The sequence below is a fragment of the Alteraurantiacibacter aestuarii genome (assembly GCF_009827405.1).
Taxonomy (GTDB): Bacteria; Pseudomonadota; Alphaproteobacteria; order Sphingomonadales; family Sphingomonadaceae; genus Alteraurantiacibacter; species Alteraurantiacibacter aestuarii.
Window position 1 is genome coordinate 227635 of sequence record NZ_WTYY01000001.1, and the last position, 54343, is coordinate 281977.

Below are 54343 nucleotides of genomic sequence, written 5' to 3' on the forward strand. Positions count from 1 at the left end.
TCGGCCCAGTACAATCGCCTCGATTTCAATGGCCAGCCGCTGCTCGACGCGGATCGCTATGCGGTGGCGCTGGGCTATGTGACGAGCAATCTTTCCGCCACCGTTCAGGCCGGCAAGGAAGAGACGGTCCGTCAGGCGGGCGATGCCTTTTCGCACTGGTTCGCAGGCGCTTCCGTTGGCGGCGAATATCCGGTGAGTGAGCGCGTGGCCGTGCAGGGCGGGGTGGCCTTCGATATGCGCCGCTACGACACGGCCGATGCCCTGTTCCTGGTCGAAAGATCGGATGAACGGCTTGATGCGCAGCTTGGCGTCAAGCTGGCGCTGACCGGCAACCTCTATTTCCAGCCGCGCGCCACCTACACGCGCAACTGGAGCAACATCGCCCTTTATGACTACGACCGATACACGCTGACCGCGGGTATCCGGCTCGAGTTCTGATCTGATTTTCGCGAAACCGGGAGCTACCGATATGACCCGCATTGCCAGCCACACAATTTCCGCCAGCAAGTCCGCGAAACTGCTTCTCCTGTCCGCTTCAGTGCTGGCCATCGCCAGCGTTCCTGCCGAAGCGGCGGACGTGCTCTTCGCCAGCAATGGCACCACCACCGTCGAAGAGGGCCGCCCCTTCACCAATGGCGCGCAGGTGCTGCAGATCAGGCTTGAGAACGGCGCCACGCTGTCCTTTACCCAAGGTGCCGAGTTCACCCTCAACTCCGATGGATCGGTAAACCTGGCCAAGGGCGGCGTGACGGTTGCCGGCGCGGGTAATTCCCAGACGACGATCCACATGCCCGAGGGCGTGAATGGCACGGTGGGCGGCACGGGAAATGCCGCCACATTCGAAGTCTCAGAAACCGGAAGTACCAGCGGCCATACGCTGACCGGCACCTCCACCATCATGCGCGGGCGGGAAGACCGGAGCTTTTCCGAGGGGCAGATGTGGGCCAGTTCCGGCCGCAACGGCATTCGCCGCGTGATGGCGCGCGGGCCCCAGAATACTCCGCAGGCGCGTGAACCGCAGGTGGCGGATGTGGACACTGGCGGACCCCTGGCTGCGGCGCAGAATGGCCAGCCGGTTTCGCTGGGTGATGCGCTGGCATCCGCCGGTGCTTCGGCAGATATCATCGGCGCGGCTCGGCGCGTGGAGGCCGCCAATGGCAATCCGCAGCTGGAAACCTATCCGGTGGGCGATCTGGCCTTGCTGGTGGCGCTGGCTGCCGATTTGCAGAATGCCTATGGCGGCGCGCCTTTCCAGGCGGCGCAGGCCGATATCATCCGCACTTATCTGGGCTTTCTGGCGAATGGCGGATCGGGTGCCAACTTCCTGACCGCCTATTCCGGCTTCCTGACTCAATATCTGGATCTGGTCCGCGTGGGCGGCCTGCCTTCCAGCTTCGATGCTGCTGCGCTTACCGATATCAACGCCTTCCTTGCCTATCAGGGCAATCTGGGTGCGCTGGCCAACCTTTCGGCACAGGATCAGGCGCTGGCGCAGGCCTATCTCGCCTTCCTGCAAGGGGGCGGCAACGGGGACCTGTTCGCGGCCCAGTTCACCGATCTGATCGAGGCCTATTTCGCCTTCGTTCGCGGCGGCGGAAACCCGCTGGAGTTTACCGGCGCATCACAGGAAGTCGTCGATGCCTATATCGCATTTCTTTCACAAAGCGGCCTGTCCGGGCAGCTTTCGGCAGACAACCAGACGCTGATACAGGCTTACCTGACCAGCGGCGGTTTCAACTTCGCCGCGCAATATGCCGCAGCGCTTGAAGCCTATTTCGCCTTCCTCCAGCAGGGCAACCTGCCCAGCCAGTATGCCGATCTGGATGCCGGCGTGGTGCAGGCCTATCTCGAAGCGCTGCAGGCATCGGGCCTGTTTGACCAGTTGCTGGGCCAGCAGGCGCAGTTCTATGCCAATTACCTCGCCTTCCTGCAGGGTGGCGGCAATCCGGACTTGTTTGCCGGTCTTCCCAATGCCGACCTGGTGCCCTTTGCCGATGCGCTGAATGACTATGCGGCGTTTCTGGCGGGCGGTGGCCTGCCCAGCAATTATGATGCAGCAACGCTGGAGCTGCTCGCCTCCTACCTCTCCGCCATTGATAATGCCGGACAGCTGACAAATCTGCTGGGTGGCAACAGCAGCCTGCTCGATGCCTATTTCACCTATCTGGCGGGCGGCGCGAATGCCGATCTGTTCGGCGGCTTGCCGATCTATGCCAGTTATGGCGCGGCGCTGCAGGCCTATTACACCTATCTTGCAGGCGGCGGACTGCCGGCCAATTATTCCGCACTGACGCAGCAGCAGATAACCAACTATCTTGCGGCACTTTCGGCTGCGGGCGGATTTGCCACGCAGCTGGGCGATCTGAGCGACTTCTTCACCGCCTATTACGCCTTTGTCTCAACCGGCGGCACCCCGGCACAATTCAGTGGGCTGCCGCTCTATGCCAATTATGTTTCGGCGTTGAATGCCTATTACGCCTTCCTTGCAGGCGGTGGTCTTCCGGGTGACTATACCGCGCTGACACAGCAGCAGATATCGAACTATCTGGCCGCGCTTGCTTCAGCAGGCGGTTTTGGCGCCTTTGCCAATCTCAACGGCTTCTTCACCTCTTACTATGCCTTCGTGCAGGGTGGCGGCGATCCGGCTGATTTCAGCGGACTGCCGGTCTATGCAGATTATCTGACGGCGATCAGCCAGTACTACGCCTATTTGGCGGGCGGCGGCGTGCCGAGCGCCTACACCGCGCTAACCCAGCAGCAGATCCAGGCCTATCTGCAGGCACTGGCCGATTCCGGGCTGCTGACCATCAACTTCTCCGGCGACATCCTCAGCTTCTACACCAACTATCTCGCTTACCTTGCAGGCGGCGGCGTGGCTGACAATTTCGGCGGATTGCCGGGAGCAGGTTCGGGTGGCGGTTCGGGGTCCACTGCAACCCAGCTCGCGGGCGCCAATGTCTGGCTGTATGATGTCGGTCGCGCTTTCCGGGGTACGGCATCCACTGCCGATGTGACGGTAGATGGCCAGATCACGCGGACCGTTACCGGTTCCACGGTGAATGACTTTACCGGCGGAAACCGCACTCTGCGAGAATTTGGCCGGGTCGGCAATATCGTGGCCTGGACACGCTATGAACGCGGACTTGTGGGCGGCAATGCGAACTTCAACGAGCATTTGCTGGTAGGTGCTCCGGCGACCAATCTGCCCGCCAGCGGCAAGGTAAACTACCGCCTTGTGGGCGGCACCGCGCCTACCGATGCGCTGGCCACGGCAGGTTCCAGCGGTTCCTTCAGCGGATCGCTGGCTGTCGCCTTTGGTGCCACGCCGACGGTCGGCATATCATTCGATGTCTATAGCGGAACGCTGGGCTGGCATGCCCAGACCGCTGGCGGCGCGGCTGACCCCACCAATGGCGGTGCGCAGGTCGGTTCAGACGGCAGGTTCACCACCAGCCTGCAGACCACCGGACTGATCGGCGGTGCCTGCGCGCTGAGCGGCTGTACATCCGGTGCGCATGGCGGTCTGTTTGGCGATGGCGCAAGCAATGTCGGTATTGAGTATTTCATCGCCGATTCCACCACCGGCGGCATCCAGAACGTCAACGGCGTGGCCATATTCGGCACCACCGGGACCGAGCTGGCGCAGATCGGCACTACTCCCACTCCGCCCGTGACAACCACCGTGGTTCAGAACCAGAGCTTTGCCTATGCCAACCCGCTGATCGGCGATGATGTCTATTCGCTGATCCCGGTGACTTATGACGCCAACGGATTTCCGGTTGGCTATCTGGCTTCGGCGGATGAGGGGCTGACCAGCGGAACCACAACCTTGCTCGACAGCGGCAAGGCGGGCGGAGTCATTTCCTGGGCGCGCTGGGCAAATGGCACACCGGGCGGCAAATATTACAACAGCGCCATTGAGCCTGTTGGTCCCAATGGCGGCTATCACGTGATCGCGGGCTCCGCGCTGACCAATATGCCGGCGAGCGGCGCGGTGGCGTATGATCTGATCGGATTCACCACTCCCACACGCCACAATGAAAGCACCAGCACAGGCTCTGTAACGGGCGGCGCGGCTGTGGTGTTCGGCGTAAATCCGGTGGCGGCGCTTGATCTGACTGTGGTCAGCGGATCGGACAGCTTCAACCTGTTCACCTCTGGCAAGCTGACCGATCCGACACAAAGCACGCTGGCGATCCGGGCCAATGGCTCATTCGAGACGCTGGGGGTCGGGGCAAGTCAGGGAGCGGTTTCAATCGCGTCTGCTTCGGCGTTCTGCACCTCTGGCTGCAACACATTTGTGGAGGGTTTTCTGGCAGGCGACGGGGCGAGCCACATGGGTCTCGCCTATTCGATCCGATCCAATACCGTGCCCAACCAGTTTATTGACGGCAGCGCAGCCTTTGCTGCGGGCGCAGCGATTAATCTGGGCGGCGGTGGCGGCGCGACGGGCACGGCGGACGGTGTCGTCCCGACCAGCGCCACCGGCAAGTACATCGCTTATCAGGGAGCTGGCGGTGACAATAACGGGCCGGTGAGCAGCGTCACGGTGACCAGCGGAAAGTTTGTTTCCGCTGCCGGCATTGGCAATGGCGCAGCGATCAGCATCACCACCAATGGCAATAGCGTTACTGAAACCGATGGCGATCAGGGCGTGATCGGCTGGCAGCGCAGTGAGAATGTGGGGGTCGACTATCGCTCCTCCAGTGGTCAGGGCCTGTCAGCCAGCGCTTTTGCCGGCCAGTCATGGCACACGGTCTGGGGCACGCCTCTGGTCAATCTTCCCACCAGTGGCCTGATCAATTACGAACTCATCGGGTCAACCAAGGCCACGCAAACCAATGCGCAAGGTGGGCTCGGCTCATTCACCGGAGCGTTGGCGGTGGATTTCGGCACGCTCAAGGTTGGCCTTGATGCCAGTGTCGCCTTTGGCGGCAACACCTATGCCTTTGCAAGCGCAGGCGGGGTCACCGCGCCGAGCATGTCGCTCACCGATGATGGCTTTGGCGGGCGGCGATTTGGCTCGAACCTGACGACCACGGCCAACGGCACCACCAGTGTCACGCGCGGAACATATGTGCAGGGCTTCCTTGCCGGCGACGGCGCAAGCCACGCCGGTCTGACCTATTCGATCAAGACGAGTTCCAGCAACGCCATTCAGGGCGCGGCGACCTTCCGTGCGACAGGAAGCGGGACCGGTGGCGGAACTGGCGGTGGCAACACCACCTCCAACTTCACCGGCACGCGCGACGGGATCGTCTATTACACCTATACCAACGGCTCGCTGGCGAATGGCTTTGGCGGCAGTGCAACCTTTGCCAATGGTGCGGTGACAGGCCTCAGTTCGATCTTTGGCACGATTTCGTCCAATGGCGCACAAATCGTCGAAGCAGGCGATGTCGGGGATCTGGCCTGGGCCCGCTGGACGGGCGGCACGGTGGTGGCAACCGGTGTTTTGGGCGGATCGACGGTGATCGGCGCAAATGGTGGCTATCATGTGTTTGCCGGCAAGACTTCCACCAGCCTGCCTGCCAGCGGCACGGTGAATTACTCCCTGATCGCAACCACCTCGGCAACTGACAATAAGGGCTCAACTCCGGGCACAATTTCGGGTGACCTGGCTATTGCTTTCGGTTCTACTGCCAAGGTCGGGTATAATATGCAGATCGCCGTTGGTGGGCGTAGCTGGGGCGTGGAAACGGCCGGCGGAGTGGCCAATCCCTCAGCCAGTCAGGTGAACCTCGTAACCGGAACCGGAATTGCTACATTCTCCGGGCAATTTCTGAACACGGTAGGCCAAGTTACCGCTACCGGCGGGGCATGCGCGGGGAGTTGTTCCGTCAGTGTCGGCGGTTCGCTCTATGGTGCAAATGGCGCTTTTGCCGGGGTCGCTGTCAACGTGACCGATTCCAGCGTCACCAATGGTGTGATAACCGCCAGCGGCCTGGCGATCTTCAGCGCCGATGCTCCGGCCTCGGGCGGCCTTGCGCCATCCACGACCGGGACCACCCAGGCATCGCTTGCCTCCGTCACCGACTGGGATCGCTGGGAAGTCAATTCGGGCAGCATCAACGCCGGCAGCGACATGGCGATGTTGGCACCGGGAATGGAAGCGCTGGCGATGCGCGGCATCCAGTTCTCGGCCGAGCAGCTGGCCCAGCTTGAGGCCTATCAGGCAGCCGCCATGCGCTGACCGCGCGCAAAGCAAAACGCTTCGTGCGCGGACCGGCAAGGGGAAGCTGGCCGCGCGCAATCAGGGCCGGTCCGACCATTCAGGTCGGGCCGGCCATTGCCTTGTATAGAACAGCGATGTCAGAAGGAGATGGAGCGCGCGCTCAGCGGAAGACGAGGTAGATGCTGGTCGCTTCGGTGCCGCGGTTTTCCAGCTCTATGGAAAAGCGCTCGGTAAAGATCGGCAGCCAGCTGCAATTTGCCCGCGGGGCCAGTGGCCGGGCGCAAATGGCCTCTTCGCGCGGGTTGCTGATCTCCAGCGCCACATTGCTGCCGCTGCTTGCCTGCGCGGCAATATCGGCGCGTTCACCGGCGTAGAATATCTGTTCGATCCGCACGCTCTCGCCCGCTTCCAGCCGTGCGCGGCGATAGGCCGGGCCCAGCGTGCGGCCACGGAATGGAGTGGCTGAAGATGGCTGGTACTGCGCCCGCCATTCACTCAGCGGATCATCCGTGGCGCCATCCATCAGCGCAACATTCATGGTGTTGAGCCGGTCCACCAGCGGAGCGCGCTCACGCTTGTTCCGGGCGGATTCGGCAGCCACCAGCAGCGCTGCGGTATCGCTCAGCACATCGCCGGTCGGCTCGACTGCGGCCAGATCGCGATCGCCCGCGCCAACGCAGCCTGCCAGCGACACAATCAACAGCAGCGTACAGGGCCGTTTCATGCTTTCACTTCTCCACTGGTCCACATGGCGTGAGGCTTGATTACGAAATGAGCGCCTTTCTGGCTGGCGACAAGGCCAATTCCCATGCCGTGGCGCATGGCGATGGCACGCGCCAGCGCCAAGCCCAGGCCGTGGCTGTTCTTGCCCTGCACGTGATGGCCGGTGCGAAAACGTTCGAATACCAGCGGGCGCAGCGCTTCATCGATCCCCGGCCCGTCATCGCGCACTTCGATCACCGGCCCATCGGCGATGGACAGGGTAACCTGCCCGCCGCGCGGCACATATTTGAGCGCATTGTCGAGCAGGTTGGAGATCAGGCGGGTGAGCTGCATCGGCTCGCCCAGAATATGCACTTTGGGTTCAATGAAGCTGCGCAGCGAGATGCCGGCTTCTTCCGCACTGCCATCGTAAAGCTCCACCAGATTGCTGGCGAGGGCCGAGAGATCGACATCCTCCAGCCCGACAAGATCGCCCACCCGGCTTTCGCTGGCGGCGATGTCGAGCAGGGAATCGAGCATGGTGACGACCGATTTGATGTCCTGTCGCCCCTGTTCGATCATGGCCGGGTCCACCCCTTCGGGCAGGCTGCGCATGGCATTGACCAGTCGGTTGTCCAGATGGGTCAGCGGGGTGCGAATTTCATGGGCGATGTGATCGGACATGTGCCGGTGCGTTCGCGCCAGTCCGGCACTGCGACCAATGGCCCGCGTGCTGAGATATGCCAGTTCACCGACCTCATCATCAAACTGGCTATCGGGCAGATCCACATCGCGGCCATGCTCAGCCGCGCGAAAAGCGCTGGAAATGGCGATGATGCGCTGGCGCAGCTTGGCAACGGCATTCCGGCCGATCAGCCATACGGCCAGCACGATGACCGCTGCCGTGCCCAGGAACACCGCCACCAGCCGCAGCAGCGCAGTGCTGTCACGCTCATAGGTGCGGGCCACCAGCAGATCGAGATCAGGGGAAAGCCGGGTAGCCCGGGCAAACACCTTTGTCCCGTCCACCAATGTCAGAAAACCCTGTTCGGACAGCCCCGCGCCCAGCGTCGGCCACTGCTTGATATTGCCCCCCAATATTGTCCCGTCAGGACGAACCAGCATATAGCGCGCCTGCCGCCCCTCCAGGCTTACCAGCGTGGATCGATCCTCCAGCCGCGCCAGCAGCTCCTCCTCGCCACTGCTGGCATAGATATCAACCAGGCCGGCAATGTCGGTATCTACAGTGGCGGAAAGCGATCGCTGTGTAGCGTTCCAGCTTTCCCACATGGTCACGCCGAACAGTACCAACAGCGACACCAGCGCCAGCCCGATGGCACCGCGCACCAGCCGCGTGAAAATCGACCTGCCGGATTCGGGCCTGTCGATGGTCGTTTCGAGTTTGGGCAGGGGTTCTTGCATTGTTACTGTGCCAGCCAGACTATTCGCCGCGCGTCAGCCGGTAACCGGTGCCCCAGATCGTTTCCAGCGCGGGTGCATCAAAGCCAGCCTCCAGCTTGCGCCGCAGCCGACCGATATTGACGTCCACCACATTGGTCTGGGGATCGAAATTCATCTTCCACACATCGCGCAGCAACATGTCCCGCGTCACCGTCTCCCCCGCGTTCTCCATGAAATAGCGGAACAGTTCGAATTCCTTGGGGCTGAGCGGGATGTGCACATTACGCCTGAAAGCGGTGCGCGCCTTCACATGGCATTCGAACTGGCCATAGATGATGATGGCAGAATGGGTGCGTCCCTCGGCGCGGCGAACCAGCGCCTTGAGCCGGGCCATCAGCTCATCAGGTTCATAGGGTTTGGCCAGGTAATCATCCACTCCGGCATCCAGGCCCTCAACCCGGTTGGCGGCGCGTCCCAGTGCGGACAGCATCAGCACCGGCGCATCCACGCCGCTGGTTCGCAGGCGGGCGACAATTTCCAGCCCGTCCATATCGGGCAGCATGCGGTCCAGGATGATGGCATCGAATGGCTCCAGCGCGGCGCGGCGCAAGCCATCGGCCCCGCGCATTTCCCACACGACCTGGCTGCCCTGCCGCGCCAGCAGTGCCGTAAGGTCAGCCGCGGCATCGGCGTTGTCCTCAATATAGAGCAGCTTCAATCCCTGATCCTGCATAGCTTGGAGGCCTGCGCCAAAGCCTGTGTAATTGCCCCACGGCGCATTGCCAAAGCATATTGGTCAATGCGCCATCTCCCGCCTTACCCCTTTGGCAGGCATCGGTGTGGGACAGCCATTGTTCAGGTCATGACGAATGCTGTTAGAATTGCCATTATGTGCCCGCAGGCGATAGGGTTTGGCATGGGCAGGTGATCTATGGCGATTTTCGAGCGATGATACGGCACTCCAGCCAGCAGGACCTGGGCACAGCGGGCGGTTATCAGCCGCGCCGCCGGCCGCGCTGGTGGCTGGTGTTGCTGATTGTGCTGGGACACTTGCTGGCAGGGGTGCTGCTGGCACGGCTGCTGGCCCCGGACTTCACCGCCAGCATGATAGAGCGTGCAACTTCCACGATTACCGTGATCATCACCGCACCTCAACAGCCGGAGAACGAGCCTGAGCCGGTGCAGAACCCCCAGCCTGACGAGGGCGCTGCCGCTGCGGCAGGGCGCGATGCCCAGGCGCGCGAGCAGATGGCACCGCAAAACCCGCTGCCCAGCCCAAGTCCGCTTCCGCGCACGGCATCCACCGGCAATGCCAATGCGGCAGGTGCAACCGCGCAGGGCGATGGGACTGGCGCTGCGGGCGAGGGGATTGGCACCGGCAGTGGCCGCTTTGGCCAGGGCCGCGGAGGTATTGCAGTCACCAGGCCGTCCGTTCGATCCGGCACGATCGATTCAGCGCGCGATTTTCCGATACCCGAAGGTGGACGATCCGTGCGCGAGGGCACGTCTGTGACGGTGGTGTTCACCGTGGGCGTGGATGGCCGGGCGTCTGCTTGCAGCGTCAGCAGCCCCGGTCCCGATCCGCAGACCAATGCGCTGGTCTGCCCGCTGGTGGTGGAGCGGATCAGGTTCAATCCGGCAACCGACGCTCTCGGCAATGCGGTGCCTGCACGCTATGGCTGGCGACAAGATTTCTTCCGCAGGCAATAATTCCCGCTAAGAGCCGCGACAGGCAAGGCAACCCAGAGGAGAATAAAGCAGATGAGCGCTATCCATCCGGTTGTCCTGTGCGGAGGGAGCGGCACGCGCCTGTGGCCGCGCAGCCGCAAGGCCATGCCCAAGCCGTTCCTGCCGCTGGTGGGGGACCGGACCCTGTTCGAGGCGACGCTGGATCGGTGCGGCGATAACGGCCTGTTTGCCGCCCCCGTGATCGTGACCGGCGCAGCACACCTGCCGCACGTCGAGGCGCAGACTGCGGGCATCGCCGGCGTTCAAGTGATAGTGGAGCCGGAAGCAAAGAATACCGCCGCCGCGATTGCGCTGGCCGCTGTCCGCCTCAGCCCTGATGCGGTGATGCTGGTGTGTCCCAGTGACCACCATATCGCCGATGTGGCGGCCTTTTGCAGCGCCGCACGCTCGGCCGCCCAGCTGGCCCGGCAGGACTGGATGGTCAGCTTTGGCATCACCCCCACAGCGCCCGAAACGGGCTTCGGCTATATCAGGAGGGGCGAGGCCCTGGATGGCGGCTACAAGGTCGATCGCTTTGTCGAAAAGCCCGATCTGGAACGGGCGCAGGCCTTTCTGGATGATGGCGGATACAGCTGGAACGGCGGCATCTTTGCCTTCCGCGCGGGCGCTTTCATGGATGAATTGCGGGCCCATCGACCCGATATCGCCGAAGCAGTGGAGCGCGCCGTGGCCGCCGGGCGCGAGGATGGCCACGCCTTCCACCCAGCTGCCGGGGCCTTCGCCGCGATAGACGGGGAATCGGTCGACTATGCGGTCATGGAAAGAACCAACCGCGCGGCGATGGTGCCCGTGGCGATGGGCTGGTCCGACATTGGCAATTGGCATGCCCTGCGCGATGCGCGAGAGGCTGACGAGAACGGCAACCGCGTGCGCGGCAATGCCGAACTGGTCGATTGCCGCAACGTGCTGGCGGAAACCGACGGACCGCGCATTTCGGTGATCGGGCTGGAAGATGTCGCGGTGATCGTGGATGGCAACGAGATACTCGTCACCACCATGCAAGGCGCCCAGAAAGTGGGCAAGCTGGGCGGTGCGTCCAACCAATGAAAGAGCGTATAGTCACATGATCGCGCAAACCATCCAGCTGGCTCTGGCCCCGGTGTTCGTGCTGGTGGCCATCGGCAATATCATGAACATCCTGTCCACCCGGCTTGGCAGGATTGTCGATCGATCGCGCGAATTGCAGCGCCGCCACGCGGATACCGAGGGCATGGACCACGATGCCGTGGTGCGCGAAATCCGTCTGGCGGACCGGCGCATTGCGCTGATCGGCAAGGCCATATTGCTGCTGGTCATCTCCGGCCTTTTCATCGGCCTGACCGTCGCATTGCTGTTTATCGAGGAATTCGTCGACACCGGCATTCAGCCGCTGGTGGCAGGCACATTCATCCTGGCCATTGCACTGCTGATGTCCGCGCTGATCCTGTTCCTGCGCGAAACGCGCATGGCGGCGGAGGCGCTGCGCATTCCGCGATCCTATCTGGAACTGGACCGCAAGCTCTAGCGCGTCAGGTTATTCGGCTGGCGGCGGGGCCAGCAGTTTCTGTCCGCCCTGCCTGATGGCCCCTTCCACGATCGGCTTGATGAAGCTGAGCGCGGGCGGCAGGTCCATGAAGAACACCACCTGATCCTCGGCAATATCGATATAGCCGGCCAGGTGCTGGCCCATCACCTTGATGGCCATCGTCATCCGGTCTTCGCTTGGCCAGTCAGTTTCCACATCGGCCATGCCGCCGGGGATGGCATCGGCGATTTCATGGCTGGAACCGCGCAGGCGGCGGCGCACTTCCTCGCGGCCCAACTGGTGCGGAATGGCGACTTGCATCAGGTCTTCTCCGGAGCGGGCAAAGCTTCTGCATCGCCATATTTGTAATCGAGATAGCGCGTGCGGATGGCCAGATCGTCCAGCGATCCTTCGGCCAGCTGCCGCGTCACGTGGTCAATTTCCTTGCTGATCTTGCCCAGGCTATCCACCAGTTGCGCATCGGGCGTGGAGCCGGCGCGCTGCTCCCGGCGCAGGTGCCCGGGGATCCGGCGATAGCTGTCGATCATCTCGGGCAACACCTCGCCCACCAGCTTGCGCGTTTCGGCAGCGGCGGGATGGGCGGGGTCGACATGTTCCAGCTGCAGGCCCAGCGCATCCAGCTGCACGCCGATATCCTCGACAATCCTGACGGCGGGCGGGGGCAGGGCGGGGCGCTGATGTTCCAGCCACAGTTCGGTGCGGGCCACCAGCTGGCGGGCATCCTGTGTCCTGGTCAGATCGGCCCGCTTGGGCATGCTGGTCCTGGGATAATTGCCGAAGATCACCACCGCCGCGACAATCGCCAGGAAGGTGATCATCACGCCAATAAAGCCGATGCCCTCAAGCACGATGCCTGCCACCGACGATGCCAGGACAATGGCAAACAGCGATGCGGCGATCAGCTTGATGCGCTTCATCATCGTGCCGCGCCTCAGCCGCCGCGATCCCTCGCCAATGGCCGGACCCAGCCGGTGGCGGCCGCCCTGCTGGTTATCCCGAACCAGCGCGCGGCCCTCGGTAATCAGGCGCTCGCTGTGGCGGGTGAGGTCTTCTGCCATCAGCTGTCGAGACTCAGCAATGAGCTGTCATTGGCAGAAAGCTGCGCCTGCGCCTGTCCTTCGGCGCGGGCGATATAGCCTTTCGACTTTTCAACCTCGCCTGACAATACTTCCACCGTCTGCTTCATGCTGGAAAGCGCGCGCAGCTTGAAGCTGTCGACCTCATCCATCGTGTCATAGATGTTCTGGAAGGCGCGTTGCAGCGTTTCCATCGGAATGGTGCTGCTGGCGGCCTGTTCGTGGATCTGCGCGGTGTTTTCACGCAGCAGCTGGCCGGTGGAATCGATGATCCCGGCGGTGGTCTGGTTCAGCGCGGTTATCTGCCCCAGCACCAGCCGCTGGTTGGTCATCGCCTGCGCCACGGTCACGGCGGTGCGCAATGCGCCCACGGTGGTGGTGCTGGCGCGATCGACGCCCTTCACCAGCTCGACATTGTTCTTCTTGACCAGATCCAGCGCCAGATAGCCCTGCACGCTGACAGCCATCTGCGTCAGCAGATCCTGCGTGCGCTGGCGGACATAGAACAGCGCGGTCTCACGGATCGCGCGGGCCTTGTCGGGATCGCTCGAGTCCAGATCGGCGGCCTTGTCCTCCAGCCGCTCATCCAGGGTCTTGGCGATGTGGATCATCTGTTCCAGATTGCCCATCGCCTCCCACAGCTTCTGCCGCTCCACATCGATGGCGGCATTGTCCATCAGCAGCTCGTCCTTGCCGCTGGAAAGCCGCGCCAGGATCGCCTGAATATGGCCCTGCGCGGATGTGTAGCTGTCAAAATAGTTCTTCAGCTTGTTGCCGAACGGAATGATGCCGAACAGCTTGCGGCCGCTCATCTTGCCCTTGCGACCGGGATCGAGGTCTTCAACCGTGCGCCGCAATTCGGCCAGATCGGTGCCCACGCCGCTTTCCTGATCCATCGCGCGCACCGGGCGATCGAGGAAACGGTTGGACATGCCGGCTGCTGCCTGGATTTCCTTGCGGCCCATGTTGGTGATCTGATCCACCTTCTTGCCGAAATCGGGCGATTTGGCGTCCAGCGCGACCAGTTCTGCAACGAAGCCGTCCACCTTTTCGTCCAGCGCGCTCTTCTTTTCCTGGTCCACCGGGACAAGGCCGGCGGCCTTCTCAGGGGCGACAGCGGGCACCGGATCAGGGGGAGTAAGCTCCAGATCGCTTGCCACTTTGGTCGTTGTTTCGGTGCTGATTGCCATGTCCTGCCTCATCCCTCCTGGAACATATCTACTGTATTAGGAAGGCAAGACACGCATTTCAAGCGTTCCACTTTCCCATCCATCTGCATATACCGTGCTTTCCCTCTGGAGGCGATGGTAATGGCAAGTGACGCGCCCGCGGGGCGGACAGAAAATTTCGGGCGGGTTGTCAGAAGCTGGCAACGTTGGTGGCGCAGTTCGGTCACAAGCTCTGTCGATCAGGCCGCCGTTATCGAAAAGCGCCGGGCGGAATGTGAGCTGAGCTCGCGCTATCTGCTGATGATTTCCATGTCGGCGGGCATTGCCATCCTGGGCCTGCTGCTATCCTCTCCGGCGGTGGTGATCGGCGCTATGCTGCTGTCTCCGCTGATGGACCCGATCATGGGCGTGGGCTTTGCCCTGGCTGTCGGTGATTTCCAGTGGCTGCGGCAGTCCGCCCGCTCGCTGGCGATCGGCACGCTGTTTGCGGTGCTGTTCTGCGCGATCGTGGTGTTCATGTCGCCGTTGCAGACGCTCACTTCAGAAATTGCCGCGCGCACCCGGCCCAATATCTTCGATCTTCTGGTGGCGCTGTTTTCCGCCGTGGCTGGCGGGTATGCAATCATTCGCGGCCGTGAGGGCACGATTGTGGGTGTGGCCATCGCCACCGCCCTGATGCCGCCGCTGGCGGTGGTGGGATATGGTCTGGCAACCTTCAACTGGACGGTCTTTTCCGGCGCCCTGCTGCTATTCGTCACCAACTTGATGACTATTGCGCTGACCGCTGCGGTGATGGCGCGGCTGTATGGCTTCCGCACCAATCTTTCCGAAAAGCAGACGCATCTGCAATCCGCCCTGATCCTTCTTGCCTTCGTGACGCTGGCAATCCCGCTGTACATCTCGCTGCGGCAGATTGTGTGGGAAACCAACGCCACGCGGCAGATCAATTCGGTGGTGCTGGAAGCCTTCGATGACCGGGCCCGGCTGTCGCAGATCGAGACCAATCTCAACACTGAGCCAATCCAGGTTTCGGCCACGGTGCTGACCCCCGAACTCAACAGCGATGCAGAGCGTATCACCGCCCGCGCGATGAGCCGGACACTGGGTGAACCGGTCGACGTGCAATTGACCCAATACCGCGTTGGCACCAGCGCGCAGGCGGCGGAACAGGCTCAGCTTTCGGCCACGCTGGCCCGGCAGGAGGCAGATCTTGCCAAGGCCGAGACTCTGGCGGATCGTCTGGCGCTGATCGCCGGCGTGAGCACAGAGGCTGTAACGGTGGACCGCGAGCGCCGCCGGGCCACGGTAACAGCGCGCCCGCTGGAAGGGGCCACGCTGGGCGCTTACAGGGAACTGGAACGCCGGATTGCTTCGCGTGAGCCTGACTGGAACATTCGCCTGATCCCGCCCGCCCGTGCCTTGCCGCGGCTTGCCTTCAATGGTGAGGAGATGGCGCCATCGGCCCAGCAGGGCATTGGCCTGATCGAATGGGCGGTGCAGCGGGTTGGCTTACCGGTCCGGCTGGAAGGCCGCAGGGATGCCGTGGAGCTTGTCCGCCTCGCCCTGGCTGAACGCGGCGTCGTGGCCCAGACTGCGGCCAGCGGCGGGGGTTACGGCGATGTCAGCGTGGTCTGGTCCACGCCTGAGGAATAGGAACCACGCAGATGCCAGCCGAACTTACCGTCCTTGCGCTCAGCACGCTGCTGGCACTGGCGCACATCATGATCGCCATACGCTACAAGACGCAGCAATATGGCACCGGCTGGAACATGGGCGCGCGCGATGAGGATCTGCCGCCGCTGAATGACATTGCCGGACGGCTGGACCGCGCGCGCGGAAATTTCCTGGAAACCTACCCCATCGCCATCGCCCTGCTGCTGGGCGTCTTCGTGGCAGGCAAGGCGGATGGCCTTACCGCCATCGCGGCATGGGTGTGGCTGGGAGCAAGAGTGATCTACCTGCCGCTCTATTGGGCAGGCATTCCGGTGGTGCGCACACTGGTGTGGGGCGTCAGCCTGCTGGCGCTGGTGGTGCTGATCGGCGTTCTGCTGCTGGGCTAGCGCGTCCGTTCGCGACCGCCCGCGCCCGACCAGCCTCAGGCAGCCAGTTCGAACGGAGCGATTTCACCCGACAGGTAGAGCTTCTTGGCCTTGGCGCGGCTCAGCTTGCCACTGCTGGTGCGCGGCAGAGTGCGCGGGGGCACCAGTTCGACCACACAGTTCATGCCGGTGATCGCACGCACCTTGTCGCGGATTTCGTTGCGCAGCTTTATCCGTTCGTCAGGATCGGACACGCGGCAATGGACCAGCACGGCGGGAGCTTCCTCGCCATTTTCAGTCTCGACCGCAAAGGCGGCGATGTCGCCATGGTTGAAGCCGGGCAGTTGTTCCACCGCCCATTCGATATCCTGCGGCCAATGGTTCTTGCCATTGATGATGATCATGTCCTTGGCGCGGCCGACGATGAACAGATAGCCGTTCGCCATATAGCCCATGTCGCCGGTATCCAGCCAGCCATCGACCAGGCATTCGGCAGTCGCTTCCGGGTTGCGGAAATAGGAATGCATCACGCTGGGGCCGCGGCACCAGACCTTGCCGATCTGGTGATCCTTGCGCGGCTTGTCGTTCTCTCCGCGAATTTCGACATCCATGTCGGGCAGCGGCTTGCCGCAATTGACGATGGCGCGGTAGCGGGCGGGGCGCGAAAGATCGCGGGGAGAGCCGGACAGGCGCTCTTCCTCCACCAGTTCAACGCGAATGCCTTCGCCCGGCGGCATGACGGTGACCGCCAGCGTCGCCTCTGCCAGGCCATAGCTGGGGGTGAAGGCGCTGGCCTTGAACCCGGCATCGGAGAAGGCGTTGACGAAATTCTGCATCACGTCCGGGCGGATCATGTCCGCACCATTGCCGGCCAGTCGCCAGCGCGAAAGGTCGAAGCGGTCGGCCACATGGCTCTGGCTGGAAATGCGCCGCGCGCAGATGTCATAGCCGAACGTGGGTGAATAGGAGAGCGTGGTGCCCTTGTTGCGGCTGATCAGGTCCAGCCATGCCAGCGGGCGGCGCGCGAAATGTTCGGTCTTGAGGTAATCCACGCTGACCTGGTTGGCGATCAGCGACAGGAAACAGCCGACCAGCCCCATGTCATGATACCACGGCAGCCAGCTGACCACCCGGTCATTGCTGCCGATTTCCATGCTGGCGGCGTGGCCATACAGATTGTGCAGCAAAGCCCGGTGGGTGACCGCCACGCCTTGCGGGAAGCGGGTCGATCCGCTGGAATATTGCAGGTAGCAGATATCCTCAGGATCGGCCTTGGGCAGATCGACCACGGGCGCCGGGCGCTGGGCCAGCTCATCCCAGTCGATGCCTTCGCAGCCTTGCCGTTCAGCCGCCGCAGCCGCCATCTCGGCAATTTCCGGCGGGTAGATCAGCATCTTGGGATCGGAGCTTTGCAGCTGCACGGAAAGCTGATCGATGTAGCTGTCCTTGCCGCCAAAAGTGGTCGGCAGCGGCAGCGGCACCGGCCATGCGCCCACAAAGGTGCAGGCGCAGAACAGCGCTGCGAATTCCGGTCCGGTTTCGGCAATCAGCGCCACCCGGTCAGACTTGGTTACGCCCGCGGCAACCAGGCGATAGGCCATGGCCATGGCATCGTCACGCATCTCGCTATAGCGATAGACGCGGTGCAGCGTGCCGCGCATGTCGTGAAAGTTCAGGCCCTTTTCGCTCTTCGCGGCATAATCCACCGCGTCATTGAACGTGGCGAAATCTGCGCGGATTCGCGGCAGGGCGCAATCATTGGGGGTAGGTGTCAATTCTGTCATAGGAACTTGCGGCGACCCTCGTTCTGCACGCTCTGGTGGCGCTTCCCTCATCGAAAAAAGGGAGCCGACTGGATGGTCGACCCCGCAACAAACTTTCCCATTTGTCAGGAAGTGTGGCACGAATAAGGCCGATGGCTCCTTATAGACAAGACTGTAAGCAGGAAAAGAGGGTAAAAAAGCCTCTCGATGCGGCACGATTGCAGGAGATGGCGCTCGCCTATGTGGCGCGTTACGCCACTTCTTCGGCCAAACTGGAGCGATATCTGGCGCGCAAACTGCGCGAGCGCGGCTGGGCAGAGAATTTACCGCCGCCTGATATTTCTGCGCTGGTCGATCGTTATGTCGAGCTGGGTTATATCGATGACGAGGCCTTTGCCCGGGCAAAAAGCGGCAGTCTGATGCGGCGCGGATATGGCAACCGCCGAGTCGATCAGGAGCTGGGGCAGGCGGGTATTTCCAGCACAATACGCGAAGATGTGCGCGCGGGCGAGGCAGAGCAGCGCCACGCCGCACTGGCGCTGGCCCGCAAACGGCGCTTTGGCCCCTTCGCCAGGGACCCATCAGACAGGGATCGGCGCGAAAAGCACATCGCGGCCATGCTGCGGGCGGGCCACAGTCTCGACAGCGCCCGCGAAATGGTGGATGCAGCCAGCGAACAGGCCGCGCTGGAATGGGCGCATGAACTGGACGAGGAATTGCATGATGAAGACTGACAGGCTGCTGGGCATGGCGGCGGCGGCTTTCGCCCTGGCGCTGGCCGCCTGTTCGACGCAGGCCGCAACCGATGCGCCGCTCAGTCCGGCGGCGCAGGAAGCCGGTGTCCATCCTGTTTCGGGCCTTACGGTCATCCCGCTGACGATAATTTCCGGAACTTCCGGCGATCAGACGCATGCATTTCGCGTGGAAGTGGCCGCTTCGCCCGGGGAGCAGCAGATGGGCCTGATGTTCCGCACGGAAATGGGCGCGAATGAGGGAATGATCTTCCCGCTGGCGCAGGTTCGCATGGCCAGTTTCTGGATGCGCAACACGGTGATCCCGCTGGATATCATCTTCATCGGGCCGGACAATCGCATCATCAATATCGCCCGCGATGCCACGCCTTATTCCGAACAGCCGATACCGTCCGATGCTCCGGCAGCAGCCGTGCTGGAGCTGAACGCGGGACGGACCGCCGAACTGGGCATAGAAGCGGGCGACACGGTGCAATGGTAAGCACTCGGATGTGCTTGCGCCCCGCGGGTAAAAACGGCTAGGCGCGCGGCCATGGGAACGACATCATGAGCATCTTGGGTAAAATCTTCACCTGGTGGGACGGTGCCACCATCGGCACATCCTTGTGGTCTGCGCGCAATGGCGAGCAGGTCGGCACGGATGGGCAGGGCAACAGATATTACCGATCAAAGCGGGTCAAGGACGGCGCGCGGGAGCGGCGCTGGGTCATCTATAATGGCGCCAACGATGCCAGCCGCGTACCGGCGGAATGGCACGGCTGGCTGCATGGTTCCTATGACGAACTGCCCGAAAGCCATCTGCCCGCACCCAAGATCTGGGAAGTGGACTACTCCCCCAATGCCACCGGCACGCAGGACGCCTATCGTCCCGCCGGCGCGCTGGAGCGCGGCGGCAAGCGGGCACCGGCCACGGGCGATTACGAAGCCTGGACACCGGAGGCGTGAAGCGATTGCGCCTCGCTGCGGCCGTAGCTGTGGCCGGGGCGGGGCTGCTGTCCCTGGCGGCATGCGGCAGCGGCGCGCCGGAGCCCGAGGCCGAACAGACCGAAATTCCCGAGGAACTGGCGGGATCCGATCTGCCCCCGGTCGAGGTTGATCCGGGCCTTGGCACACCGCTGGAAGAGCGGGTCGCCACGATCGGTCTGATCAACAAGCGCAACAATATCTCTCGCGATATCGAGATGAAGCCGGGCGAATCGCGCCGCATCGATGATGTCATCATCCGCCTTGCCGCCTGTGAGCGCACGGCCCCATGGGAAACCCCAGCGCTGACGGGTGCCTTTGTCCAGGTGCTGGTGCAGGAGCGGGAGGAGGCCGGGTCCGATCCGGAATGGAAACGGATCTTTTCAGGCTGGCTCTACAAGGAAGCGCCTGCCGTCAACGTGGTCGAGCATCCGATCTATGACGTCTGGGTCAAGGACTGCGCGATGAGCTTCCCGGGTGAGGAAGACACCCCTTCCTGACCTGATCGTTCCTGACCCGAGCGGGCCAATTCCAGCAGCGCCCTGTGCGCTGCGGGCAGGTCTGCCGGGAAATGATCGGCGCAGGCATCTGTCAGCAATTCCAGATACTCGTCGCGCGTCACCGTGCGCGCGCCCAGCGATGCCAGGTGCCCGGTCAGGAACTGGCAGTCCAGCAGGCGGTATCCGGCCAGCCGCATCAGCGCGACCAGCCACGCCATCGCCACCTTGGAGGCATCGGTAGCGTTGCTGAACATGCTTTCCCCGCAGAACACCCGGTCAAAGCTCACCCCGTAAAGGCCGCCAACCAGCGCGCCGTCCTGCCAGCATTCCAGCGAATGGGCGTGGCCGGTCTCGTGAAGCTGGATATAACTCGCCTCGATCCGCTGGCTGATCCATGTGTCGGGATGGTCGGGCCGTGGCTGGGCGCAGGCGCGGATCACGGCGGGAAAGTCCTGGTTGCAGGTGACGGTAAACCGGTCCTGTCGCAGCACCTTGGCCAGCGAGCGGGACAGCCTGAAATGATCGAGCGGGATCACCGCCCGTTCGCGCGGCTCCACCCAGAACAGCTCATGATCCTCACGTCCATCGGACATGGGGAACACGCCGCTGCGATAGGCCAGCAACAGCAGTTCGGCGGGCAGAACAAAGGGTATCGGTGCATGCATCAACCGCGCTCTAGCAATTCGGAACGCATCCGTCGCTTGCCATTGATGAGAAGGCGCTATAGAGGCGCACTCCGCCTGCAGGGGTGTAGCTCAGTTGGTAGAGCATCGGTCTCCAAAACCGAGGGCCTGCGGTTCGAGTCCGCACACCCCTGCCATTTACCGGTGGTGCCATTTACCTGTGGCGCCATTTACTTGTGGATCATTGGTCCGCCTCTCTTTGAGAATCACCCATGGCGGGCATAGCCATGCACGGTCGGGTATTTCGCTTTGCGCGGGAACCTGGCCGGCCCTTCGGCATTTCATGCCGCGGGGGTGCTATAAGGAGCAGTCACATGGCGAAGATTTTTCGTTCAGCACGGACAGTTTCAGGCCAGCTAGGCTCAGGGCGGGCAAATATTTCCCGTCGCGCCCGTGCTCAGGTCGACATGGCCTTTCCCCACGCATCGCATGGTCCGATCCTGCCGATGGAAGAACCAGGCTTCTTCGCGCGGCTGTTCCGCCGCCACTGAAGCAGTCGGGGGCTGACCCGAAAACCTCAGCCAAAGTACAAAGGGCCGGTCATGATGACCGGCCCTTCGTGTTTGTGGTGACTTGCCTGGCCGGGGCTGCCGGTCAGTATTCGTCCGGTTCTTCAGGTGTATCGGCGAGATGGTCCGGCCCGGCCTTGCGATCGCCGCGGGCCAGCGCGAACACCACGCCAGACAGCAGCGCCAGCGCCAGCAGGTTGGGCAGGGCCATCGCCGCATTGGCGATATCTCCCAACCGCCAGACCAGCGTCAGGTCCTGCGAACTGCCGACATAGATCACCACGCACCACAGCACGCGCCAGGCCATGTGCAGCACCTTTTCGCCCTGACGGGTCGATCCCGGCACGCGGTCATAAATGAAGGTGATCGCCCGCTCACCGTAATAGGACCAGGTCAGCAAGGTGGTGAACACGAACAGGATCAGCGCGATGCTGGCGATCAGCGTGCCCAGCGGGATGGAGGCGATTTCGAACGGGAAGGCCGCAGCAAAGGCGCCGCTGGTCATGGCAAAGCCCTGAAGGTCGGAATTCCACGCGTGGCGCACAGCCTCACCGCCGGCGGTGAAATTGCCCTCCACCGTCAGCATGACCAGCGCGGTCATGGTGCAGATCACGATGGTATCGATGAACGTGCCCAGCATGGCCATGCGGCCCTGCTGTTCGGGATCGTCGGTCTGCGCCACGGCATGGGCGATAGGGGTGGAGCCCTGGCCCGCCTCGTTGGAGAACAGCCCGCGCGCCACGCCCGCACGGATCGCCAGCATGATCGCTGCGCCGATGAAGCCGCCGCTTGCCGCCTGCGTGTTGAAGGCGCCGTTGAAGATCAGGGCGAATGTTTCGGGCAGGTCGCCGAAGTTCAGGATCAGCGCGATCACCGCCATCACGATATAGGCTGCGGCCATGAAGGGGACGACCTTCTCCGCCACATTGCCGATGGACTTGATGCCGCCGATGATGACCACGAAAACCAGCACGGCAGTGATCAGGCCGCCCAGCCATTCCTCAATTCCGAACAACTCGTTCATGCCGTCTGCAACGGCATTGGCCTGAATCGAATTGCCGGTAACCAGCGCGGAAAACAGCGTGCCGATACAAAAGACGATCGCCAGCCAGGTCCATTTCGGGCCGAGGCCGATCATGATGTAGCTCATTGGACCGCCGCGATAGACGCCGTCACTGGTCCTTTCACGATAGCGGATGGCCAGCGAGCCTTCGGCAAAGGCCAACGCCATGCCGATCAGCGCGGTCATCCACATCCAGAAGATCGCTCCGGGTCCGCCCAGCGCGATGGCGGTGGCAACGCCCGCCAGATTGCCCGTGCCCACCTGGCCCGAAAGGGCGGTGGAAAGCGCGGCGAACGGGCTGATCTCACCCGAACCGGCGCTCTTGCGGCTCTTGAACAGGCCGGCAAAGGCATTGCCCAGCTTGATGATGGGATAGAACCGCAGCCCGATCATCACATACAGGCCAATGCCCAGCAGGATAATGGTCATCGGTGGCAGCGGCTGGCCGCCGATGGAAAGCCAGCCAAGGGTTTCCCCGTTCCACGTGCCACCCCAGATGAAATCGGATACATTGGTGACATGGTCGATCATGCCGACCGATTGCTGCGCTTGTGCCAAGGTGGCGACCCCCTCAAGAAATCCCTGTTTGAGCGCAAGAGGCTATAGGCAAGATGCAGGAGTGGCCAGCCCTAATGTTGCAGCTGTAACCAGCGCCGCTGGCCTGGGGCGTACCCGGTCGCAGGCGATGCAATCGGCGGGGCCATTAACGCTGCCACAAGCGTGTCTTGCCATATGCGCGCCAGCACCCTAAATAGCCCCACGTCTTCCGACATCGGAGCATCAAAGCCCCTCCCGATCCACAATCGGGGCGGCGATGGACCTATGGCGAAAGGCAAATCTGGTTTTATCGCAAGGAAGCGAAGGGCACGAATATGGCCAAGGACGGAAAGACATCGCCGGGTGAATTCATCCGGCAGGTGCGTTCGGAAACATCCAAGGTGGTGTGGCCTTCGCGCGAAGAGACCATCCGCACGTCGATCTTCGTCGGCATTCTGGTGCTGATTCTCTCGCTCTTCTTCCTTGGCGTTGATTCGCTGTTCGGCGCGCTTGTGCGCTGGCTGCTCTCGCTGGTCTGAGCGCCCGAGCGTTCCTGGCCCGACACATTTCGTAACGAAAGAGATTTCAGATGGCCCGCTGGTACATCATCCACGCTTATTCCGGCTTCGAGAACAAGGTTCGCGATTCCATCCTTTCCGAGGCCGAGCGCCTGGGTCTGTCCGATGGCGTGGAAGAAGTGGAAGTCCCCACGGAAACCGTGACCGAAGTGAAGCGCGGCAAGAAGGTTCAGGTCGAACGCAAGTTCATGCCCGGCTATGTGCTGGCCAAGCTGAACATGACCGATGACGTGTATCACCTCATCAAGAACACCCCCAAGGTCACCGGCTTCCTGGGCGCCAACAACAAGCCGCAGCCGATCACCGAGAAGGAAGCCGCGCGCTACTTCGGCGGTGTCGAGGATGCCAAGTCCGCTCCCAAGAAGCAGGTCACGGTCGAATACGATATCGGCGATCAGGTAAAGGTGCTCGAAGGTCCCTTTGCCAGCTTCAACGGCCTGGTGGAAGAACTCGATTTCGACAAGCAGAAGGTCAAGGTCAGCGTTTCGATCTTCGGCCGCGCCACCCCGGTGGAGCTGGAATTCGAACAGGTCGAACTGGTCAAGTAACGGCGCAGGCGTGACCCCGGATTTGATCCGGGGCCACCAGCAACCAACGTGCGGCCAGCGTCGGCTGGCCTTGTTGATATCTGGTTATTAGTTCCTGACCAGATAGAGAACCGAGGTCTGGTAGAAGCTGTCGATTGGCTCACCATTTTCATCCAGGGCCGGATTGAAATTGTTGCCAAGCCTGTCGCATGCCGCTTCGGCGAAGGCTTCCGGGGCATTGGGCAGCTGGACGACACATTGTGTCGCGAGTCCGCTGGCCGGCACCATCACACGCAAGGGGATGAACCCGTTGGTGCCGCGCCACGCGAGAGAGTCCGGATAGCTCTCCGTTACCGCCCTCACCGCATCGGCATTGGGAAATGCGCGCCGACTGATCAACCTTTGTTGCTCAGGGTTAAGGCCCCAACTGGCTCGCAAGTCGTCCACGCAATGACGCATTGCCTCCAGCGCTGGTCCGATCGGGCCGGTTTCGAGCCTTATTGGTCGACCCCGCCGCATTTCAACGGTGAAGGAATCGACCAGGGATTCGAACTGCAGATCAATTTGATTGGGCGCGGCAGCTTCGCCAAGGGCCTCGTTATCGGTGGGCCGAACTGCAACATTCTGTTCCTTTTCGACTTGTGCCGGAAGAAATGCCACTGAGAATTGGATAGAGCGGAACTCTCCGATTGTGCCGTTGAGAGCCCCGATGTCGGTTCGCAATTCGGTGTCAGGAGACTGTGAATAGGCAATGTTGCTGACTGGCCGCCGGTTGCGCGGTACGAGATCGCCGATCAAGCTTATCCGAAACGAGGCGAGCGAGCCATAAGAGTCGATCCGCAGGCCGAGTCCCTCTTCATTGAGCTGACCGAAATCGCGTATCAGACTGCATCTTTCTTCCCCGTAATCCAGAGTCCAATCTGATGTTGGTTCCAGGACCTTCGGTTCCGCCGCCAGTGCGGCCCCCGAAAAGAACATCGACAGGACTGCCAAATTTGCAAAATATCTCCGAATGTCCCCTACTCCTTTTCTTTAAAGCACTAAGATTATTGGCAGATATTTGCAAGGATAGTGCTTTCCCGGACCTTGCTGCGGAAATATTGTGTTGGACTGTTGGTGTTTCGATGTTTCTCATCGCTACATGCGCATGATCGGTTGATTTTTACAGATTGCGCGCCTATTCGCGCCCCTTCCCGAAAGGGAATCCATGCGGGAGGCTCGCTTGCGGGCCGTTTGTACCGCTTACCATGAGGCCCTGGGAAACCGGGGCCGACAGTGAGAAAGGAATGGTCACATGGCCAAGAAGATTACCGGCTATATCAATTTGCAGGTGCCTGCGGGCGCTGCAAACCCTTCACCCCCGATTGGCCCTGCACTGGGTCAGCGCGGCGTGAACATCATGGAATTCTGCAAGGCTTTCAACGCCTCGACCGACAGCCTTGAAAAGGGCATGCCGATCCCGACGAAGATCACCGTCTATGCCGATCGCAGCTTTACCTTCATCACCAAGACCCCGCCTGCCAGCTACCTGCTGAAGAAGGCCGCCAACCTGAAATCCGGTTCGAAAGAGCCGGGCAAGGTTGTTGCCGGCAAGGTCACCAAGTCACAGGTCAAGGAAATTGCCGAGACCAAGATGGTCGATCTCAACGCAAATGACATCGATCAGGCAATGAAGATCATCGAAGGCTCTGCCCGTTCGATGGGCTTCGAAGTGGTGGAGGGCTGACACAATGGCAAAGCTGACCAAGAAGCAGAAGACTCTGGCCGTTCTCGATGCCGAGAAGGCCTATAATGTCGATGAGGCGATTGCCCTGCTGCGTGAACACGCATCCAAGAAGTTTGACGAAACCGTCGAAGTGGCCATGAACCTGGGCGTTGACCCGCGTCATGCCGATCAGATGGTTCGCGGCATGGTGTCGCTGCCTTCGGGCACCGGCAAGGACGTGAAGGTTGCCGTGTTTGCGCGCGGTGACAACGCTGAAAAGGCTCTGGCCGCTGGCGCCGACAAGGTTGGTGCAGAGGACCTGATGGAAGACATGCAGGCCGGCAACCTCGATTATGACCGCGTGATTGCCACGCCGGACATGATGGGTGTGGTTGGCCGCCTGGGCAAGGTGCTGGGCCCCAAGGGCCTGATGCCGAACCCCAAGCTGGGCACCGTTACTCCGAACGTGGAACAGGCCGTCAAGGACGCCAAGGGCGGCCAGGTTGAATTCCGTGTCGAGAAGATGGGCATCATCCACACCGGTATCGGCAAATTGTCGTTCAAGGATGAGGACATCAAGGCTAATTTCAAGGCACTGACCGATGCCATCGTGCGGGCCAAGCCCTCGGGTGCCAAGGGCAAGTTCGTCCGCAAGATCTCGATTACCTCGACCATGGGCCCCGGCCTGAAGGTCGATTTGGCCGAAGTCGAAGGCGCCTGAGCGACCTTTCACTGAAGAACAGATAAGCAAAGGGCCGGGGGAGCGATCCTCCGGCCCTTTTTCTTTGTCAGCTGGAATGCATCGGCCTGCGTTTGCGCACACCCTTGATCCGGGACGATAACTCTTCAGATACCGCCCGGCGTGAAGTCGAAGCCCATCTCGCCCAGTCCTTCGCACAAGGTATCGACGCAGCTCGCCAGCGCGTCTGCGTCTGTGGAGCGGATCACGAAATTGGCACCGGTCTGGCCTTCGCGGAAGAACGGGTAGGAGCCGATCTGGCAATCTGCATGGGCCTTCTCCACCTCGCGCAGCAGGTCCGCCACTTCGCTTTCCTTGATCCAGCCGCCAACGGTTTCACTCAGCAGCGGCGCGCCGCCTTCCAGCGTGCCGGTCAGCGCGTCGAGCATCTGCGCGGTGATGGTGGGGACACCGGCCATCAGATGCACATTGCCGTGCTTGATGCCCGGCGCGCCGGACATGCGGTTGGGGATCAGGTCGGCACCTTGCGGAACGCGCGCCATGCGCAGGCGCGCATCGGTCAGCCCGCCTGGACGATCCCTGTAATACTCCTCCAGAATGGCGCGCGCTTCGGGGTGGATCACCACCGGAACGCCCAGGGCCTGCGCCACCGCATCGACGGTGATATCGTCATGGGTGGGGCCAATCCCGCCGGTGGTGAAGAGATAGTCATATTGATGGCGCAGCGCATTCACCGCCGCGACAATGGCATCCATATCGTCACTGACGACGCGCACTTCCTTCAGACGGATGCCCTGCACCTGCAGCCAGCTGGCAATCTGGGCGATATTCTTGTCATGCGTGCGGCCTGAGAGGATCTCGTCCCCGATAACGACCAGGGCGGCGGTCCAGATGCGGTCTGATGTGCTCATGCGAGCGAGGGTTAGGCCATTTCCGGCTGGTCCGCCACTGGGCTTTGGTCCGTGACGCGCGGTGCCAGTTCGAACTGCAGATGTCCGTCATCCACGCCATTGCGGCGAAAGTCCCGGCAATCGGCAAGGTAATCATGATTGAGCCGCCATGGCAGCGCATCGGTGCTCTTGGGAACCTGCGCCAGGTCCCGCATCAGATAGCCGGAACTGAACGGGAATGGCTCCCCCTCCACCAGCCCGTCTGCGGGCGGACGCGCGATGGCAATCTGCGTTCCGCTGGTGCGCAGGTGATTGAGCACGCGGCAGCTGTAAGCCGCGGTATTATCCGCCCGCAGCGTGAAGCTGGCGTTGAGATAGCCGAACACGAAGGTCAGGTTGGGCACGTTGGAGATCATGCAGCCGCGATAGAAGAATTCCTCACCCCAGTTGACCGGGCGGCCCTCTATGCTGACCTTGATATGGCCGCCCAGGCTGAGCTTGAGGCCGGTGGCGGTCACGATGATATCGGCGGGCAGGACTTCACCGCCCTCCAGCGCAATGCCATCTGTCTGCACCGTGTCGATCTTGGCGGTGACGATGCTGGCCTTGCCCTGCCGGATCGATTTGAACAGATCGCTGTCTGGCACCAGGCACAGGCGCTGTTCCCACGGATTATAGGGCGGGGTGAAGTCTTCGGGCGAATAGAGATCGCCCAGTTCCTTGCGCACGCCTTCGCTCAGTTTCTCGGCCGCCATGTGCGGATTGCGCCGCGCCGCGTGATAGAGGAAATCGAACAGGCGGATATTGCGCTGGCGCACCAGCCAATAGGCCAGCTTGCGCGGCAGTATCCTGCGCAGCACGCGCGCCAGCCTGTCACGCGACGGGCCGACGGACATCCACGTGGGCGTGCGCTGGAGCATGGTCACATGACCGGCCTGTTCTGCCATTGCAGGAACCAGCGTCACCGCGGTGGCACCCGATCCGATCACCACCACGCGCTTGTCCGCATAATCGAGATTCTCGGGCCAGAACTGCGGATGGACGAGCGTGCCCGCAAAACTTTCCAGCCCGGTGATCTGCGCGTCATAGGGGTGGTCGTAATCGTAATAGCCGGTGGACATGTACAGCCAGCGGGCGCGGACTTTCTCAGGGCCGTCAGGGCCTTCGACCGATACCAGCCAGCACGCCTGATCGCCTTGCCAGTCGGCGGAAATCACCGTGGTGGAGGTGCGGATATGATCGGCAATTCCGCGCTTGTGGATCACGCCGCGCAAATATTCCAGGATCGAACCGCCCGGCGCGATGGACTGGTCATCGTCCCACGGCTCGAACGCAAAACCCAGCGTCTGCATGTCGCTGTCGGAGCGCACGCCGGGATAGCGGAACAGGTCCCACGTGCCGCCCGGTTGTGCGCGCCGCTCAACCATCATGAAGCTGAGATTGGCGCATTTGTCCTGCAGATGTGCTGCCATGGAAATACCGGCAATACCGGCACCCACGATCAGCACATCACAGTCGCTCGCGTTTGATCTCATCCGCATGATCCTGTCACGCTCTGCGCGTGCTGGCAATCATGGGCTGAAGGTCAGCTGCTTGCGGCAGCCTCGGTAAACATGGAGCGCGATGGAACATCGGCATAATCGCTCGATGCCGAATTATCGCCCTGCAGCGCGCGTGCTGCCTGCACCGTATTGGCCAGCAGGCAGGCAATCGTCATCGGGCCCACGCCGCCCGGAACGGGGGTGACGGCCTTGGCGTGCTGCACTTCGTCAAAGGCGATATCGCCAACCAGCTTTTCCTTGCCGTCTTCACCCTTGATGCGGGTGATGCCAACGTCGATCAGCACAGCGCCGGGCTTGACCCAGCTGCCCTTGACCAGTTCGGGAGCGCCGGCAGCGGCCACGATGATATCGGCCTTGCGGGCGATCTCCGGCAGGTTTTCGGTATAGATATGGGTCACGGTCACCGTGCATTCGGCATCCAGCAGCAGATTGGCCACCGGCTTGCCGACGATGTTGGACTTGCCGATCACGACAGCATCCAGGCCCTTGAAATCATCGATCACGCTGCCGAGCAGGATCATCACGCCCAGCGGAGTGCACGGGACGATGCCGCCGGTGCCGGTGGACAGGCGGCCCACATTGACCGGGTGGAAGCCGTCGACATCCTTGTCCGGGCTGATCGAGCGCAGCACCAGCCGCGTATCGATATGATCGGGCAGCGGCACCTGGCACAGGATGCCGTGCACTTCGGGGTCCTTGTTGAGCTTCTCGATCAGCGCCAGCAGGTCTTCCTGCGAGGTATCGGCCGGCAGGCGGTGTTCTGAACTGTTGATGCCGACCTTTTCGCAAGCCTTGATCTTGCGGCGAACATAGACCTCGCTGGCGCCATCTTCGCCCACCAGGATCACGGTCAGGCCCGGGCGTTTCATGCCCGCTGCCACCATCTCGTCAACCTGTGCCTTGGTCTTTTCGTCCAGCGCGCGTGCAATCGCGCGGCCATCGATCTTCTCAGCCATCGTTATCCCTTTGGGTTTGTCCGTTATGCGTCAAATACGACCGTGCGGTCGCCATTGAGAAATACGCGGTCCTGCAAGTGCGACTTGACCGCCCTGGCCAGCACCCGGCGTTCCACGTCGCGGCCCTTGGCCACCAGGTCTTCCGGGCTTTCGCTGTGGCCGCAAGGCTCCACATCCTGCGCGATGATCGGACCTTCATCCAGATCCATCGTCACATAATGGCTGGTCGCGCCGATCATCTTCACGCCGCGCTTGTAAGCCTGGTGATAGGGCTTGGCGCCCTTGAAGCCGGGCAGGAAGGAGTGGTGGATGTTGATGCAGCGCCCGTTGAGGAAGGCCGTCATCTCGTCCGACAATATCTGCATGTAACGCGCCAGCACCACCAGGTCTGCACCAGTATCGGTGATGATCTTGCGGATCTGCGCTTCCTGCTGCGGCTTGGTGTCCTTGGTGATCGGCAGATGGTGATAGGGGATATCGCCCATCAGCGACGTGGTCAGCACTTCCTGCGGATGGTTGGAGATGATCGCCACCACCTCCATGTCCAGCTCACCAATGCGGTTGCGATACAGAAGGTCGCCCAGGCAGTGGTCGAACTTGCTGACCATCAGTACCACCTTGGGCAGCCAGTCCGGATCGCGCAGCTTCCATTCCATCTGGAAGTTTTCCGCAATCGCGGCAAAGTCGCGCCGCAGGTCGGCCGGGTTATTGGTCTGCGGATCGAGGACAAGCCGCATGAAGAAGCGGCCCGTCCTGCGATCGGCAAATTGCTGCGCTTCCAGGATCACGCAGTCACGATCAGCCGTGAAGCTGGAAACGCGCGAGGAAATCCCCGTGCGGATCGGGCAGGACAGGCTGAGCGTGCAGGTGGCCATGGTGCTGGCCCCCTCAGCTATGCTTGGCGTGGTATTCGTTGATCCACTCGGCAGACGCGGTCAGCGCGCCGAATGGATAGAAGTGCAGGCGCACGCGGCCATGAGCCTCGCCCAGCTTGCTGTTGAGCGAATCGACCAGCTTGTCCGGACCGGCGCGGCCGATCAGGTTGGTCAGCGATACGCCGTATTTCTTCATCACGCTGGCAGAGGCGCCAACGCCGCAGCGCTTGGCAAAGCCCAGCAGGCGCTTGATGCCGGCCGGGCCGGGCACGCCAAGGCGCACAGGCACATCGATGCCGCGTTCGCGCATCTCGGCCAGCCAGGCGACGATTGCGTCATCGTCAAAAGCGAACTGGGTGACCACCAGCGGGGTCATGCCATGGGCGCGGACGGCGGCAATCTTGCGCTCCATCCAGTCCCACAATTGCGCGGCGGTATTGTTGGGGTGGCCTTCAGGATGGCCGCCAACGCCGACGATTTCGATACCGTGCTTTTCCAGCAGGCCGGTTTCGATGATCTGCAGCGAATCGGAATAGGGGCCTTCGGCTTCGGGCGGATCGCCAGCGATGATGAAAACGCGCTTCACGCCGGCCTTCTGGGTGATTTCGCCCAGGTACCAGTCCAGCTGCTGTTCTGATTCGATGCGGCGGGCAGACAGGTGGACAATCGGCTCGAACCCGAGTTCGCGCACCAGCACGGCGGCCTCAACACGCTGCTCCAGCTCTTCGCCGGGCAGGAAGGTCACGGCAACCTGTGTGCCGGGGCGGATCAGCGGGGCTGCTTCCTTCAGGCCCTCGATCTCCTTCGCGGTCATTTCCAGCGAATAGCCGTCCACCATATTGTCGGCGGGCTTTTCCCAGTTGGGATGAATGGCGGAATAGGACATCAAAACTTCTCCTCTCGAAAGCGCGTGCAGCAGCGCCTTAGCGTCAGCCACTCTTATGACAAAGCCCCTAGCGCAATGCGATTTATTCGTATAGACGAAAATTTCATAACTGCGAATAACGGTGAATTTCCAACCTTAGTCATGCTGCTGTTTCTGCCGGGTCTGATCTGCGATTCACGCATTTATGCGCCGCAATCTGCGGCTTTCGCGGATTCGCACGTGGTCAACAGTTATGGTCTGGCCGATTCCCTGTCCGAAATGGCGCGAATCGCATTGGCCGATGCAGACCGTATCGGTGCCCAGCGCTTCGACCTGTTCGGCCATTCCATGGGCGGACGTGTGGCGCTGGAAGTCTATCGCCAGGCACCAGAGCGGGTGCGCCGACTGGCATTGGTTTCCACCGGCATTCACCCCTTGGGCGCGAATGAGCCTGCCAGCCGAGAGGCATTGATGGCGGTGGGTCATGACAATGGCTTTGAAGCGCTGGTGGATCAGTGGCTGCCGCCGATGGTGGCAGACGCAAACCGGGCCGATCCGGCAATCTACTCACCGATGCGGGACATGTGCCTGTCCATGGGGCAGGAGGTTTTCGACGCGCAGATCAATGCTTTGGTCACCCGCCCCGAAGTGGAAACCCTGTTGCCGCAGATCGCCTGCCCGACGCTGGTCATGACCGGCGAACTGGACGCATGGGCGGGGCCGCAGCAGCATGAAGCCATCGCCGCGCGCATCACCAATTCCCGCCTCGTTATCGTTCCGGGGGCTGGTCACATGATCCAGCTGGAAGCGCCGGACGCAGTAAATGAAGCAATCAAACGCTGGCTTGAAATCCCGGCATCCTGATCTAACCCTTTAACCTATCAATGGAGAGGACAGTACCGATGAGTGAACAGAACCTTCAGCAGAAGCTGGACGCACAGGCCAATGTGGTCGACTTCCTGCGTAACCAGCAGGTTGGCCCCAACACCTATCCCGGTGTTCCGGCAGAATATTCCAACTGGCGCAATGAACAGAAGGCATGGGCAGACAGCGCCGTGCTGTTCAACCAGTCCTATCACATGGTTGAGCTGTATGTTCGCGGTCCGGAAGCTCTGGCGCTGCTGGAATATACCGCCATCAACAGCATGAAGAATTTCGCCGTCAACAAGGCCAAGCAGTATGTGGCCGTGACCCCGAATGGCTATGTCATCGGTGACGAAATCCTGTTCTATCTGGCCGAGAATGAATTCAGCCTGGTGGGCCGTGCGCCCGCGCTGGACTGGATCGAATTCCATGCCCAGTATCCCAAGCCGGACGGCAGCAAGTGGGACGTGACCGTGGAGCGTGACGAACGCACCGCGCTGCGTACTGACGGTGTCCGCAAGAACTATCGCTTCCAGCTTCAGGGCCCCAACGCCATGAAGATCCTGGAAAAGGCCATGGGCCAGACCCCGCCAGATCTGAAGTTCTTCAACATGGCCCATGTCGGCATTGGCGGCAAAGACGTGATCGCTCTGCGTCACGGCATGGCTGGCCAGCCGGGCTACGAACTGTTCGGCCCATGGGCTGATTACAAGGCTGTGCATGCGGCACTGGTCGAAGCGGGCAAGGACCATGGTCTGACGCTGGTTGGCGGCCGCGCCTATTCGTCCAACACGCTGGAATCCGGCTGGCTGCCTTCGCCGTTGCCTTCGTTCTACACTGACGATTGCGACATGATGAAGGCTTTCCGCAGCTGGGCTTCGGGCACTTCCTATGCCGGCATGTGCTCGATCGGCGGCAGCTATGTTCCTGACAGCATCGAGGGCTATTACCTCACGCCGTGGGACATTGGTTATGGCCACATCGTAAAGTTCGATCATGATTTCGTGGGCCGTGAAGCGCTCGAAAAAATGAAGGACCAGAAGCACAAGCAGAAGGTTACGCTGGCGCTGGACAATGAAGAAGTCACCCGTGTGATGTCTTCGCTGTTTGCTGAAGGCGGCCGTGCCAAGTACTTCGAATTCCCCAGCGCCGTGTATGCCATGCACCCGTTTGACGAAGTGAAGATGGACGGCGAAGTGATCGGCGTTTCCACCTGGATCGGTTACTCCTCCAACGAAGGCAAGATGCTCTCGCTGGCCATGATTGATCCGGACAAGGTGGAAATGGGCAAGGAAGTGACGCTGGTATGGGGCGAACCCAATGGCGGCACGTCCAAGCCGACTGTCGAGCCGCACGAGCAGGTAGAGATCAAGGCGATCATCTCGCCGGTTCCCTATTCGAACGTCGCGCGTGACAGCTATGCTGACAGCTGGCGTCAGACAGGTGTTGGTGCCAACGCCTGATCGGTCCTGCCGATACGCAAGCTTTGGGGCGGTCACGGAAGTGGCCGCCCTTTTGCTGTCCGGCTTTGACGTCCGCTTTTGCTTGCATTCATCTGCTTTGCTGCAGACAATCCATCATCATGTTGCACAAATTCCTGCTCGCCCTTGCCGTATTGCTTCTGCCCGTATCGGCCCTTGCGCAGGGGATTGAGGGCAACTGGGACCTGCGCAGCGGGGACACCACGATCTTCCGCTTCACCATTGCCGAAGGCGATGGCGGCGAGTGGAGCGGCACCTGGCAGCGCCCGGCCAGCTTCAACACCGATGGCAATGCCTTTGCCCGCCTCAGCGGCGGGGTGGAGGACGTGCCCAGCATGACCGGGATCGAGTTTCTCGAACGGGTCGAGCTCAGCTTCGATGACCCCCGGCCCGGAGCCATTCCCGACATTTTCCGCTTTGAACTGATCGATGAAGGCCACGTGCGCATGACCTATGTCGGCACGGATCTGGAGCCTTATCTGCTGGTGCGATCAGGCGAGAATGATCCAATGGGTGACTGGGATATCACCGCCATCTATCGCCGGACGCTGCCTGCCAGCGCGGCCGATGGCGACATCAGGGTGCGCAGCAACCAGCCGGCTCTGGAACTGCGCAGCGCAAGGCCATCCGCCGCGCCGCCTCCACCGCCAGCAGACGAGCCTGTTGCCGCTGCCGAGCAAGAGGATGAAGCGCCGCAGGTAGAAGAGCCCGAAACGCGCATCGGATCCGATTTCCTCGAAGGGTTCTGAGGCCTAGCTGTCTTCCAGCAGAGAGGCTGTGCGTTCCAGCAGGTCTGCCACGCGGGCGTGCAGGTCATCGTCGAAGCGGACCTTGGGTACGGCTACCGAAAGCGAGCCGACCGCTTCCCCGCCGATTGTCACCAGCCTGCCAATACCGACGATGCCGAGCGAGAATTCCTCGTCCGTCATGGCGTATCCGGTCTTGCGGGCCTCTTCCACCTGCGCGCGCAGGCGCGGTTCATCGGTCACGGTTGCCTCGGTGAAGCTCACCCTGTCGGTCTCGGCGAAATAGCGTTCCAGCTCTTCATCGGACAGGGCGGACAGCAGCACCTTGCCCGCTGCCAGAGCATGCATCGGCAGGCGGCGGCCCTGCGGCACCGAATAACGCAGCGCCTGTTCGCTGCTTTCGGTGACGATCGCCTCGATCTCCCAATCCTGCCGCACAAAGAAGCTGGTCGTTTCATCCAGCTGCACGCGCAGCGTGCGCACCAGCGGCGCGGCGCGGTCGGCCAGGCTGAAGCTGTTGCTGCTGGCCTGCAGGCGGGCCAGTCCCGGACCGGCGGAATAGCGCCGCCCGTCGCGCGCCAGATATTGCCGCTCCACCAATGTGGACAGGAGATAGGACAGGCTGGACACCGGAATGCCCAGCGCGGTGGCGATCTCCTGCGCCACCAGCGGGCGATCGTGCGCCACCACATACTCGATGATGTCGAGCGTGCGGATCGCCGATTTGACCTGGCTGGATGGAGGGAGCGCGTCGGCCATCTATCCGATCCGCTGGTCGGCAATATCGGCGCCTGCGCGCAGGTTGGCGAGCTTCTTCCACGCCACCGCCGGGTCAATCTTGCCATAGCCTGCAAAGGTGCCGAAGCCGCAATCGCTGCTGGCGATAACACGGTCCTTGCCGGCAAATTCGGCAAAGCGTTCAATCCGTTGGGCTATCAGTTCGGGCGTTTCGATATAGTTGGAACAGCTGTCGATGAAGCCGGGAGCCAGAACCTTGCCGCTGGTATCGGCATCGCGCCAGACCTTCCATTCATGCTCGTGACGCGGGTTGGCGTGTTCGAACAAGATGGTCGCGGGCCGGGCCGAGAGGACCACGTCGATGATATCCTCCAGCGGGATATCAAAATCGTGCGGGCCTTCGTAATTGCCCCAGCACACGTGCATGCGCATCTGTTCGGGCGGGATATTGCTGGTCGCCTCGTTCAGCGCGGCAACATTGGCGCGGATGGCGGCGATGAATTCCGCGTCGCTCATGTCCTGATAGCCGGTGTGCCGGCTCATCGCCAGATCGGGGCAATCGAACTGGACCTGGAATCCTGCTGCGGCGATCGCTTCATATTCCGGGCGCATGGCGGCAACCAGATCGGCCAGATAGGCCTCGTGGCTGGGATAATACTGGTTGGGCTGGAACGCGGTGATCAGGCCGGGAGATGCGGTGTTGAGAAAGGCCCTGGTGCCCTTGCCATGCCGCTCCAGCGCCAGCTTGAACCGGCGCACATCGTCATGCAGCGGCTGGAGGTTGACCAGTTCCACCTTGTCTATCGCGCTGGCGCGGGTGAATTCCTGCGCGCCCATGATATGCGCCAGCTTCTTTGCCAGTTCGGGCACGGCGGCCAGATCCTTTGCAGGTTTGCGCGGCGTATGGCCGCCAAAGCCGGACAGGCGCTCGATAATATAGGTGGAATAGCCGACCTTGCCCAGTTCGCCATCGCTTACAATGGACACGCCGGCCTCGACCTGGTTCCGCACAGCCTCATCAATGGCGGCCTGCACCACGCGGTCAAATTCAGCTTCGTCATAGGCCTCACCCTTGTCGCGGGCGAGCAACAGCGGAACGAGCTTGGGCCCGCGGGGAAGGCTGCCGACATGGGTGGTTTCGATCACTGAATATACGCTCCTGAATGAAGCGACGTTCTTTCAGATATGCGAAATCAACGCAAGTGCGAAACGCTGGCAGTTGGCGCCCCTGCATGCACAGGGGCGCACAATTCTATTCCCCGCTGGCCCCTTCGGCGGGCGCTGCGGCATCGTCTTCCCAGCCGGTGGCGGCATTCAGATCGGCGCGGAAACCCATGGCTTCGATCTCATGCACCATGCCGTCTGCGCCCACCTTGAAGATATGCGCAGCGGGCAGATCGAACGGATCGAACGGCAGGCGTGCGGTGTCATACATGATCTTCGAACCGTCGAGCGCGGTAACCTCATAGGGTTCGAAATCCATCGGATGGCGGAAGTGCGACAGGCCCATCACCAGGCCGGTAACCGGATCTGCGGCGAAAACCCGCCGGTTATCGATGCGGGTGATATAGGCCATCACATTACTGCTCAGCTGTCCGGCACAATCGCGCGCGATGGGCGATGTGTTGTTGTTCGGACCCGCCCCGGCATCGGCACCGGCGGTGACCATGCCGTTTTCGTGCCGCTGGCAATCGGCGGAAAATGGCATCAGCGTACCGTCATTGTCATCCAGCGCGTCATAATAGCTGGCGCCGAGCGTGATCAGCGCATCATGGTCCATGCGCGCATCTGCGGGAACTTCGGCCAGCAATCCGGGGCGCGGAGTGGTGAGCCGTTCTTCCGCGCGGTCGGCGGGAACTTCGGCATACAGATGCTCGGCTTCGGCGATCTTGCCCTGATCGTCCAGTTTGAGGCGGATGGCCACCACGGTGGGCACGCCCGCGCGTTCGATCATGCCGAGCCAGCCGGCGGTCTGGTTGATCTCATCAGGCACGGTCACGCCGAAATCGGTGCCCGCTCCGGTGGTGTCAGCCCACAGGCCTTCACCGGCGTGAATGCGATGCAGGTTCTCGACGATCTTTGCCTCGTCCGCAAAGGTGATGCCCTCGGCATTATTGCCTTCGATTCCGGCCACATAGTTTGCTGTCAGGTCGATCAGGCAGGCGCGGTCGCAAACAGGTGCGGCCTCTTCCGTCGCGGTTTCCCCGCAGGCGGTCAGTGCAGTGGCAAGCAGCAGGCTACCGGCGAATGTAAGTGTCTTTCTCATTGTCATCCCTCCCAAGATTTCATGTGACGCATTACCAGCCGCTGGGCATGCCATAGGGCACTGTCGTCAGCACCGCCTCGATCTGGCGGATGCGGCCATCGCGGATCTTGAACACCTCCGCGATAACGAAGCTGAATGGCTGGCTGAATGGACCCGAGACCGGCTGCACCGTGCCATCCGGGCGGCCATATTCGGGCACTGCACCGGCATGATCGAAGAAGCCAAGCGCATAGACCAGCCCGTGCTCCTCATCGACAATGGGAAAGCGCCGTGCGCGGATATTGGTGACGATCACCTGAAAGCCAGTATCGAACTGCGCCTTGCAGCCGAGTGCCTGCATCGATCCGGGTTCAGCGGTGGGCGAATTGGCCATGTAGCCACCGTTCTCCAGCCGCTGGCAATCGGGATCGAAAGGCACGTTGGCGCCCGTCACTTCGCTGTCCAGCCCGGTGAAATAGGCATTGGCGGCCGCAATCAGTTCGCTGCGGCTGGAGCGGGTTTCAACAGGCTCAATCTCGTTGAAAATCGGGAAAGGCTCGGACCTGGGTTCAGGACTGCCAAAGCCGCTGGGGCCGGAGATACTGCGCACCACCAGGTTCTCGATCTCGGTAATCCGGCGATTCTCCACCTTGATGCGGGTGGAAAAGAAATTCTCATTCGTGCCTTCGGTAACCACGCCCAGCGTGCCGATCTCACCCGCTTCCACATCGACAATATCGAAACGATAGGATGGCGCGGCGCGCACGGTCTGCCACAGGCCGTCGGTGATCGCGAGAGTCACCCCGTTCTCGGTATATTTGATATCGTTGCTGAGCGGCAGCTGGCCCGAATCATGCGCGATCAGGGCGTCGAAATACTGGTCCATCATGCCTGTCAGGCAGGCGCGGTCGCATGTCGCGCCAATCTGCGCAGCCGCGCTTTGCGGCGCCAGCAGGCTCGCCCCGGCCATAGCAGCGGCCATCACCAATGTGGATTTCATTCGCTTCCCTCCCATTCCCCGTGCGGAATGTGCCGGGGGTGAGCGCGCTTGGCAAGCGCCATGCACTCAGGGAACGATGGCGCACCCAACGCTGGCAATCTTTCCGTCCTCCAGATGGTAATGGATATACTGCCGCATCTCCTGCACGTCGCCGTTGGCGATGGGGAAGAACTGCTGCATTCCGTGTGCATCCAGGATCTCGCGGGTCAGGTCACGGTAGGCCTCTATCCGGATCACCCCCTCCACCGCAGCCAGTTCATCGCTGCTGGCGAATTTCTCGACCACGATGGTTTCATGCACATAGCTGTGGAGGAAGCTGTAGAATTCGCGCAGCTGGTCGCGCGTGGTGATCTTGATCCCGAAAAATTCCATGCGCGGATTCTCGGCGTAGAAGTCAAACACGCCATCATAATCGCGGGCATTGAAGGCCGCGGCATATCGTTCGTAATCTTCGCGCGTCATGGTTTCCCTCCCTGTGCTTGCGCACCATAGTAACGAGCGTTAGCAAGGCGGCAAGGGAGACAGGAATGGCCGAGGCGCAATTCGATTACATTGTCGTTGGCGGGGGCAGCGCGGGCTGCGTCATGGCCGCGCGGCTGAGCGAGGATGGCAAGAGCAACGTGCTGCTGCTGGAAGCCGGCGGGCGCGACGATCACCTCTATCTCAAGATGCCGCTGGCCTTCCTGAAAGCCATGCCCGATCCGCGTTTCAACTGGAAATACTGGACCGAGGAAGAGCCGCATCTGGATGGCCGCCGCATGCCCATGCCGCGCGGAAAGGTGATGGGTGGTTCCGGCTCCATCAACGGCATGTTCGCCATGCGCGGCCATCCGGCGGATTATGACCAGTGGGCGCAAATGGGCGCACGCGGCTGGAGCTATGCCGACTGCCTGCCCTATTTCCGTAAGCTGGAAGACAGCTGGCGCGGCGATGGCGCCTATCACGGCACGGGCGGACCGGTGGCGATCCAGCCCATCGTCAGCCCGCATTTGCTGCATGAAGAAATGATGGCCACGGCCAAGGCGGCTGGCTTTGCCACCAGCGACGATTTGGCAGGCGCTGTGCCCGAAGGGTTCGCACGCGGTGAGCAGACCGTGGATGCGCGCGGACGCAGGGTCAGCGCGGCCACCGCCTATATCAAACCCGCGCTGGGCAGGCGCAATCTGGATGTCCGTTCGGGCGCGCAGGTGCGACGCGTGGTGTTTGAAGGCAAGCGCGCGATTGGCGTGGAGATCGATTCCCCCGGCGGCCCGCAGCTTGTCCGCGCTGCGCGGGAGGTGGTCCTGTGCGGCGGCACCTATAACTCGCCGCATCTGCTGATGCTGTCGGGCATCGGGCCTGCCGCCCATTTGAAGGCGCACGGGATCGATGTGCTGCATGACAGCCCCGGCGTGGGCCGCAATCTGCAGGAACATCCCACCGCATCGCTGGAATGGAATGCGAAGGACAAGACCACCTTCCTCACGCAGTTGCGCTGGGACCGGATCCTGCTCAACTCCGCCAAATGGATGCTGACCGGCAAGGGCACGATGGCCAGCCAGGTGAACAGCTGCAACGTGGTGATCCGCACCGCGCCGCATCTGGAGCGGCCCGACCTGCAGATCATGGTCAACCCGATCCGTTTCGACGCCGCACCGTGGTTCCCCGGCATCAAGGCCGAGCAGGAGCATGTGTTCTGGGCCGGGCTGGTGCAATTGCATCCGCAGAGCAGGGGCTGGGTGGAGCTGAAAAGCGCAGACCCGATGCAGGAAGCGGCCATCACGCTCAACATCATGGCCGAGGAGGCCGACCGCGAGCAGATGCGCCGCGCCATCCGCACCGCCCGCAAGATCTATACCACGCCGCCGATGGGCAATCTGCTGGCGGACGAGCGTGGCCTGAGCGCCGGCAAGGAAAGCGATGAGGAGCTGGACGCGTTCGTGCGCGCCACCTGCTATACCGCGCAGCATCCCACCAGCACCTGCGCCATGGGCATGGGTGAGCAATCGGTGGTGGATGAAGCCTGCCGGGTGATCGGGGTGGAAGGCCTGCGCGTGGTCGATGCCAGCGTCATGCCCACCGTGCCCGGCGGCAATACCAACCTGCCCACCATCATGGTGGCGGAAAAGGCGGCGGACATGATGCGCGGGCAATCGCTGCCCGCTGCCGAACTGCCGCCCACAAAGCCGGAAGGAAGGGCAGCCGCATGAACCGCACTGCCGGCGAGGCTGCCAATCTGCAACTGGTGCTGGACATGTTCGCCCATGTCCTCAACCCGATGGATTCATCTGCGGTCGACCGCTTCATTGCGCCCGGCTACATCCAGCACAATCAGGCTGCCGAGCCGGGGCGGGAGGGGCTGAAGAAGTTCCTCGACATGATCCGCGAGGCCACGCCCGAGGCGGTGCACGATGTGAAGCGCGCCTTTGTGGATGGTGACCATGTGACGGTGCATTACCATGTGCGCCGCTGGCCGGATGACCTGGGCTGGGCGGTGATGGACATCTTCCGCATCGAAGACGGCATGATCGCCGAACACTGGGACGTGATGCAGGATGTTATCGAGGGCGGGCCGAATCCGGCATCCCCCTTCTGAGGAGAGATTGATGCGTTTCGAAAACAAGATCGTGCTGGTGCTGGGCGGCAACAGCGGCATGGGGCTGGCCGCTGCGCAGGCATTCGCGGCAGAGGGTGCAAAGGTTCACCTGACCGGCCGCAATCAGGATACGATCGATGCGGCAGTGGCCTCCATTCCCGGCTCTACCGGCTATGCTTCCGACATTGCCGATGTCGCCGCGACGCAGGATGTTGTGGCCAAGGTCGAAGCTGCCGACGGGCGGATCGATGTGCTGTATATCAATGCCGGCGTGGGCGGTTTCGCTCCGCTGGAAGCCATCACCGAAGATGACTGGGACCACATCCATTCGATCAATCTGAAAGGCTGCGTATTCGCCCTGCAAAAGGCGGTGCGGATCATGGGCAAGGGCGGCTCCATCGTCGTAACCGGCTCCATCGGCGCACATGGCGCGATAGAGGCCAATGGTGCCTATGGTGCGGCCAAGGCTGGCCTGGCGATGGCGATGAAGATTTTTGCCAAGGAGCTGGTGCCGCGCGGCATCCGCCTCAACATGGTCAGCCCCGGCCCGATCGACACCCCGCTGCTCTATCGCAATCCGGGCATGAGCGATGAGCAGATCGAAGGCCTGAAAAAGATGATGATCGACAACATCCCGATGCACCGCATGGGGACGAGCGACGAAGTTGCCAAGGCCGTGCTGTTCCTGGCGAGCGAGGACGCCAGCTTCATCACCGCCGCCAATCTTTTCGTCGATGGCGGATTACTGGAGTTACGTTGATGAGCAATTTTTCCGACACCACGCCTTTCGCCAAGCCCTACTCGGAGCTGGACAATCCCCGCCTTGAGCTGGTGATGGAAGTGCGGCTGCAATTTCCGGAAGTCTATTCGATGGCGCCTCTTCCCGGCGGCGGTATGCGCACGGCGGTGCTGGTGCAGGGCGGCACGTTTGAAGGGCCGTTGCTGAAGGGCAAGGCGGTCCCCGGATCGGGCGGCGATTATGCCTATTGGCGCGGTGACGATGTCTCCTGCCTCGATGCGCGATATCTGCTGCAGGAGGACGATGGCACCACCATCATGTTGCAGAACCGCGGCTTCCTGTGGGGCCGCAAGCCAGACACTATGGCCCGCCTGCGCGACTGGGCCTTCAACGATGGCGAGCCCGTTCCGCATGACGAATATTACCTGCGCAGCCAGACCACCTTCGAATGCGCGGCAGGCAAGCATGACTGGCTGACCAAGCACGTGTTCATCGGCGTGGGCGAGCGCAAGAGCGACGGCAACCGGTTGCGCTATTACGCGCTGACCTGAGGGCGTTGCGGCCGGGATCGGACTGGGAGGAGATCGCCTACCCGGCCCAAGAACCCGGCCCAAGAACCCAGCCCGAGAACCCGGCCTAAAAACCGCTCTAGAAGCTGAAATCCAGCCGCGGGGTCCAGTTTTCGTACTGGCCTTCGGGCAGGCCGCTTTCGGCGATGACGACGCGGTGGGTGAACAGCCATTTGCCGTCCACCTTCTGCAACTTGTCATATTCCCGGCCCTGTTCCACCAGCACCGGAGGGGCGCTGATTTCGGCGTTGCGGATACCGGTCCACAGGAACTGGGCGGTGGCGTGGTCGCCATCCACCCTGATCACCGGATTGGACAGGATCATGTGGAACTGCCCGCCACCGTTGGAGGCGCTTGTCTCGTCCTCGCCTATGCCTGCATAGATCGCCTCGATCTCCTCGCGGCCATTGGCGACAAGGCCGTTGACGTCGAAGATCGCGTCTTCGGTGAAGTAATCGCCAAATGCGCTCGCTTCGCCGCCGCCCAGATGGGCGTAATATTCGATCACCATATCCTCAATCGCGACGCGGTCCATCACGGCCTGGGTTTCGCTGTCGACGTCGGCCGAGACGTCAATGTCGGCGCAGGCGGATAGGGCCAGTGCTGCAATGGCAGTGGCGGTAATGGCATGGAATTTCATGAAACAAGTCCTCCCCGGCGCGGATCATGTCACTGCGCGCAAACAATGCAAGCCAATCCGTCGCGCATTATAACCAAATTGGTGAAAATCAGTAAACCCATTTACCGGAAACGCCCATCGCGTCCTGCAATTCGGGCGAATAGATCGCAAGTTCCTGCCCGATGAACGGATCGGCGCCTGATGTGCACAGGAAGGCAATCACCTGCGCGGGATCTTCAGGCGGCAGCATCTTGTCCGCCGGTGGCAGCATTTCCCTGGGCAGGCCGCTGTTCTGCAATCCGGCCTGCATGTCTGTGTCCACGACACCCGGCTGGAAACCGAATGTGCGAATGCCGCTGTCGCGATATTCCACGTCAATCGCCCGTGTCGCCATGTTGAGGCCAGCCTTGGTGATGCAATAATTGCCCATCCGGGGGAAGGCACGCATGGCCAGCCCGGAGGAGATATTGATGATCGTCCCGCCGCCACTTTCCAGCATCCGGGTGATCGCCAGCTGCGCCGTCTGGATCGCAGCGATCAGGTTGACCTCGATACACTCGGCGATCTCATCGGGCGGTGTTTCATGCAGCGTGGCGAAGCCTCCGCCCAGGGCGGCGTTGTTCACCAGCACGTCGCAGCCCTCGGCGATGACCGCGGCCATCGCAGCGGTGTCGCGCACGTCGCAGGCGTGGCCGGTCACATTGGCGGGGTGGCCCAGCTGGTCCAGCGCGCGCTCCACGGCTTGCGCGGTGCGTCCGGTGAAGGCCACCTGCGCCACTTGCTGCGCCAGCAGGCGGACCGTCTCCAGCCCCACGCCGCGCGTCCCGCCTGTCACCACTATGCGTTTGCCGGTCAGATCGCTCATCTGTGTATCTCCTCGCCCATCGGAATACCCATCCGAATACATGGCCGCGCGCCGGGCGACAATGCGCCGCGGTGCTGCCAATCCAGCGCCAGCATGCGGCTTATCCACTAGGTAGCTTTACGGCTTGGAAAGCATGCAGTAGATTTCCCCGCCTGCGTCCGGATGGGGAACGCCGCCAACAGTGCGGGACCGGGGCAGCTTTATAATAAGAATTGTTTTGGGGAGGGAGTTTTCATGTCTGCATATCTCGCACTTGCCTTGTCTGTCGGTGTTCTGGCCGTACTCGACACCTGGCTGTTCGTTAGCCCGTTGGCGACAACGGCGCTGGCCGGACTCGTCTGGATTTCTTTCATCGCCTGGGGTTGCCACTTCCATTCCGGCGGCGGAACCAAGGGCACGGCCACCACGCTTGCCTGCATGAGCTTTGGCGCGGTTGTCGGCATGGCGGCAGTCATGGCAGCAGGCGGCCCGCTGGCTGCTCTGGGCGGTCTGGCGGCACCTGTTGCAGTGGGTGTTGGCGCGGCGGTTATCTGCCTTGCCAGTGCCGTATCCATCCTCTCCACAATCCCGGCCAGCGTCTATGGCTTTGCCTCCATTGCCGGCCCGATCCTGTTGCAGGACCGCTCTCCCACAGAGGCGCTGTTCCCGGTTATCGGCGCCATCGTGATTGGCGCGGCATTCGGCTATCTGTCCGAAACCTTCGCCAATGCGATGACCAAGAAGGGCGCTGCCGCCGAATAGGCCAGAGCGTCCCCAGGGACATGAAAAAGGGCGGGGAGGCATGTGCCTTCCCGCCCTTTTCATTGCCCGGCAATGGCCGGCGTATCAGCGCCCGAAGCTTGGTTTTCGAAACTCAATGTTCGAAGCTGTGCGCGGACTGATAGGGCATGACGATGCCCAGCGCCTCGATCTCGTGAATCGCGCCGCCCCAGACCTTGTAGATGTGGATGGCGGGCATATCGAATTCGTTGAAGCGGCTCATGTCCCGCTCGGTGAACCACGGCACGCCGATCAGCGGAGTGGTATCTTCCGCCATGTCATGGTGGAAATGGCTCATGCCCCAGACAAGGCCGGTCACCGGATCGGCAATCTCGACACGGCGGTTTTCGATCGTGTCGATATATTCCCACATGTTGGTGTCCATCTGCGCGGCGCAGCCCAGGCCGCCCAGATAGGTGAACTCGCTGTCACTGAACATCATCCCTGGCCGGGTGAAGCTGTTGCGCGCGGTCTGGAAGCCATTTTCATGGCGCACGCAGTCATCGGCCATGTTGGAGAAGCGCGAATTGTTGGAATCCAGCGCATCGTAATAGGACCGGCCCAGCCACAGCAGGCGGCTGCGCGAATCGACATAGGCCTCTGGCACCGGCATCAGGATCTGCGCCCGCGGGGCCTGCAGATTGGCCAGCTGGGCTTCTGACAGATTGCGCGCGATCAGGTGCTCCGCTTCCGAGATAACACCCGCCTCGTTCAGCTTCAGGCGGATGCCGACCAGCACGGGTTCATCGCCTTCCACCATCATCTTGAGCAGGCCGACCTGCTGGCTGATGGGATCGGCAACGTGGATGGCATAGTCATCATCGCCATCGCCGGTAATTGTGTCGAATGCGCCTTCGCCCGCGCTGCTGGGGGCGAGGTTTTCCATCACCACCGCGCCGCGTGCCCATTGCACCGCGCCGGGCTCATCCGCGATCAGCGCATCGGCATAGGCATCGGCCAGTGCGATCAGGCAGTCACGGTCGCAATTCTGTGCGGCAGCAGGTGCGGCCAGTGACATCGCCGCCCCGGCCAGCAGCGTGGCTATCAACTTGGTCATACTTGTTTCTCCCCCTTGATGACGACATCTGAAAATTGCGGGCGCAGGCTATGCTGCGCTTCCCCGCGGAAAGTCAGCAGCGGCCAGAAATACTGGCGCCAGCTCCACGCCAGATAGGCGGTGCACAAGAAGGTCAGCGCGCCGGCGATGAAGGTTCCGCGCGCGGGTTCGAGCACCCAGTTGTAATAGACCACCACGAAGTTGATCGGCACCAGCGCCAGCACGCTCAACGGCATGAAGCGGTTGAACAGCAGAGTGATGCCCAGCACGCATTCGGCGGCCTTGACCCAGGTGAACAGGCCGCTGTCGATCAGCGCGACGGTGAAATCATGCGACGCCGGAACCTGCCCCAGCCGCTGGTTATCCGGGTACAGGAAGAAGTTGAAACCGGCATAGATGAACCATGCCGCAGTGAACAGGCGAACGCCGTGATAGAGCCAGCGCATCATACGCTGCGCTCGTCCACCTGCTGCCGGGGCAGGCGGCTGTTCATCGAATAATCGGGAAGGCCGCGCCAGGTAAACAGGCCCCAGAAATAATGCCGCCACGGCCATGCCAATATGGCGTTGAAGACGATGGTGAGGATGCCGAAGGTCCATTCGACCATCCCTTCATCCAGCACGAAATTCCAGTACACGATCACCACGTTGATCGGCACCAGCGCGATGATGGTCAGCGGCATGGCGCGGTTGGCCAGCAGGGTCAGGCCCAGCACGATCTCCAGCACCTTGACCCAGTCGAACAGGCCGCTGGCCATCAGGGCAAGGGTGAAATCGATCGCCGCAGGCTCATCCCCCAGCGGCTGCAATTCGGGCCAGAAGAAATGCATCAGCCCCGAAAACAGCCACCACGCTCCGAAGATCAGCCGCGCGGTATGATAGACCCAGCGAAACACCGGCCCGCGAACATCGCTCAGCGCCGCGACCTCCGCGCCAGCCCCCTCGTTCACTCATCGCCTCCTGACTCGCGTGAGGCCCATGCGGCCTCGCGCTCGGCGGCAAAGCGGGGGGATGTGGAGGTGATATAGCCGCGCACCTGCACATTACCCTCATGGCAGGCATATTCGAACATGCCGTAATCGGAATCGCGCAGCCACGGCAGGTCCAGCTTGTAGCTGCCTTCCATCACCAGCGGATCGCTCACCCACGCCTCGTAATGGATCTGGTCGGGATTCCTGATCGTCAGATGCTCGGTCACATGCAGTTGTTCGCTGTTGGGAGCAGGGCCGGCAGACATGCCGGGGCGGAAGTTGGTGGTTTCGATCACCAGCGTGTCTCCTTCCCAGTGTCCGATCGAATAGCCCAGATCATATTGCATGTTGGCTGGCGGCGGGGACCGGCCATCCAGATAGACCATGCGCGTTTCGTGGATCATCTCCAGGCTGATGGCGACCAGTCCGGGAGACTGGAAGATCTCGATCCCGCCATTATAGGCGCCGGGCAGCATGGAACTGGGCAATCCGCGCGTCAGGCAGCGGTCGAAAATTCCGAAATCATCCATCGAATCGAACACCTCTGTGTTCCACGACGTGTGCTCGTTCGCGCGCAATTGCTGGCCCAGCGCGGTCAGCTGCGGGTAGCGGCCGTTTTCGGGTTCAACCACCATCGAATTCTGCCGCAGCGGATGGCCGCGTTCCGCCCAATGGCCCATCGACATCACGCCGACCTGAACCTCCTCGTCATAACGGTCCAGCTGGGCCTGCGCGTCAGCGAAGGCCTCGCGGTATTCCTCATCGGTCAGGAAGGCGCGGGTGCCGAAATGGGCGGGGCGTTCGCGCGGGGTCTGGCCCAGATAATCGACCGGCCATTTGCCGCGCAGGTCCGGATCGCCCCAGTCCGTGCGCGGCACTTCCCAGCCAGCAGGCGGCGCTTCAAAGCGCGCCTCCATCTGCGCGGCGTCCTGCGCCATTGCCGGCGCGCCGATGAATGCAAATGCCAGTGCGGCGGCGAAAACCTTGGTCCTCATCGCATATCTCCCCTCGGACGGAGTGTATGCCCTAGCTTTGCCATGACACAAGTCCCGTCGTGAAAGGCCCCGTCCAGAGGGAGCGCGCGGCGGGCATTACCGCACCTTGCTGGCATCAAGCCTTGCGCGGCTGACCCATGCGCCGTGGACCTGGCTGCGCAGGGCAAGGCCGGTCCTGATCTTGGCAATCGGGCCGTTCTCCACCGCGTCGGCCTCCACCACCCACAGCTCGCTGGAATAATCCGCCGGATTGCCTCCGGGCGGGCCATTGGGAATATCGACCACGGTCAGCAGCCAGCCGCCGTGGCCTTCCTGCGAAGAGGGGACATGCGCCGGTTCGCTGATGCCAGCGCCGGGCGGCACAGCCATCATCGTCAGGCGGCCATTACCCGGTTCGATTCGCAGCAGGGCGTTGAAATTGGCACCCACCGGACCACCCAGCATGGGTGGACCCTGCGCTTCGGGGTTCATGGAGAGATACCATGCGCGGTTATACGGACGGCCCTGATCGGCATCGGCAAGACGCGGCAGATCACCGGGAGGGCCAAGCGGGCGCTCCTCAATCTGCGGGTCGGCCTTGGACATGTCGATGGTCCAGCGGGTCAGCGCACCCTGGATGGACTGCTGATCGCGGTGGATGCCGCCCGCTTCGCGCATGAAGGAAAAGGCCACCGTGTCCGTCAGGCACAGGTCGATATGCACAAGGTCGCCATCGTCATAGGCGTTGACCTCGTGGAAGCAGGAGACGCCGACCGGCCCCTTGATCCACTGCATGTCCTCCACCTTGCCATAGCGCGGCATGATGGCGATCCAGCTTTCCAGATCCTGCTGGTGCGCCCAGTGCGCGCCGCCGGCCTTGATCCGGTCCAGATCGGCGGTGGTCGGGAAGATCGGCCAGATGGCGTATTTCTCGGTAATCACGAAGTCATGGATGGTGGCGATATAGGGCTGCTTGAACCACTGCTCACTCACCAGATTGCCGTCCTTGTCGGCAATGCCATAGGCGATGTCATCGCTGCACAGGCCGCCTGCCTCGTAACCGAAGAAGAACAACTCGCCCGTCTCACTGTCCACGCGCGGATGGGCGGTGAAGGTCTCTGATTTCAGCGCGCCGTAATAATCCCATTTGCCCACTGTCTCCAGCGTGTGCGGGTTGATCTCGTACCCGCGGCCATCCTCCTTGGTCATGAACAGGCGCCCGGCGTGCCATACAGGCGTGGTGTTGGCGAGCGTGCGGTCCACGCCCTTGACGCTGGGATCATCGGTGAAGGGATTGCGATATTTGCCAAACAGCGCGTGGCGGGCCTTCTTCTCGGCCAGATAGCGTTCCGTCTCGACATATCTGATGGCGAAATCCACCGCGCCATCGGTGAAGGTGAAAGCGGCGATCATGCCATCGGCATTGAGCGCGATATCATCCTCGAACATCGGCGCATGGGCGTTGTCCGGCACGGCGCGGAAAAAGGCACCCTCGATCTCGGCGGGGATTTCCCCTTCCACCGCCAGGTTGCGTACTGACATCTCGACGCGGCGCGGCGTATTGGTGCCGATGAAGTGAATTGTCTGCGGAAAGGCGTTCATGGCCTCTGGTCCTCCCAACTGATCCTGCGCGATGTGATGATTCATCTACAACGCTAACTCGTCAACAACGCTAACAGGTGTTACGGTTGGCGCAAACATACATTGATTGTGGTCAAGCGGGGGACAAGGTGCACGACAGCGCGCAGGCAAAGATGGAAGACCGGGTGGCGGCAGGCATGGACAGCAAGGGTGCGCTGCTGCACCGCTTGCTGAAGCTGACCAACCGGCTGATGGCGCCGTTCTCGACCCATCTGGCGCATCGCTATCGCATCTCCCTCAACGAATTCCGCCTGCTGATGACGATCGGCGCGCTGGGACGTACCGCCAGCCATGAAGTGGCGGAGATGACCGGCGTGAACGTGATGAGCGTCAGCCGAGCGGTGGCCACGCTGCAACGCCACGGGCGCGTGAAGGTGGAGCGCGATCCGGCCAATCGCCGCCGCAAATGGCTGACCCTGACGACCGAAGGCCAGCACCTGTATGAGGTGATGCGCCCGCAGAGTGAGAAGGTGGCCGATTATCTCTTTTCCGAAATGGTGGACAGTGACCTGGCCGCGCTGGAAGGCCTGGTCGAACGGCTGATCTCCCGGCTGGAGGCACGCGATGACAGCGGCCGATCGGTATTCCTGGAAGCAACCAAGCCTGACGAGGACGAAGCCTGATGCATATGGATGAACGCCGCGCGATCGAATGGGACTGCACCCGCCTGATCCATCAGTATGTGAACCTCAACGATGCGCAGGACTGGCATGCCGTGGCGGCGTTGTACACGCCCGACGCGCGCTTTGCCCGGCCCAGCAAGCCCGATGAATTCATCGAGGGGCGCGAGGCCATTCTTGCCAGCTTCACCGCACGGCCTCCGCGCGCCCAGCGCCATGTCATCGCCAATACGGTGGTCGATGTGGAAGGCCCCGCCACCGCGCGCGCCTTCAGCGTGATCGTGCTGTATATGGGCGATGTGCCCGAAGGCGGCGGCCTGCCGGTGCAGGATGCCAAAAGCCCGCTGATCGGCACGTTTACCGATCTGATTGTGAACACGCCCGATGGCTGGCGGTTCAAGCAACGCGTGGGCGGGCTGGACTTTCGCCCTTAGGCGGGCACCGGGAATAGGCGCAGGCGGGAGGCTGAACTGATGGTTCGCGTTGTCGGCATCGATCATCTCGCCATCCGCGTTTCCGACCTCGCGCGTTCCAGGCAGTTCTATGACCGGCTGCTCGGCTTCATGGGGTTTGAGCGCGAATGGGAATTTGGCGAAGTCGTCGGCTGGAACAATTGGGACACGATGTTCTGGATCACCCAGGCCGACCCTGAAGGGATGCGCCACCCGCACCGCACCGGCAATATCGGCTTCCATCACTACGCCTTCGAGCTGGAAAGCGCGAGCCAGGTCGATGATCTCCATGCCTTCCTGCTTGGTGAGGGGGTTGAAATCATCGATCCGCCCGCAGCCTATCCCAGTTACGGCGAAGGCTATTATGCGGTCTTCTTCCTCGACCCTGACGGACTCAAGCTGGAAGCCATGCACTTTGTCGAAAAGGACAAGCGCCGCGCGCGATTGGCGGCGGGCGGCAAGCCCTGAAGCTGCGGTGTTGGTGTTGGGCGGGAAGGGTGGTTGGTTGAAAGGCGGTCATCTATCCAAGAGCAGACATTCGCTCCTACACACACGCCACCCCTCTAACCGACCACAGCGCCAAACGCTTGCCCCACCAGAGCCGTGGCGACCATCGCCAGCACGCCCCAGAAGGTGACGCGCAGCACGGACGGGCCAAGCGGCGCGCCGCCTGCTCGGGCGCCCAGCGCGCCCAGTATGGCGAGGCAGATCAGCGACACCACGCTGACCACCGGAATCAGCATGGCCGCGCTGACAAAGGGCACCACGATCAGCGGGGCAGCGGCACCGGCGGTGAAGGTCAGCGCTGATGCCAGTGCTGCCTGCAATGGCTTTGCGGCGGTGGTGTCCGATATGCCCAGTTCATCCCTGGCATGCGCGGCGAGCGCATCATGCGCCATCATCTGATCGGCAACCTGCAAGGCGGTTTCGCGGCTGACCCCGCGCTGCTCATAGATTTGCGCCAGCTCCTCGCGCTCGGCCTCGGGCAATTCAGCCAGTTCGGCCTTTTCGCGGGCGAGATCGGCCTTCTCCGTATCGGATTGCGAGCTGACGGAGACATATTCGCCCGCCGCCATAGACATCGCCCCGGCGATCAGCGCGGCCATGCCCGCCACCAGCACGGCGGATTTGCCTGCATCTGCCGATGCAACGCCGACAATCAGGCTGGCGGTGGAGACGATACCGTCATTGGCCCCCATCACGGCGGCCCGCAGCCAGCCAATGCGTGAGACTGCGTGCGATTCCCGGTGGAGATGAAGTCTGCTCATGGCGTGTCTCCTATGCCTCGTCAGCGGCAACGCGCTCTTTTACCAGCAGTGCGCGTGCCACCAGCAGCGCCACCACCACGCACGCGAAGGCCGGGATCGCGGCCACGCCCAGGAACACCCGTGCAGGCACTTCGGCTGCCAGCATGGCAGCGCCCAGCGGCGGCCCGGCAAAGGCACCCAGCCGTGCCACCAGCACGCCCATGCCCACCGCACTGGACAGCAGCCTTGCGGGGAACAGATGCGCCGCCAGCCCCGGCAGCACCATGCCGCCTGCATTGGCGCCGCCTACTCCCACCATCAGCAACAGCGTCCAGCGCGTCTGATCGGGCGCGGTCAGTGCTATCGCGGTAAAGCTGGCCGCCATCGCGCCGAACATCAGCATCAGCGCCGGGCCCTTCTTCCAGTTGTCGAGCAGCAGGCTGAAGCCGATGCCGATGCCAAGGCCAGCCAGATTGGCCACGCCAGCGACACGCGCGGCATCATCCAGCGACAGGCCGGCCTGTGGCAGCACCGTGGGCAGCCAGGAATTGAGCAGATAGAGATTGAGCGCGTTCAGCCCCAGCATGGTGGCAAAAACGGCAAAGGGAAAAGCCCACGGCCGCGCGAACAGCACCAGCTGCGGCAATTTCGCTGCCGGCGCGGCATCCTCCTTGCTTGCCGCGCTTGCCGGAGCGCCGCCTTCAAGCACCAGCCACAGCACGCCTGCCAGCAACACCGCAAAGCCGCCGGGCACATAGAACAGGCCTTGCCAGCCCCATGCGGCGATCACTTCGGGCGCCAGCACGCCGGCGATTGAAAGCCCCAGCGGGATGCCCGCCGAAACCACCGCCATCACCGTGGCGCGCAGCCGTTCCGGTGCAAGCTCGCTCGACAGGGCGCTGACATTGGGCAGGCAGGCACCCAGCGCAAAGCCGGTAAGGAAGCGCCAGACAAGGAACATGGTGGTATCGTCGGCGGTTGCCGTGGCGATGGTGAAAAGGCCCGTGGCAAGGCAACCTGCAACGATCAGCGCCCGTCGCCCGAAGCGGTCACCCAGGGGTGCCAATGTGGCTCCACCCACGCCCAGGCCCACCAGAATGCCGGTCAGCACCCAGCCGAAACTGGCGGGCGCGATGCCCAGCGCTTCTTCCAGCCGCGGCACGGCAATGCCCATGGCGGCAATATCGAAGCCTTCCATGATGAACACGCCGCCAAGGAATATCAGCGCCACGATGCGGCTGTTGGTCATCCGGTAAATCTCCCCCACCCGATTCCCGGGCTTGTCCTGCCACGTCTAGTGGGGTGGGCCTTTCATTGTCCATCCCACGGCGATGGCATTCGGTATGGCACGGTCAGAAAGTCGGCTTCCACCTGCTGGATCATACCGTTCCTGATCTTAAAGGCTTCGGCAAGATAATAGGAGTGCGGGCGGCGAACGGGGCTGACCGCGCGCTCGCCATTGGTCAGCGTATATTCGCCCAGCCTGCCCGAATGATCGATGAAGCCATAGGCCAGCACAATCCCGCGCTCGATATCCACCAGCGGGAAGCGGCGGGCGCGCAGGTCATCGTCATAGCGATACCAGCCGAGCGCGAACTGCGCCTCGCACCCCATGCGCGCCACCGCCAGCGGGAAGCCTGCGTTATTGGTGGTTTGCACGCCGTTTTCCACCCGGTTGCAATCGGGATGGAATTTCGTGCGGATGGTACCGTCATTGCGCTCGATCGTCTCGAAATAGCCATTGGCGATGCGCACCAGCTCCTCGCGCGTCATGCGCTCGGCTGCCGGGATCACCTCTTCCAGCACCGGCTTGCGCTCATATTTCTGCGGACCGAAGGGAAAGCCCTCATCCTTGTTGCGGGCGACCACGGTTTCCACACCGGTGATCAGGCCGTCATCGCCCACTTGCAGGCGGATGCAACACGGGTTGAGCGCGTCCGTCTCCTCGATTGCGGTGAAGACCGCCACCTGCCCGCGCTCGGGATCGGCGAAGCGCAGGTCATAGGGATCGCGCGCGGTGATGGTGTTCCAGCAGCCATCGCCCGGTGACAGGCGCACGTTGTTCTCAGTGTTGAAGACCTGCGCGGCCAGGGGCGCGCGGCCCACATCGCGCGCAGACAGCGCCGCCAGATAGGCATCGAGACTTGCATATAATTGATCGCGGGATGCCAAGACCTTCTCCCCTCGCTTGACTTGAGGCCGTGCTAGCTCAAAAGTAACGTCCGTTAAAGTCGCGGTTGAATCGTGCGATTGAATCAGGGCCCGAAACGGGGGATGGAGAGGGAATGGATCCGCAAGGCAGGCTGGCCGTCATCACTGGCGGCAATTCCGGATTGGGAGAAGCCACTGCGCGCGCGCTGCTGGCGCGCGGCGCCAGAGTGGTGAGCCTCGATCTGGGCGGAACAGCGCCTGCGGGGGCGGACTTCATTGCCTGTGATGTTTCCGATCCGGCGCAGGTGAAAGGCGCAGTGCAGCAGATTGCCGGGCGTCACGGACAGATCCATATCCTTGTGAACAGCGCCGGGATTGGCGGGATGGGCGCAATTGCCAGCGCCGATGGTCCCGGCGATGTGGCCGCGATCCGCAAGGTCATCGATGTCAATCTGATGGGCGCAATCAATGTCACCGCCGAAGTGGCGCACCGCATGATCGGCAATGATCCTGTCGGCCCTGATGATGAGCGCGGCGTGATCATCAACGCCTGCTCCATCGCCAGCTTTGAAGGGCAGGAGGGCATGAGCGCCTACACCGCCGCCAAGGCTGCGCTTGCGGGCCTGACGCTGGTGTGGACGCGCGACCTTTCCGCCCATCACATCCGCGTGGCGGGCATTGCGCCGGGCTTCATGGCCACGCCGATGGTGGCCTTCCTGCCCGAAGATTTCGTCGCCGAACTGCTGCAGGGCTGTGAATTTCCCAAG

Annotated in this window: 58 protein-coding genes and 1 tRNA gene (2 of these 59 running past the window's edge); 29 read left to right on the forward strand and 30 right to left on the reverse strand. The window is 62.1% G+C overall.

The window, feature by feature from the left end; genetic code table 11:
• On the forward strand, positions 1-438 hold the 3' portion of the coding sequence (locus GRI32_RS01040) for a surface lipoprotein assembly modifier (RefSeq protein WP_237437301.1). The gene continues 864 nt to the left of window position 1, outside the view; only the last 438 of its 1302 coding nucleotides appear in the window; its start codon lies beyond the left edge, outside the window; the stop codon is at positions 436-438.
• 31 nt (positions 439-469) lie between these two features.
• Positions 470-6193 carry a beta strand repeat-containing protein gene (locus tag GRI32_RS01045; RefSeq protein ID WP_160589276.1) on the forward strand — a complete coding sequence of 1908 codons (5724 nt, stop codon included), beginning with the start codon at positions 470-472 and terminating at the stop codon, positions 6191-6193.
• Between the two features lie 142 nt (positions 6194-6335).
• Here the strand turns inward: GRI32_RS01045 and GRI32_RS01050 are convergent, their stop codons facing one another.
• The 3 genes from GRI32_RS01050 to GRI32_RS01060 are packed head-to-tail and all read right to left on the reverse strand — an operon-like array spanning position 6336 to position 9011.
• Complete coding sequence (locus GRI32_RS01050; protein ID WP_160589277.1) at positions 6336-6899, reverse strand: hypothetical protein; 564 nt, start codon at positions 6897-6899, stop codon at positions 6336-6338.
• Positions 6896-8299, reverse strand: coding sequence for a sensor histidine kinase (locus tag GRI32_RS01055; protein WP_160589278.1), 1404 nt, complete (start codon positions 8297-8299; stop codon positions 6896-6898). The genes GRI32_RS01050 and GRI32_RS01055 overlap by 4 nt, the downstream gene beginning before the upstream one ends.
• Before the next feature lie 19 nt (positions 8300-8318).
• Complete coding sequence (locus tag GRI32_RS01060) at positions 8319-9011, reverse strand: response regulator transcription factor (RefSeq protein ID WP_160589279.1); 693 nt, start codon at positions 9009-9011, stop codon at positions 8319-8321.
• Positions 9012-9226: 215 nt separating this feature from the next.
• Here GRI32_RS01060 and GRI32_RS01065 point away from each other — a divergent pair, with 215 nt between their 5' ends.
• Genes GRI32_RS01065 through GRI32_RS01075 form a run of 3 tightly spaced genes read left to right on the forward strand, consistent with a single transcriptional unit; the run spans position 9227 to position 11531 of the window.
• A complete protein-coding gene (locus GRI32_RS01065; protein WP_160589280.1) occupies positions 9227-9988 on the forward strand; it encodes a hypothetical protein in 762 nt (253 codons plus the stop codon).
• A 51-nt stretch (positions 9989-10039) separates the two neighbouring features.
• Complete coding sequence (locus tag GRI32_RS01070; protein WP_160589281.1) at positions 10040-11074, forward strand: mannose-1-phosphate guanylyltransferase; 1035 nt, start codon at positions 10040-10042, stop codon at positions 11072-11074.
• A gap of 16 nt (positions 11075-11090) precedes the next feature.
• Positions 11091-11531, forward strand: a complete 441-nt coding sequence (locus GRI32_RS01075) for a DUF2721 domain-containing protein (protein WP_160589282.1) — start codon at positions 11091-11093, stop codon at positions 11529-11531.
• Between the two features lie 9 nt (positions 11532-11540).
• On the opposite strand, the gene GRI32_RS01080 is transcribed toward GRI32_RS01075, so the two are convergent.
• The 3 genes from GRI32_RS01080 to GRI32_RS01090 are packed head-to-tail and all read right to left on the reverse strand — an operon-like array spanning position 11541 to position 13812.
• Positions 11541-11852, reverse strand: a complete 312-nt coding sequence (locus GRI32_RS01080; protein ID WP_160589283.1) for a polyhydroxyalkanoic acid system family protein — start codon at positions 11850-11852, stop codon at positions 11541-11543.
• On the reverse strand, positions 11852-12610 hold the full coding sequence (locus tag GRI32_RS01085; protein WP_160589284.1) for a hypothetical protein: 759 nt from the start codon (positions 12608-12610) through the stop codon (positions 11852-11854). The genes GRI32_RS01080 and GRI32_RS01085 overlap by 1 nt, the downstream gene beginning before the upstream one ends.
• Complete coding sequence (locus GRI32_RS01090; RefSeq protein ID WP_419866754.1) at positions 12610-13812, reverse strand: toxic anion resistance protein; 1203 nt, start codon at positions 13810-13812, stop codon at positions 12610-12612. The genes GRI32_RS01085 and GRI32_RS01090 overlap by 1 nt, the downstream gene beginning before the upstream one ends.
• Before the next feature lie 126 nt (positions 13813-13938).
• On the opposite strand from GRI32_RS01090, the gene GRI32_RS01095 reads away from it, so the two are divergent.
• Complete coding sequence (locus GRI32_RS01095; RefSeq protein WP_160589286.1) at positions 13939-15450, forward strand: TIGR00341 family protein; 1512 nt, start codon at positions 13939-13941, stop codon at positions 15448-15450.
• An 11-nt stretch (positions 15451-15461) separates the two neighbouring features.
• The gene (locus GRI32_RS01100; RefSeq protein ID WP_160589287.1) at positions 15462-15857 is read left to right on the forward strand and encodes an MAPEG family protein; all 396 of its coding nucleotides are present in this window, start codon (positions 15462-15464) and stop codon (positions 15855-15857) included.
• A 35-nt stretch (positions 15858-15892) separates the two neighbouring features.
• Here GRI32_RS01100 and GRI32_RS01105 read toward each other — a convergent pair whose 3' ends face one another.
• Positions 15893-17620: a fatty acyl-AMP ligase gene (locus GRI32_RS01105; RefSeq protein WP_160589288.1), complete on the reverse strand. Its 1728-nt coding sequence runs from the start codon at positions 17618-17620 to the stop codon at positions 15893-15895.
• Positions 17621-17826: 206 nt separating this feature from the next.
• Here GRI32_RS01105 and GRI32_RS01110 point away from each other — a divergent pair, with 206 nt between their 5' ends.
• The 4 genes from GRI32_RS01110 (at position 17827) to GRI32_RS01125 (ending at position 19814) form a co-directional block, all read left to right on the forward strand.
• Positions 17827-18333, forward strand: a complete 507-nt coding sequence (locus GRI32_RS01110; RefSeq protein ID WP_237437302.1) for a regulatory protein RecX — start codon at positions 17827-17829, stop codon at positions 18331-18333.
• Positions 18320-18832 (forward strand): DUF192 domain-containing protein, encoded by a 513-nt coding sequence (locus GRI32_RS01115; protein WP_237437303.1) that lies wholly within the window; start codon positions 18320-18322, stop codon positions 18830-18832. The genes GRI32_RS01110 and GRI32_RS01115 overlap by 14 nt, the downstream gene beginning before the upstream one ends.
• A gap of 65 nt (positions 18833-18897) precedes the next feature.
• Positions 18898-19296: an NADH:ubiquinone oxidoreductase subunit NDUFA12 gene (locus tag GRI32_RS01120; RefSeq protein ID WP_160589290.1), complete on the forward strand. Its 399-nt coding sequence runs from the start codon at positions 18898-18900 to the stop codon at positions 19294-19296.
• Positions 19293-19814 (forward strand): DUF2155 domain-containing protein, encoded by a 522-nt coding sequence (locus tag GRI32_RS01125; RefSeq protein WP_337190121.1) that lies wholly within the window; start codon positions 19293-19295, stop codon positions 19812-19814. Before GRI32_RS01120 ends, GRI32_RS01125 begins: the two co-directional genes overlap by 4 nt.
• On the opposite strand, the gene aat is transcribed toward GRI32_RS01125, so the two are convergent.
• On the reverse strand, positions 19751-20479 hold the full coding sequence (aat, locus tag GRI32_RS01130; RefSeq protein ID WP_160589291.1) for a leucyl/phenylalanyl-tRNA--protein transferase: 729 nt from the start codon (positions 20477-20479) through the stop codon (positions 19751-19753). The two genes, GRI32_RS01125 and aat, sit on opposite strands and share 64 nt — an antisense overlap.
• Before the next feature lie 79 nt (positions 20480-20558).
• Here aat and GRI32_RS01135 point away from each other — a divergent pair.
• Together GRI32_RS01135 and GRI32_RS01140 are read left to right on the forward strand one after the other, a co-directional pair.
• Positions 20559-20634, forward strand: a tRNA-Trp gene (locus GRI32_RS01135).
• A 177-nt stretch (positions 20635-20811) separates the two neighbouring features.
• Positions 20812-20988, forward strand: a complete 177-nt coding sequence (locus tag GRI32_RS01140) for a hypothetical protein (protein WP_160589292.1) — start codon at positions 20812-20814, stop codon at positions 20986-20988.
• Between the two features lie 103 nt (positions 20989-21091).
• Here the strand turns inward: GRI32_RS01140 and GRI32_RS01145 are convergent, their stop codons facing one another.
• On the reverse strand, positions 21092-22600 hold the full coding sequence (locus GRI32_RS01145; RefSeq protein WP_160589558.1) for an amino acid carrier protein: 1509 nt from the start codon (positions 22598-22600) through the stop codon (positions 21092-21094).
• Positions 22601-22941: 341 nt separating this feature from the next.
• On the opposite strand from GRI32_RS01145, the gene secE reads away from it, so the two are divergent.
• Entirely contained in the window at positions 22942-23145 is a 204-nt protein-coding gene (gene secE, locus GRI32_RS01150) for a preprotein translocase subunit SecE (protein WP_160589293.1), read from the forward strand.
• A gap of 50 nt (positions 23146-23195) precedes the next feature.
• Positions 23196-23732, forward strand: coding sequence for a transcription termination/antitermination protein NusG (gene nusG, locus GRI32_RS01155; RefSeq protein ID WP_160589294.1), 537 nt, complete (start codon positions 23196-23198; stop codon positions 23730-23732).
• A gap of 87 nt (positions 23733-23819) precedes the next feature.
• Here the strand turns inward: nusG and GRI32_RS01160 are convergent, their stop codons facing one another.
• Positions 23820-24689, reverse strand: a complete 870-nt coding sequence (locus tag GRI32_RS01160) for a hypothetical protein (protein WP_160589295.1) — start codon at positions 24687-24689, stop codon at positions 23820-23822.
• A 316-nt stretch (positions 24690-25005) separates the two neighbouring features.
• Here GRI32_RS01160 and rplK point away from each other — a divergent pair, with 316 nt between their 5' ends.
• Both rplK and rplA read left to right on the forward strand, forming a co-directional pair.
• Positions 25006-25437, forward strand: coding sequence for a 50S ribosomal protein L11 (gene rplK, locus GRI32_RS01165; RefSeq protein ID WP_160589296.1), 432 nt, complete (start codon positions 25006-25008; stop codon positions 25435-25437).
• Positions 25438-25441: 4 nt separating this feature from the next.
• Positions 25442-26137, forward strand: coding sequence for a 50S ribosomal protein L1 (gene rplA / locus GRI32_RS01170; RefSeq protein WP_160589297.1), 696 nt, complete (start codon positions 25442-25444; stop codon positions 26135-26137).
• Positions 26138-26262: 125 nt separating this feature from the next.
• Here rplA and GRI32_RS01175 read toward each other — a convergent pair whose 3' ends face one another.
• From GRI32_RS01175 to GRI32_RS01195, 5 genes are read right to left on the reverse strand one after another with little or no spacing between them, the layout of a single operon-like run.
• Positions 26263-27027: a competence/damage-inducible protein A gene (locus GRI32_RS01175; protein ID WP_160589298.1), complete on the reverse strand. Its 765-nt coding sequence runs from the start codon at positions 27025-27027 to the stop codon at positions 26263-26265.
• Between the two features lie 11 nt (positions 27028-27038).
• Positions 27039-28541: a flavin-containing monooxygenase gene (locus GRI32_RS01180; protein WP_160589299.1), complete on the reverse strand. Its 1503-nt coding sequence runs from the start codon at positions 28539-28541 to the stop codon at positions 27039-27041.
• Between the two features lie 50 nt (positions 28542-28591).
• Complete coding sequence (gene folD / locus GRI32_RS01185; protein WP_160589300.1) at positions 28592-29524, reverse strand: bifunctional methylenetetrahydrofolate dehydrogenase/methenyltetrahydrofolate cyclohydrolase FolD; 933 nt, start codon at positions 29522-29524, stop codon at positions 28592-28594.
• Positions 29525-29547: 23 nt separating this feature from the next.
• Entirely contained in the window at positions 29548-30399 is an 852-nt protein-coding gene (gene purU, locus GRI32_RS01190) for a formyltetrahydrofolate deformylase (RefSeq protein ID WP_160589301.1), read from the reverse strand.
• A 13-nt stretch (positions 30400-30412) separates the two neighbouring features.
• Complete coding sequence (locus GRI32_RS01195) at positions 30413-31285, reverse strand: methylenetetrahydrofolate reductase (RefSeq protein ID WP_160589302.1); 873 nt, start codon at positions 31283-31285, stop codon at positions 30413-30415.
• Between the two features lie 141 nt (positions 31286-31426).
• Here GRI32_RS01195 and GRI32_RS01200 point away from each other — a divergent pair, with 141 nt between their 5' ends.
• The 3 genes from GRI32_RS01200 (at position 31427) to GRI32_RS01210 (ending at position 34358) form a co-directional block, all read left to right on the forward strand.
• The gene (locus GRI32_RS01200) at positions 31427-32128 is read left to right on the forward strand and encodes an alpha/beta fold hydrolase (protein ID WP_160589303.1); all 702 of its coding nucleotides are present in this window, start codon (positions 31427-31429) and stop codon (positions 32126-32128) included.
• 38 nt (positions 32129-32166) lie between these two features.
• Entirely contained in the window at positions 32167-33591 is a 1425-nt protein-coding gene (desA, locus tag GRI32_RS01205) for a syringate O-demethylase (RefSeq protein ID WP_160589304.1), read from the forward strand.
• 119 nt (positions 33592-33710) lie between these two features.
• Positions 33711-34358: a hypothetical protein gene (locus tag GRI32_RS01210; protein WP_160589305.1), complete on the forward strand. Its 648-nt coding sequence runs from the start codon at positions 33711-33713 to the stop codon at positions 34356-34358.
• Positions 34359-34361: 3 nt separating this feature from the next.
• On the opposite strand, the gene GRI32_RS01215 is transcribed toward GRI32_RS01210, so the two are convergent.
• From GRI32_RS01215 to GRI32_RS01235, 5 genes are all read right to left on the reverse strand, one after another.
• Complete coding sequence (locus tag GRI32_RS01215) at positions 34362-35114, reverse strand: IclR family transcriptional regulator (RefSeq protein WP_160589306.1); 753 nt, start codon at positions 35112-35114, stop codon at positions 34362-34364.
• Positions 35115-36239, reverse strand: coding sequence for a uroporphyrinogen decarboxylase/cobalamine-independent methonine synthase family protein (locus tag GRI32_RS01220; RefSeq protein WP_160589307.1), 1125 nt, complete (start codon positions 36237-36239; stop codon positions 35115-35117).
• 106 nt (positions 36240-36345) lie between these two features.
• Positions 36346-37359, reverse strand: a complete 1014-nt coding sequence (locus GRI32_RS01225; RefSeq protein WP_160589308.1) for a DUF8021 domain-containing protein — start codon at positions 37357-37359, stop codon at positions 36346-36348.
• Between the two features lie 31 nt (positions 37360-37390).
• Positions 37391-38338, reverse strand: a complete 948-nt coding sequence (locus tag GRI32_RS01230; protein ID WP_160589309.1) for a DUF8021 domain-containing protein — start codon at positions 38336-38338, stop codon at positions 37391-37393.
• Between the two features lie 66 nt (positions 38339-38404).
• Positions 38405-38800 carry a nuclear transport factor 2 family protein gene (locus GRI32_RS01235; protein ID WP_160589310.1) on the reverse strand — a complete coding sequence of 132 codons (396 nt, stop codon included), beginning with the start codon at positions 38798-38800 and terminating at the stop codon, positions 38405-38407.
• A 65-nt stretch (positions 38801-38865) separates the two neighbouring features.
• Here GRI32_RS01235 and GRI32_RS01240 point away from each other — a divergent pair, with 65 nt between their 5' ends.
• From GRI32_RS01240 to GRI32_RS01255, 4 genes are read left to right on the forward strand one after another with little or no spacing between them, the layout of a single operon-like run.
• Positions 38866-40527 carry a GMC family oxidoreductase gene (locus GRI32_RS01240; protein WP_160589311.1) on the forward strand — a complete coding sequence of 554 codons (1662 nt, stop codon included), beginning with the start codon at positions 38866-38868 and terminating at the stop codon, positions 40525-40527.
• Positions 40524-40913: a nuclear transport factor 2 family protein gene (locus tag GRI32_RS01245; protein ID WP_160589312.1), complete on the forward strand. Its 390-nt coding sequence runs from the start codon at positions 40524-40526 to the stop codon at positions 40911-40913. The genes GRI32_RS01240 and GRI32_RS01245 overlap by 4 nt, the downstream gene beginning before the upstream one ends.
• A gap of 10 nt (positions 40914-40923) precedes the next feature.
• On the forward strand, positions 40924-41673 hold the full coding sequence (locus GRI32_RS01250) for an SDR family oxidoreductase (protein ID WP_160589313.1): 750 nt from the start codon (positions 40924-40926) through the stop codon (positions 41671-41673).
• Entirely contained in the window at positions 41673-42203 is a 531-nt protein-coding gene (locus GRI32_RS01255; protein ID WP_160589314.1) for a DUF3237 domain-containing protein, read from the forward strand. The genes GRI32_RS01250 and GRI32_RS01255 overlap by 1 nt, the downstream gene beginning before the upstream one ends.
• A gap of 97 nt (positions 42204-42300) precedes the next feature.
• Here GRI32_RS01255 and GRI32_RS01260 read toward each other — a convergent pair whose 3' ends face one another.
• Positions 42301-42861: a nuclear transport factor 2 family protein gene (locus GRI32_RS01260; RefSeq protein ID WP_160589315.1), complete on the reverse strand. Its 561-nt coding sequence runs from the start codon at positions 42859-42861 to the stop codon at positions 42301-42303.
• 88 nt (positions 42862-42949) lie between these two features.
• The gene (locus tag GRI32_RS01265) at positions 42950-43705 is read right to left on the reverse strand and encodes an SDR family NAD(P)-dependent oxidoreductase (RefSeq protein WP_160589316.1); all 756 of its coding nucleotides are present in this window, start codon (positions 43703-43705) and stop codon (positions 42950-42952) included.
• 234 nt (positions 43706-43939) lie between these two features.
• Between GRI32_RS01265 and GRI32_RS01270 the strand changes: the two genes are divergently transcribed.
• Positions 43940-44446 (forward strand): DUF1097 domain-containing protein, encoded by a 507-nt coding sequence (locus GRI32_RS01270; RefSeq protein ID WP_160589317.1) that lies wholly within the window; start codon positions 43940-43942, stop codon positions 44444-44446.
• 112 nt (positions 44447-44558) lie between these two features.
• On the opposite strand, the gene GRI32_RS01275 is transcribed toward GRI32_RS01270, so the two are convergent.
• From GRI32_RS01275 to GRI32_RS01295, 5 genes are all read right to left on the reverse strand, one after another.
• Positions 44559-45521, reverse strand: coding sequence for a DUF8021 domain-containing protein (locus tag GRI32_RS01275; protein WP_160589318.1), 963 nt, complete (start codon positions 45519-45521; stop codon positions 44559-44561).
• Positions 45518-45970 carry a hypothetical protein gene (locus GRI32_RS01280; RefSeq protein ID WP_160589319.1) on the reverse strand — a complete coding sequence of 151 codons (453 nt, stop codon included), beginning with the start codon at positions 45968-45970 and terminating at the stop codon, positions 45518-45520. The genes GRI32_RS01275 and GRI32_RS01280 overlap by 4 nt, the downstream gene beginning before the upstream one ends.
• Complete coding sequence (locus tag GRI32_RS01285; RefSeq protein WP_202385885.1) at positions 45967-46470, reverse strand: hypothetical protein; 504 nt, start codon at positions 46468-46470, stop codon at positions 45967-45969. The genes GRI32_RS01280 and GRI32_RS01285 overlap by 4 nt, the downstream gene beginning before the upstream one ends.
• Positions 46467-47486 (reverse strand): hypothetical protein, encoded by a 1020-nt coding sequence (locus tag GRI32_RS01290; RefSeq protein WP_160589320.1) that lies wholly within the window; start codon positions 47484-47486, stop codon positions 46467-46469. The genes GRI32_RS01285 and GRI32_RS01290 overlap by 4 nt, the downstream gene beginning before the upstream one ends.
• Before the next feature lie 96 nt (positions 47487-47582).
• The gene (locus tag GRI32_RS01295) at positions 47583-49067 is read right to left on the reverse strand and encodes a lignostilbene-alpha,beta-dioxygenase NOV2 (protein ID WP_160589321.1); all 1485 of its coding nucleotides are present in this window, start codon (positions 49065-49067) and stop codon (positions 47583-47585) included.
• A gap of 128 nt (positions 49068-49195) precedes the next feature.
• On the opposite strand from GRI32_RS01295, the gene GRI32_RS01300 reads away from it, so the two are divergent.
• From GRI32_RS01300 to GRI32_RS01310, 3 genes are read left to right on the forward strand one after another with little or no spacing between them, the layout of a single operon-like run.
• Positions 49196-49729 (forward strand): MarR family winged helix-turn-helix transcriptional regulator, encoded by a 534-nt coding sequence (locus GRI32_RS01300; protein ID WP_337190122.1) that lies wholly within the window; start codon positions 49196-49198, stop codon positions 49727-49729.
• The gene (locus GRI32_RS01305; RefSeq protein ID WP_160589322.1) at positions 49729-50160 is read left to right on the forward strand and encodes a nuclear transport factor 2 family protein; all 432 of its coding nucleotides are present in this window, start codon (positions 49729-49731) and stop codon (positions 50158-50160) included. Before GRI32_RS01300 ends, GRI32_RS01305 begins: the two co-directional genes overlap by 1 nt.
• Before the next feature lie 39 nt (positions 50161-50199).
• Positions 50200-50646 (forward strand): VOC family protein, encoded by a 447-nt coding sequence (locus tag GRI32_RS01310; RefSeq protein ID WP_160589323.1) that lies wholly within the window; start codon positions 50200-50202, stop codon positions 50644-50646.
• Between the two features lie 95 nt (positions 50647-50741).
• On the opposite strand, the gene GRI32_RS01315 is transcribed toward GRI32_RS01310, so the two are convergent.
• From GRI32_RS01315 to GRI32_RS01325, 3 genes are all read right to left on the reverse strand, one after another.
• The gene (locus GRI32_RS01315) at positions 50742-51446 is read right to left on the reverse strand and encodes a VIT1/CCC1 transporter family protein (RefSeq protein ID WP_160589324.1); all 705 of its coding nucleotides are present in this window, start codon (positions 51444-51446) and stop codon (positions 50742-50744) included.
• Positions 51447-51456: 10 nt separating this feature from the next.
• Positions 51457-52674 carry an MFS transporter gene (locus GRI32_RS01320; RefSeq protein ID WP_160589325.1) on the reverse strand — a complete coding sequence of 406 codons (1218 nt, stop codon included), beginning with the start codon at positions 52672-52674 and terminating at the stop codon, positions 51457-51459.
• 62 nt (positions 52675-52736) lie between these two features.
• The gene (locus GRI32_RS01325; protein WP_160589326.1) at positions 52737-53597 is read right to left on the reverse strand and encodes a DUF8021 domain-containing protein; all 861 of its coding nucleotides are present in this window, start codon (positions 53595-53597) and stop codon (positions 52737-52739) included.
• A 113-nt stretch (positions 53598-53710) separates the two neighbouring features.
• Between GRI32_RS01325 and GRI32_RS01330 the strand changes: the two genes are divergently transcribed.
• Positions 53711-54343 carry the 5' portion of an SDR family NAD(P)-dependent oxidoreductase gene (locus tag GRI32_RS01330; protein WP_160589327.1) on the forward strand. The gene runs 132 nt beyond the window's last position, so 633 of the gene's 765 nt are visible here — the first part of the coding sequence; it begins with the start codon at positions 53711-53713; its stop codon lies off the right edge, out of view.

What these genes read in the sequence shown, in the direction of transcription:
- GRI32_RS01115 (WP_237437303.1), top strand. Translation starts at nt 18,320, where the DNA reads ATGATGAAGACTGACAGGCTGCTGGGCATGGCGGCGGCGGCTTTCGCC.
- GRI32_RS01080 (WP_160589283.1), bottom strand. Translation starts at nt 11,852, where the DNA reads ATGCAAGTCGCCATTCCGCACCAGTTGGGCCGCGAGGAAGTGCGCCGC.
- GRI32_RS01255 (WP_160589314.1), top strand. Translation starts at nt 41,673, where the DNA reads ATGAGCAATTTTTCCGACACCACGCCTTTCGCCAAGCCCTACTCGGAG.
- GRI32_RS01160 (WP_160589295.1), bottom strand. Translation starts at nt 24,689, where the DNA reads ATGTTCTTTTCGGGGGCCGCACTGGCGGCGGAACCGAAGGTCCTGGAA.
- GRI32_RS01270 (WP_160589317.1), top strand. Translation starts at nt 43,940, where the DNA reads ATGTCTGCATATCTCGCACTTGCCTTGTCTGTCGGTGTTCTGGCCGTA.
- GRI32_RS01320 (WP_160589325.1), bottom strand. Translation starts at nt 52,674, where the DNA reads ATGACCAACAGCCGCATCGTGGCGCTGATATTCCTTGGCGGCGTGTTC.
- GRI32_RS01075 (WP_160589282.1), top strand. Translation starts at nt 11,091, where the DNA reads ATGATCGCGCAAACCATCCAGCTGGCTCTGGCCCCGGTGTTCGTGCTG.
- purU (WP_160589301.1), bottom strand. Translation starts at nt 30,399, where the DNA reads ATGGCCACCTGCACGCTCAGCCTGTCCTGCCCGATCCGCACGGGGATT.
- GRI32_RS01200 (WP_160589303.1), top strand. Translation starts at nt 31,427, where the DNA reads ATGCTGCTGTTTCTGCCGGGTCTGATCTGCGATTCACGCATTTATGCG.
- GRI32_RS01225 (WP_160589308.1), bottom strand. Translation starts at nt 37,359, where the DNA reads ATGAGAAAGACACTTACATTCGCCGGTAGCCTGCTGCTTGCCACTGCA.
- GRI32_RS01140 (WP_160589292.1), top strand. Translation starts at nt 20,812, where the DNA reads ATGGCGAAGATTTTTCGTTCAGCACGGACAGTTTCAGGCCAGCTAGGC.
- GRI32_RS01145 (WP_160589558.1), bottom strand. Translation starts at nt 22,600, where the DNA reads ATGATCGACCATGTCACCAATGTATCCGATTTCATCTGGGGTGGCACG.
- GRI32_RS01065 (WP_160589280.1), top strand. Translation starts at nt 9,227, where the DNA reads ATGATACGGCACTCCAGCCAGCAGGACCTGGGCACAGCGGGCGGTTAT.
- GRI32_RS01315 (WP_160589324.1), bottom strand. Translation starts at nt 51,446, where the DNA reads ATGAGCAGACTTCATCTCCACCGGGAATCGCACGCAGTCTCACGCATT.
- GRI32_RS01070 (WP_160589281.1), top strand. Translation starts at nt 10,040, where the DNA reads ATGAGCGCTATCCATCCGGTTGTCCTGTGCGGAGGGAGCGGCACGCGC.
- GRI32_RS01275 (WP_160589318.1), bottom strand. Translation starts at nt 45,521, where the DNA reads ATGACCAAGTTGATAGCCACGCTGCTGGCCGGGGCGGCGATGTCACTG.
- GRI32_RS01175 (WP_160589298.1), bottom strand. Translation starts at nt 27,027, where the DNA reads ATGAGCACATCAGACCGCATCTGGACCGCCGCCCTGGTCGTTATCGGG.
- GRI32_RS01060 (WP_160589279.1), bottom strand. Translation starts at nt 9,011, where the DNA reads ATGCAGGATCAGGGATTGAAGCTGCTCTATATTGAGGACAACGCCGAT.
- GRI32_RS01045 (WP_160589276.1), top strand. Translation starts at nt 470, where the DNA reads ATGACCCGCATTGCCAGCCACACAATTTCCGCCAGCAAGTCCGCGAAA.
- desA (WP_160589304.1), top strand. Translation starts at nt 32,167, where the DNA reads ATGAGTGAACAGAACCTTCAGCAGAAGCTGGACGCACAGGCCAATGTG.
- GRI32_RS01290 (WP_160589320.1), bottom strand. Translation starts at nt 47,486, where the DNA reads ATGAGGACCAAGGTTTTCGCCGCCGCACTGGCATTTGCATTCATCGGC.
- rplK (WP_160589296.1), top strand. Translation starts at nt 25,006, where the DNA reads ATGGCCAAGAAGATTACCGGCTATATCAATTTGCAGGTGCCTGCGGGC.
- GRI32_RS01050 (WP_160589277.1), bottom strand. Translation starts at nt 6,899, where the DNA reads ATGAAACGGCCCTGTACGCTGCTGTTGATTGTGTCGCTGGCAGGCTGC.
- GRI32_RS01085 (WP_160589284.1), bottom strand. Translation starts at nt 12,610, where the DNA reads ATGGCAGAAGACCTCACCCGCCACAGCGAGCGCCTGATTACCGAGGGC.
- GRI32_RS01180 (WP_160589299.1), bottom strand. Translation starts at nt 28,541, where the DNA reads ATGAGATCAAACGCGAGCGACTGTGATGTGCTGATCGTGGGTGCCGGT.
- GRI32_RS01295 (WP_160589321.1), bottom strand. Translation starts at nt 49,067, where the DNA reads ATGAACGCCTTTCCGCAGACAATTCACTTCATCGGCACCAATACGCCG.
- GRI32_RS01120 (WP_160589290.1), top strand. Translation starts at nt 18,898, where the DNA reads ATGAGCATCTTGGGTAAAATCTTCACCTGGTGGGACGGTGCCACCATC.
- GRI32_RS01215 (WP_160589306.1), bottom strand. Translation starts at nt 35,114, where the DNA reads ATGGCCGACGCGCTCCCTCCATCCAGCCAGGTCAAATCGGCGATCCGC.
- GRI32_RS01280 (WP_160589319.1), bottom strand. Translation starts at nt 45,970, where the DNA reads ATGATGCGCTGGCTCTATCACGGCGTTCGCCTGTTCACTGCGGCATGG.
- GRI32_RS01240 (WP_160589311.1), top strand. Translation starts at nt 38,866, where the DNA reads ATGGCCGAGGCGCAATTCGATTACATTGTCGTTGGCGGGGGCAGCGCG.
- GRI32_RS01305 (WP_160589322.1), top strand. Translation starts at nt 49,729, where the DNA reads ATGCATATGGATGAACGCCGCGCGATCGAATGGGACTGCACCCGCCTG.
- GRI32_RS01210 (WP_160589305.1), top strand. Translation starts at nt 33,711, where the DNA reads ATGTTGCACAAATTCCTGCTCGCCCTTGCCGTATTGCTTCTGCCCGTA.
- GRI32_RS01245 (WP_160589312.1), top strand. Translation starts at nt 40,524, where the DNA reads ATGAACCGCACTGCCGGCGAGGCTGCCAATCTGCAACTGGTGCTGGAC.
- GRI32_RS01105 (WP_160589288.1), bottom strand. Translation starts at nt 17,620, where the DNA reads ATGACAGAATTGACACCTACCCCCAATGATTGCGCCCTGCCGCGAATC.
- secE (WP_160589293.1), top strand. Translation starts at nt 22,942, where the DNA reads ATGGCCAAGGACGGAAAGACATCGCCGGGTGAATTCATCCGGCAGGTG.
- GRI32_RS01230 (WP_160589309.1), bottom strand. Translation starts at nt 38,338, where the DNA reads ATGAAATCCACATTGGTGATGGCCGCTGCTATGGCCGGGGCGAGCCTG.
- GRI32_RS01260 (WP_160589315.1), bottom strand. Translation starts at nt 42,861, where the DNA reads ATGAAATTCCATGCCATTACCGCCACTGCCATTGCAGCACTGGCCCTA.
- GRI32_RS01195 (WP_160589302.1), bottom strand. Translation starts at nt 31,285, where the DNA reads ATGTCCTATTCCGCCATTCATCCCAACTGGGAAAAGCCCGCCGACAAT.
- GRI32_RS01310 (WP_160589323.1), top strand. Translation starts at nt 50,200, where the DNA reads ATGGTTCGCGTTGTCGGCATCGATCATCTCGCCATCCGCGTTTCCGAC.
- folD (WP_160589300.1), bottom strand. Translation starts at nt 29,524, where the DNA reads ATGGCTGAGAAGATCGATGGCCGCGCGATTGCACGCGCGCTGGACGAA.
- GRI32_RS01235 (WP_160589310.1), bottom strand. Translation starts at nt 38,800, where the DNA reads ATGACGCGCGAAGATTACGAACGATATGCCGCGGCCTTCAATGCCCGC.
- aat (WP_160589291.1), bottom strand. Translation starts at nt 20,479, where the DNA reads ATGCATGCACCGATACCCTTTGTTCTGCCCGCCGAACTGCTGTTGCTG.
- rplA (WP_160589297.1), top strand. Translation starts at nt 25,442, where the DNA reads ATGGCAAAGCTGACCAAGAAGCAGAAGACTCTGGCCGTTCTCGATGCC.
- GRI32_RS01055 (WP_160589278.1), bottom strand. Translation starts at nt 8,299, where the DNA reads ATGCAAGAACCCCTGCCCAAACTCGAAACGACCATCGACAGGCCCGAA.
- GRI32_RS01265 (WP_160589316.1), bottom strand. Translation starts at nt 43,705, where the DNA reads ATGAGCGATCTGACCGGCAAACGCATAGTGGTGACAGGCGGGACGCGC.
- GRI32_RS01100 (WP_160589287.1), top strand. Translation starts at nt 15,462, where the DNA reads ATGCCAGCCGAACTTACCGTCCTTGCGCTCAGCACGCTGCTGGCACTG.
- GRI32_RS01250 (WP_160589313.1), top strand. Translation starts at nt 40,924, where the DNA reads ATGCGTTTCGAAAACAAGATCGTGCTGGTGCTGGGCGGCAACAGCGGC.
- GRI32_RS01110 (WP_237437302.1), top strand. Translation starts at nt 17,827, where the DNA reads ATGGCGCTCGCCTATGTGGCGCGTTACGCCACTTCTTCGGCCAAACTG.
- GRI32_RS01095 (WP_160589286.1), top strand. Translation starts at nt 13,939, where the DNA reads ATGGCAAGTGACGCGCCCGCGGGGCGGACAGAAAATTTCGGGCGGGTT.
- nusG (WP_160589294.1), top strand. Translation starts at nt 23,196, where the DNA reads ATGGCCCGCTGGTACATCATCCACGCTTATTCCGGCTTCGAGAACAAG.